This window comes from Paracidovorax wautersii, assembly GCF_900113035.1.
In the GTDB taxonomy this organism is placed as follows: domain Bacteria; phylum Pseudomonadota; class Gammaproteobacteria; order Burkholderiales; family Burkholderiaceae_C; genus Paracidovorax; species Paracidovorax wautersii.
The window spans coordinates 56,427-112,206 of the sequence record NZ_FONX01000015.1; the positions used below are offsets into that span (position 1 = coordinate 56,427).

Sequence of the window (55,780 nt, forward strand, 5' to 3'; positions counted from 1 at the left end):
CCGCGGCGGTGGGGTCGCCACCGGGCGTGGCCGGCACGGACGGGCGCGCGGGGTTCTTGCCGTACAGGGGCGAATTCGGGTCCCAGTTCTTGTTGCGCTGGGCCTCGTCCTGCTCGGAGCCGCGCGCGTTGCCCTTGTTCAGGAAGGGCACCGGCACCTTGGTGACGTACACCGCCACGGCCAGAGCAACCCCCAGGCCGACGATCATCCCGATGATGAGGCCGACGGCCGTCCCACCGCGTTGCTGCTGTTTCATCTTTTGGTCTTTGCCGTTCACATTCTGGCGGGCGCATCCACGCCCAGCACCTTCAGGCCATTGTGCAATACCTGCGCCGTGGCGGCGACGAGGGCCAGGCGGGCCTTCTTCACGGCCTCGTCGTCCACCAGGATGCGCTCGGCGTCGTAGTAGCTGTGGTAGCTGGCGGCCAGGTCGCGCAGGTAGAAGGTCACGTCGTGCGGGGCCTCGCCCTCAGCGGCGGCGGTGAGCATCTCGGGGTACTTGGCCAGCTGCAGCATCAGGGCCTGGGCCTGCGGGCCTTCCAGCGCCGAGAGGTCCACGTCCTTGAGCGATGCCACGTCGCTGCCGCCGGCTTCTGCCCAAGCGCGCAGCACCGAGCAGATGCGCGCATGGGCGTACTGCACGTAATAGACCGGGTTGTCGTTGTTCTGCGCCACGGCCAGATCGACGTCGAAGGTGTATTCGGTGTCGGGCTTGCGGCTGAGCAGGAAGAAGCGCACCGCGTCCTTGCTGGTCCACTCGATCAGGTCGCGCAGCGTGACGTAGCTGCCCGCGCGCTTGCTGATCTTGACCTCTTCGCCGCCCTTGACCACGCGCACCATGGTGTGCAGCACGTAGTCGGGGTAGCCCTGCGGAATACCCACGTCGGCGGCCTGCAGGCCGGCGCGCACGCGGGCGATGGTGCCGTGGTGGTCCGTGCCCTGGATGTTCACGACCTTGGTGAAGCCGCGCTCCCACTTGGCGATGTGGTAGGCCACGTCAGGCACGAAGTACGTGAACGTGCCGTCCTGCTTGCGCATGACGCGGTCCTTGTCGTCGCCGTAGTCGGTGCTCTTGAGCCACAGCGCGCCGTCCTGTTCGTAGGTCTTGCCGTTGGCGATGAGCTTGTTCACCGTGGCCTCGACGCGGCCGCTGGTGTACAGGCTGGACTCCAGGTAGTACTCGTCGAACTGGAGGTTGAAGGCCTGCAGGTCCTTGTCCTGCTCGTTGCGCAGGTAGGCCACCGCGAACTGGCGGATGTTGTCGTAATCATCGACATCGCCATTGGCCGTGAACTCGCGGTCGTCGGCCTTCACCGTGGCCTTGGCCTTGAAGGCCTCGGCGATGTCGGCGATGTAGTCACCGTTGTAGAAGTTCTTGGCCAGCGGGTTGTCGCTGCCGGTGGGCCAGCAATCGTCGCCGGGCTTGAAGCCCTTGGCGCGCAGCTGCGTGCTCTTGGTCAGGGTGTCGATCTGCACGCCCGCGTCGTTGTAATAGAACTCGCGGTGCACCTTCCAGCCCTGGGTGCTGAACAGGTTGCAGATCGCATCGCCCAGCGCCGCCTGGCGGCCGTGGCCCACGTGCAGCGGGCCGGTGGGGTTGGCGGAGACGAACTCGACCAGCACGCGCTGGCCGTTGTCGGGCTGGTAGCCGAAGCGCTCGCCGGCGGCCAGCACCTCGCGCACCACTTCCTGCTTGGCGGCGGGCTTCAGGCGAATGTTCAGAAAGCCGGGGCCGGCGATCTCGATGGCATCGACCCAGCGGGCGAAGGCCGGCGTGGCCTCCAGCGCGGCCTTGAGCTGCTCGCCCAGCGCACGCGGGTTGAGCTTGAGCGGCTTGGCCAGCTGCATGGCGGCGGTGCAGGCGAAGTCGCCGTGCGCGGCCACCTTGGGCGATTCGAAGGCGGCTCGCCCGGCGGTGCCGGGCGAGAGTTTTTCCAGCTCGCCGGCCAGCGCCGCGAGCAATTCCTGTTTGACGGAGAGCATGGGGGCGGATTCTACGGGGGCCGGTCATCCGCTCGGCCCACCCGAGCGTTATGCTGCCTGGGCCCTGCCAAACACTGCCGACGACCGGCGCCAGGCAGGGCCTGACTACCCCTCTCAACTGCAGGAGCATTACATGAAGAGTCTGCTTTCCCTGGTGTCCGCCGCCACCCTCGCCCTGACGCTGGGCGTCGCCGCCCATGCCGCCGACGCACCGGCCGCTGCCGCATCCGCACCGGCTGCCGCCGCCTCGGCCCCCGCCAAGGCGCACACCGCGCAGCAAGGCAAGATGGCCACCTGCAACGCCCAGGCCAAGGAAAAGACGCTCAAGGGCGACGAGCGCAAGGCCTTCATGAAGGAATGCCTGTCCGCCAGCAAGCAGGAAAAGCAGCAGACCAAGATGAAGACCTGCAACGTCGAAGCCAAGGAAAAGACGCTCAAGGGCGACGAACGCAAGGCCTTCATGAAGGAATGCCTGAGCAACAAGCCCGCCGCCTGATCCCGGCCCGGCTCCGGCCGCCAGCCTGGCGGCCCGCCCCGACCCCGCCCGCCGCACCCCGGCGCGCGGGGTTTTTCTTTGGCAGATCGTCAAGAAAGGTCAGCGCGTTCCCACGCCGCGCGCCAGGAACACGGCCAGCAGCGGGATCACCGCGAGCAGGTGCGCCTCGACCATCACCAGCCGGCGCGTGGAGCGCACCTCGCCTGCCGCGGGCAGCGCGCCACCCGCACGCACGGCGCCCAGCCAGCGCCGATAGCGCAGCGTGGGCACCAGCGACAGCACGCCCACGGCGACGAAGAGCGTGACCTTGGCGTGCAGCAACGGCTGCGACCAGTACCACCCGAAGCCCTTGATGCCCCACCAGGTGCGCGCGAGGCCGGTGGCCAGCACCAGCAGCGCGGAGATGCCGTAGAGCAGATCGACGCGCGCCAGCCGCTCCAGCGCCGCGGCATTGAGCCATTCGGTGCGGCACAGCGCCGCCTGGCTGGCCACGAAGGTGACCATGGCGAGGATGGCGAGCAGATGGGCGTAGGCCAGCAGGGCTTCGGTGGTCATGGGGGATGGGCGCTTGAGCGAATGTCGTGGGGAAAGGCGCCCCGGGCGGCGGAGCCACCCGGAGCGAATGCCGCGCCATGCTACCCGGCAGCACCCGGCGGCGCATGGCAGCCCCGGGCGGCGGATCAGCCGGCGCGGGACGGAAATTCGCGGCGCAGCCAGGCGTCGAGCAGCGCTTTTTCGGCGGCCAGCGGATCGGCGGCGGCAGCGGCGGTTGGCTGCGCAGGCGCGGGCGATGCCTCGCCCAGCTGCCGGCGGCCCTGGCGCAGCACGCGGCCGCCGTCGGTGCGCAGGGTGAATTCCAGGTCGATGCGCGGCGGCCCGGCCCGGCCGGCGCGCTGAACGTCGGCCAGCCGCACGTCCAGCAACTGCCCGGGCTCCAGCAGCGGCGCGGCCCGGTCGGCCAGGTAGAGGCAGAGCGCGTCGAGCCAGGCACGGCGGGCTCGGGCGGATTCGCGGGGCGCAGTGCGCGCATCGCTCATCTTCGCCGGGTCGGCATAGGTGATGCTGACGATGCCGGCGGGAATGCCGTCCTGCGCCTGGGCCCGTGGCTGCGCGGGGGCCGACGCCGGGGCGGAGGGTTGCGGCGCTGGCGCGGCAGCGGGCACGGCGGGCGGCTGCGCGCAGGCCGCCAGCAGCAGGGCGGCGGCGCCTGCGGCCGCAGGCCACAGCCGGAATCGGGCGCGGCGGCCCGCACGAGGGGCGGCGGGCGGATGGGTGGGCGGCGGCAGGCGCATGGCGGTCTTCTCCCTCTCTCTGTCGGTGATGGCGATGGCGATGGGTGCTGATGCAGCCACGGCTGCGCGGCGGCCCGGCAGTGCCTCAGCCGCCGGCGCGGCGCCAGAAGTCGGGCTGGGCGTAGTGGTGCTTGAGATAGTCGATCCATAGCCGCACGCGCAGCGGCAGGTGCTTGGCATGGGGGAAGACCACGTAGATGCCGTTGGGCGGCGCCGCGAACTCCTCCAGCACGGCCACCAGGCGGCCGGCGGAGATCTCGGCCTCGACCTCCCAGGTGCTGCGCCAGGCGATGCCCCAGCCGCCCAGGCACCAGTCGTGCAGCACCTGTCCGTCGGAGCAGTCCAGCGGGCCGCCGGGCTTGAAGTGCATCACCTCGGGCACGCCGTCGCCCTCGCGCGGCAGGCGGAAGGCCCAGCCGCGCGTCTGCGAGGCGTCGCTCGACAGCGTCAGGCAATCGTGCTGGGCGAGCTGGCTCGGATGGGTGGGCACGCCGCGCCGCTCCAGGTAGCCGGGCGTGGCCACGCACAGGCGCCGGTTGTCGGCGATGCGCACGCTGACCAGCGACGAATCGGGCAGGTCGCCCACGCGCACGGCGCAGTCGAAGCCTTCGCCGGCCATGTCCACCACGCGGTCGCTCAGGTTCAGCGAGATGGAGACTTCGGGGTGCAGGTCGCGAAAGCGCGGCACCAGCGGCGCGACGTGGCGGCGGCCGAAACCTGCCGGCGCGGTGATGCGCAGATGGCCGGTGGCCCGCACGCCGCCGGCCGAGACGCTGGCCTCGGCATTGGCCACGTCGGTCATCAGGCGCTGGCAATCTTCCAGGAAGGCGCTGCCTTCGTGCGTGAGGCTGATGCGCCGCGTGGTGCGCACCAGCAGCTTCACGCCCAGGTGCTCTTCCAGCGCATCGAGCCGGCGGCCCATGATGGCCGGGGCCACGCCCTCGGCCCGCGCCGCGGCGGTGAGGCTGCCGCGCGTGGCGACCGAGACGAAGGATTCGAACGCCTTGAGCTTGTCCATGGGCGGCGATTATGCGGATGGATGTCACGGCTGGACACATAAAGCGCCACGATTACACAGCTGGAAACCTGAGCCTTATAGGCCTCAAGCGCTTGATCCACCTACGCATAATGCTATTTATTTGATAGCAAACCGTACATCCCGGGCTCTGCCGTGGTGGCGAGCGGGCCCGCCCCCTGCCGCCAGCCAGCCGCCCTGCAGCTTCACTTTTGCGCAAAAGTCACTGGTTTTGCGCTTCGCACGCCGTTTATGTGGATAAAGAATTCAAATACAGTGATCTCGTGGTTCTGGCCTGCCATCGGGCCGGAACCGTCGCTTTCGCACAGACCCACCCCTCGTTCCACCGCACACAGAGACATTCCATGACCGACCGCACCACCGTTCACGGCCTGCAAGTGGCCCACTCCCTGCATCGCTTCATCGAAGACCGCGTGCTGCCCGGCACGGGCATCGACTCGGCCGCGTTCTGGTCCGGCTTCGGCGCCATCGTCCGCGACTTGGGCCCGCGCAACATCGCCCTGCTGGCCGAGCGCGACCGCCTGCAGGCCGAGCTGGACACCTGGCACAAGGCCAACCCCGGCCCCATCACCGACATGGTGGCCTACCGCTCCTTCCTGGAAAAGATCGGCTACCTGGTGCCCCAGCCCCAGGGCGTGCAGGCCACCACGGCCAACGTGGACGATGAGCTCGCCACCCAGGCCGGCCCGCAGCTGGTGGTGCCCATCCTGAACGCGCGCTACGCGCTCAACGCCGCCAACGCACGCTGGGGCAGCCTGTACGACGCGCTCTACGGCACCGACGCCATCTCCGAAGAAGGCGGCGCCGAAAAGGGCAAGGGCTACAACCCCGTGCGCGGCGCCAAGGTGATCGCCTTCGCCCGCGACGTGCTCGACCAGGCCGCGCCGCTGGCCAGCGGCTCGCACAAGGACGCCACCGGCTACCGCGTGGCAGGCGGCCAGCTGGTCGTGCAGCTGCAGGGCGATGCCACCACCGGCCTCAAGGATGCCGCCCAGTTCGTGGGCTACCAGGGCGACGCCGCAGCGCCCTCTTCCGTGCTGCTGCGCCACAACGGCCTGCACCTCGACATCCAGATCGACCGCACGACGGCCATCGGCAAGACCGACCCGGCCGGCGTGAGCGACCTGGTGGTGGAAGCGGCCCTCTCCACCATCCTCGACCTGGAAGACTCCGTCGCCGCCGTCGATGCCGAAGACAAGGTGGCCGGCTACGCCAACTGGCTGGGCATCCTGCAGGGCACGCTGACCGAATCCTTCGCCAAGGGCGGCCAGACCGTCACCCGCGGCCTGAACGGCGACCGCATCTACACCGCGCCCGGCGGCAGCGGCGAAGTGCGCCTGCACGGCCGCTCGCTCATGTTCCTGCGCAACGTGGGCCACCTGATGACCAACCCGGCCGTTCTGTGGACCGACGCGCAGGGCACGCAGCGCGAGATCCCCGAAGGCATCCTGGACGCGGTGGTCACCACCACCATCGCGCTCTACGACCTGCAGGGCAAGGGCCAGAACGGCATCCGCAACTCGCGCAAGGGCAGCGTCTACATCGTCAAGCCCAAGATGCACGGCCCGGCCGAAGTGGCCTTCGCCAGCGAACTCTTCGCCCGCGTGGAAAGCCTGCTGGGCCTGCCGGAGAACACCGTCAAGCTGGGCATCATGGACGAGGAACGCCGCACCAGCGTGAACCTGAAGGCCTGCATCGCCGCCGCCTCGGCGCGCGTGGCCTTCATCAACACCGGCTTCCTGGACCGCACCGGCGACGAGATGCACACCGCCATGCAGGCCGGCCCCATGGTGCGCAAGGGCGACATGAAGGCCAGCGCCTGGATCCAGGCGTATGAAAAGAACAACGTGCTGGTGGGCCTGTCGTGCGGCCTGCGCGGCAAGGCGCAGATCGGCAAGGGCATGTGGGCCATGCCCGACCTGATGAAGGCCATGCTGGAGCAGAAGATCGCCCACCCCAAGGCCGGCGCCAACACCGCCTGGGTGCCCAGCCCCACGGGCGCCACGCTGCACGCCCTGCACTACCACCAGGTCAACGTGGCCGAAGTGCAGAAGGAACTGGAAAAGACCAGCGCCGACGCCGAGCGCGACAACCTGCTGACCGGCCTGCTGACCATCCCCGTGTCGCCCAAGCCGCACTGGAGCGAGGCCGAGAAGCAGCAGGAGCTGGACAACAACGCCCAGGGCATCCTGGGCTACGTGGTGCGCTGGGTGGACCAGGGCGTGGGCTGCTCCAAGGTGCCCGACATCCACAACGTGGGCCTGATGGAAGACCGTGCCACGCTGCGCATCAGCAGCCAGCACATCGCCAACTGGCTGCTGCACGGCGTGGTGACCGAAGCCCAGGTGCGCGAGACCTTCGAGCGCATGGCCGCCGTGGTGGACCAGCAGAACGCGGGCGACGCGGCCTATCAGAAGATGGCCGGCCGCTTCGCCGAATCCGCCGCCTACCAGGCCGCCTGCGACCTGGTCTTCAAGGGCGTGGAACAGCCCAGCGGCTACACCGAGCCGCTGCTGCACGCCTGGCGCCTGAAGGTGAAGGCGGGCGCTGCGCGCTGACGCGTACGGCCCGCCGCACACGGGCCTACGGCCGAACGGAAAAGGGCGCCCCGATGGGGCGCCCTTTTTTCATGGCCAGCCGGCGTGTCAAGAGGCGCAGCCCCACTGCAGGAAGTGCGGGAAACGGGGGATAAACGGAGGGTGCCCTTATCCTTTAGGGTTTTCCCTTAGAACGTGTTCACGTTCTGAAAGACTCACCTCCCATTTCCATGAACCTCCATCACTTCTCCATAGGCAAACGCCTGGGTCTGGCATTCGGCCTGATGACGCTGTTCATCATCGGCATGGTGGTTTCCGCCACGGGGCGCCTGCACTCGGTGGCGAACGACACGGCGGTCATGATGAACCTGCCGCTCACCAAGGAACGGCTCATCTCCGACTGGTACCGCACCATCTACAGCAACGTCTCGCGCCACTCCCTGGTGGCGCGCAGCACCGATGCCACGCTGGCCACCCAGTTCACGCAGGAGAACGCCGAGGCGTCGCGCGCATCGACGGCGCAGCAGCAGCAGCTCGCCAAGCTCATCTCGGGCCCGGAGGAGCAGGCGCTGTTCGACCGGGTCGGCGTGCTGCGCCAGCAGTTCATCAAGGCCCGCGACGCGATCTACAAGGCCAAGGCCGAGGGCCGCGCGGAAGATGCCCAGCGCATCCTCGACGCCGAGTTCCTGCCGTCCGGCAAGGGCTATCTGGAGGGGCTGCAGGCACTGCTGGACTTCCAGCGCCAGCAGATCAATGCAGCGGCCCAGTCGGTGCAGAACAACTACGAAGGCGGCCGCAACGCGCTGATCGGGCTGGGCGTGCTGGCCACGGTGGCGGCGATCGCGCTGGCCTGGGCCATCACCCGCAGCGTGACCGGGCCGCTGCACCGCGCCGTCTCGGTGGCCGAATCGGTGGCGGCCGGCGATCTGTCGGTGCGCGCCGAAAGCACCGCGCGCGACGAGGCCGGCCAGCTGCTGCGCGCCCTGGACGCCATGGGCCGGCAACTGAGCGACACCGTCGGCAAGGTGCGCCTCGGCGCGGACAACATCGCCATGGCCTCCAGCGAGATCGCCAACGGCAACCTGGACCTCTCCAGCCGCACCGAAGAGCAGGCCAGCGCGCTGCAGCAGACGGCCGCCTCCATGGAAGAGATGACCGCCACCGTGCGCCGCAATGCCGACAGCGCCGCGCTGGCCGACCAGCTGGCGCGCTCGGCGTCCGAGCTGGCGGTGCGCGGCGGCGACGTGGTGGGCAACGTGGTCAGCACCATGGGCGGCATCCACAGCTCGTCGCGCAAGATCGTGGACATCATCGGCGTGATCGACTCCATCGCCTTCCAGACCAACATCCTGGCGCTGAACGCGGCCGTGGAAGCGGCCCGCGCCGGTGAACAAGGGCGCGGCTTCGCCGTGGTGGCGAGCGAGGTGCGCACCCTGGCCCAGCGCAGCGCCACCGCCGCCAAGGAGATCAAGGCCCTCATCGACGACTCGGTGACGCAGGTGGACGCCGGCAACCGGCTGGTGGAAGAGGCTGGCCAGGTCATCAGCGACGTGGTGGCCGGCGTGCGCCGCGTGACCGACATCGTGGGCGAGATCAGCGCCGCCAGCCAGGAGCAGACGCGCGGGCTGGAGCAGGTGAACCAGGCCGTCACGCAGATGGACCAGGTCACCCAGCAGAACGCGGCGCTGGTGGAAGAAGCGGCCGCTGCCACGGCCTCGCTGGAGGCGCAGTCCGCCCAGCTCGCGCAGGCCGTGGCCGTATTCCGGCTCACTGCATGACGGCTTGACGCCGCGCCCCGCTATCCAAAAGATAGCTGGAGGCACGCATGTAACAAGGGCCAGAGGCCGATATGGCTTGAAGCCCCGCCCCCACCCGGCCTACACTGCCCCCATGCCCGCCGCCGCCGCTCCGACCGACCGCCCCCTGGACCCGACCCGGTGCCCGGTCTGCGGCCAGCGCAACCAGTGCGCCGTCGAGGCCGGCCGGCCCGCAGCGGAATGCTGGTGCATGCAGGCCCCTATGGACCCGGCCGCGCTCGCCGCCATTCCGCCCGCGGCGATAGGCCTGGCCTGCCTCTGCCCGCAATGCGCAGCGGGCGCGCAGGCGGCCTCCGAGGGCGCCGCCGCGGCAGTGCCGCCGATATGATGGCGGGCTGACTTTTCCCTCTCCCACTCCCTCTTTTTTCCATCCGCGAAGGACCGAACCCATGCCTACCTACCACGTCGAAATGCTCGAAGGCCGCACCGTCGAACAGAAGAAGAAGCTGGTCGCCGAGATCACCCGCGTGTCCGTCGAAGTGCTGGGCGGCTCGCCCGATTCGGTGGACGTGCTCATCACCGACGTGAAGCGCGAGAACTGGGCCACCGGCGGCCAGCTCTGGTCGGAAAAGCAGTGAGCATCCCCCTGGGCGGCGCCTGCTGGCATGGGTCACGCCCGCAGCCCAGCACGGGAGCCCGTCCGGCCCATTCCAAGGCATGACATGACCGCATCCGCCGCCCTGCTGCGCGAGCGCTACGGCGAACGCTACCGCTGGCTGCTGCTGCTGTCCGTGATGGTGGGCACGATGGCTTCCATCATGTCCTCCACCATCGTGAACGTGGCCATCCCCGACCTGAGCCACCACTTCGCGCTGGGCCAGGAACGGGCGCAGTGGGTCACCTCCGGCTTCATGGTGGCCACCACCGTGGCCATGCTGACCACGCCCTGGCTGCTGGCGCGCTACGGCTACCGCGCCACCTACGTCGGCTCCATGGTGCTGCTGCTGGCCGGCGGCATCGGCGGCGGCCTGGCCGGCGATTTCAACCTGGTGCTGCTCGCCCGCGTGCTCGAAGGGCTGGCGGCGGGCGTGGTCCAGCCCATCCCGGCGGTCATCATCCTCTATGCCTTCCAGCCCCACGAACAGGGCCGCGCCAGCGGCATCTTCGGCATGGGCGTGGTGCTGGCGCCGGCGATCGGCCCGAGCATCGGCGGCCTGCTGGTGGACTGGTTCGGCTGGCGCTCGATCTTCTTCATGGTGGTGCCGTTCTGCGTCGCCTCCATCGCCCTCGCCTACAAATACGTGCCCGTGAGCAGCCCCGGCGGCCAGGCCGCCAACCGCGCGGGCGAAAGCCTGGACTGGCGCGGCCTGCTGCTGGGCGCGGCGGGCACGCTGTGCCTGCTCAACGGCCTGGTGGCGCTGCGCGGCGGCACGGCGCTGGAAGCGGCCGGCCTGCTGCTGGCCGCGCTGGCGGCGCTGCTGGCCTTCCTCTGGTGGCAGCGCCGGCTGCAGCAGCAGGGCCGCCGCCCGCTGATGGACCTGCGCATCTTCCAGTTCCGCCCCTTCGCCATGGGCAGCATCGTGGCCTTCATCTACGGCACGGCGCTGTTCGGCTCCACCTACCTGCTGCCGGTGTTCATGCAGCTCGGGCTGCAGCTGTCGGCCTCGCACGTGGGCACCATCATGCTGCCGGCCGGCATCGTGCTGGCGCTCACCATTCCGCTGGTCGGCCGCATGGCCGACACGAAGCCCACGCACCTGCTGGTCAGCATCGGGCTGGCGCTGCTGGCGCTCTCCTTCGGCCTGATGCTGCTGGTGGATCTGCACAGCGGCCTCTGGATGCTGGTGGCCTTCGCCGTGCTGGGCCGCATCGGCCTGGGCTTCATCCTGCCCTCGCTCAACCTGGGCGCCATGCGCCCGCTGGACAAGCCGCTGATCTCGCAGGGCTCCAGCGCCATCAGCTTCGTGCGCATGCTGGGCGGCGCGGCCGGCGTGAGCCTGTGCGGCATCGTGCTCGAATGGCGCGTCGCCGCGCACGGCGATTCGCTGCGCCTGGCAGCCAGCAGCCCCGCGCGCATCGCCGCCTTCGGCGAAACCTTCCTGCTCCTGACCGCCCTGTGCCTGCTGGCGCTGGTCGCGGCCTGGCAGCTGCGCGCTCCGCCCAGGGGCGACTGAGCCCGCCCTTCTTCGTCTTCTTCGATTTTTCTGGAAAGCGCCGCCCACCCGCCATGTGCCAATTGCTCGGAATGAACGCCAACACGCCGACCGACGTGACCTTCAGCTTCAGCGGGTTCGCGCAGCGCGCCGGCAACACCGCCGACCATTCGGACGGCTGGGGCATCGCCTTCTTCGAGGACCGGGGCCTGCGCCATTTCGTGGACCACCAGCGCGCGGTCGATTCGCCGGTGGCCGAGCTGATCCGCCGCTACCCCATCCGCAGCCAGAACGTGATCGCGCACATCCGCAAGGCCACGCAGGGCAGCGTGGCGCTGCAGAACTGCCACCCGTTCGTGCGCGAGCTCTGGGGCCGCTACTGGGTGTTCGCCCACAACGGCGACCTGAAGGACTTCCGCCCGCGCCTGCACGCGCACTTCAAGCCCGTGGGCAGCACCGACAGCGAGCACGCCTTCTGCTGGATCATGCAGGAGCTGTCCAAGTCGCATGCGGGCGTGCCCAGCATCGCCGAGCTGACGCTCACGCTCAAGGAGCTGGCCGCGCAGATCGCGCCGCACGGCACCTTCAACTTCCTGCTGTCGAACGGGCAGGCGCTCTGGGCGCATGCCTCCACCTCGCTCTTCTACATCCAGCGCCAGTACCCGTTCTCCCAGGCGCAGCTGTGCGACGAAGACCTGCGCATCGACTTCTCGGCCCACACCACGCCCAGCGACAAGGTGGCGGTGGTGGTGACGGCGCCGCTCACCACCAACGAGGAATGGACCGCCTTCGAGCACGGCGAGCTGCGCGTCTTCGTGGACGGCGAGTGCCTGCCCCGGCTGGGCTGATCACCCTCTACAGCCGCCGCGGCTGACCCGGAGCGGGCCAGCAAGCGGCAACGGCAACGGCAACGGCAGCGGGAAAGAGGGCCGCGTGCCGCGCCGCCCTCAGCCCAGCGGCTTCCAGACCGGCGGTTCGGGCTCGGGCAGCAGCACCTGCGCGTAGGCGGACGGCCGCATCATCATGGCTTCGCGCTGGCGCTGGCGCTTGATCTCTCGGGGCTTGGGCTTGTCGGGCTGATGGCGATACGTCTTGGACATGGCGTTCTCCCGTGGGTGCATGGCATCCATTAAAAAAAGCCCGGGAATGCGCAGTTGTCGGACACGGCCGCTGCTGCGGATCGGACACGCTGGCGCAGCGATCCAAACCGCCGCTGCCTGCGTACACGGCACATCCGAAAACCGCTCCACACACGAGGTACTCCATGGCTATCGCCGCCGCCATCCGCTGGGTCGAACAAGGCCGGGTACCGGCCCCCCTCGTGCGCCAGGGCATCCGCCGGCTGCTGCGCCAGCGGCTGGCCTCGCTGCACAGCGGCGACGCCGAGTTCACGGCCGAGGCCACCCGGGCCTTCCTCGCCGAGATGCGCCAGGCCGATCTGGCCCTGGTGCCCGAAAAAGCCAACGAGCAGCACTACGAGGTGCCCGAGATCTTCTTCGGCCGCGTGCTGGGCCCGCACCGCAAGTACAGCTGCGGCTACTGGCCCGCGGAGAACACCACGCTGGAGCAGTCCGAAGCCCGCGCGCTGGAGCTGAGCTGCGCGCACGCCGGCCTGGAAGACGGCCAGGACGTGCTGGAGCTGGGCTGCGGCTGGGGCTCGCTCACGCTGTGGATGGCGCAGCGCTACCCGCACAGCCGCATCACCGCCGTCTCCAACTCGCACTCGCAACGCACCTACATCCAGGCGCAGGCCCAGGCGCGCGGCCTGGACAACGTGCGCATCATCACCTGCGACTTCAACGTGTTCGACACCGAAGAGCGCTTCGACCGCATCGTCTCCATCGAGATGTTCGAGCACCTGCGCAACTGGCCCCGCGCCTTCGCCCACGTGGCGCGCTGGCTGCGGCCCGGCGGGCGCTTCTTCATGCACGTCTTCGCCCACCGCGAGGCGCCCTACCCCTTCGTGGTGCAGGACGAGAGCGACTGGATGAGCCAGCACTTCTTCTCCGGCGGCATGATGCCCAGCGACGATCTGGCCCTGCACTGCCAGCAGGACCTGCTGCTGCTGGACCGCTGGCGCTGGGACGGCACCCACTACCAGCGCACGGCCGAGGCCTGGCTGGCGCAGATGGATGCGCAGCGCAACGCGCTGATGCCGCTCTTCGAGGCCACCTACGGCGAGGACGCCGCCATCTGGTGGGTGCGCTGGCGGCTCTTCTTCCTCTCGGTGGCGGAGCTTTTCGGCTACGCCGATGGCCAGCAGTGGTGGGTCACCCACTATCTCTTCAGCAAGCGCTGACAGACCGCGAACGCCCCCTTTGAGGACACTCCAGGCCATGACCGAACCGCTTTCCACCGCCCTGGCCGGCCTCGCCTGGATCGCCCTGCTGGGCTTGGCCACCTGGGTGGCGAGCCTGCTGCGCCATGACGCGAGCCTGATCGACCGCGTCTGGGGCCCGTGCATCGGCGGCGCAGGCTGCGTCTATCTGGCGCTGCAGCCCGCGCCCGGCGCACGGGGCCTCGCCATGGTGGCGCTGGGCGCGGCCTGGGCGCTGCGGCTCGCCGCCTTCATCACCTGGCGCAACTGGGGCCACGGCGAAGACCGGCGCTACCAGGAGATCCGCGCGCGCAACCAGCCGCATTTCGACTGGCGCAGCCTCTATCTCGTCTTCGGGCTGCAGATGCTGCTGGCCTGGATCGTCTCGGCCCCGTTCTTCGCCGGCGTGCGCAGCGACGCGCCGCTGGGCCCGCTGGACATCGCCGGGCTGGCGCTCGCCGCCTTCGGCATCGTCTTCGAGGCCGTGGGCGACGCGCAGATGGCGCGCTTCAAGGCCGACCCCGCAAACCGCGGCCAGGTCATGGACCGGGGCCTCTGGCGCTACACGCGCCACCCCAACTACTTCGGCGAAGCCTGCCTGTGGTGGGGCCTCTGGTGCGTGGCCCTGGCCGGCGCCGGCTGGGCCGCCGCGTGGACGGTGGTCTCGCCCCTGCTCATGACGGTGCTGCTGCTGCGCGTCTCCGGCGTGGCCCTGCAGGAAAAGGACATGGCCGAGCGCCGCCCCGCCTACCGCGACTACATCGCCCGCACCAATGCCTTCGTGCCCGGGCCGCCCCGGCGCAGCTGACCGCATCGTTCTCCGACCTATCCGCCACTCCAGCCCAGAAAGCCACGCCATGATCCGCACCTTCGCCACCGCCTACGGCAGCTTCGCCGTGGTCTTCCTCGCCATGGACGCCGTCTGGCTGACCGTGATGGCCGACCGGCTCTACCGCCCCTCCATCGGGCACCTGATGCGCGCAGATGGCTTCAGCACGGCCCCTGCCGTGCTCTTTTACGTGCTGTACGTGGCCGGCGCCGTGGCGTTCGCGGTGCGCCCGGGCCTGGAAAGCGGCAGCGCGGCCGTCGCCCTGGGCTGGGGCGCCCTGCTGGGCCTGCTGGCCTATGCCACCTACGACCTCACCAACCAGGCCACGCTGCGCGACTGGCCCTGGCAGGTGACCATCGCCGACCTGTGCTGGGGCAGCTTCGTCACGGCCGTGGCCTCGGGCGCGGCGTGCTACGCGGCCCTGCGGTGGGGATCGAACTGAAAACGCCCGGCGCCCGGCTGAAATGAGAATCCCGGCGCAAGGGCCGGGACGTTATGTGGGAGCGCGGGCTGATGCCCAGCCGCTCCCGATCCTCCGCGCTACATGCCGACCAGGCCGCCGATCGTGCGGGCGATGACGCCGTCGAAGAGCAGGCGGCCATCCACGCTGGCCAGGCAGATGCACATGCCGTCTTCGGCCACCACGGGCTGGTGGTGGATGTCGCCGGCGGCGGAATCGAAATCGCCGGCACCGAAGCTGGCCCGGCCATCGTCGAAGCGGCCGTAGAGCACCTGGGTCATCTCCAGGTCGCTATGGGTGTGGGTGGGCAGGCGCTTGCCGGCGCCGATGCGCAGCAGGAACAGCTTGGCCGCCGGGTCCTGGGGCACGGTGACCCGGCTCCAGTACATGCCCGGGCCCATCCAGCGCCAGCCGGTGGCGCTGCAGCCTTCCAGGGCCGCCGGCCAGGGCGTGCCGGGCGGCAGGGCCGGGCGCCGGGGCGCGGCCGAAGCCGCCTGCGGCAGCGGGGCGGATGTGCCGGGGGTGGCATCGATCGCGGCCAGCGCCCGTGCCAGCGCATCGGGTGCGAGCGCGGCCGGAGAGGCCGCCTCCAGCAGCGCGCCGCCCAGGGCTTCGTATTCGCGGACCCGCTCGCGGCAGCGCGGGCAGGACTCCAGGTGACTGGCCACCACCAGTGCGGGGCCCGTCGGCAGCTGCCCGGCGGCATGGGCCAGCAGCAGTGCGTCTTCAGGATGGTGACGGATCTTCATGGCTCGAGAGCGCCGAGCAGCCGGCGCAGGTGATTGACGGCAAGCCGCACGCGCGACTTCACGGTGCCCAGCGGAATGCCCAGTTCTTCGGCGATGCGGGCGTGCGGGTGTTCCTCGAAGAACGACAGACGCACGATCTTCGCCTGCTCGTCGGAGAGCTGGCGCATGGCCTCGCGCACGCGGATTTCGCGCTCCCGGGTGCTGAGCAGTTCATCGGGCTGCGGGCTTTCGTCGCGCAGCGCCTCGGCTTCGCCCTCGTCGGCATCGGCCCCGATGGCCAGGCCCTTGCGGCGCAGATGGTCCACCCGCAGGTTGCGCGCGATGGTGAAGATCCAGGTGGAGACCCCGGCGTGGCTGGGGTCGTAGAGCACGGCCTTGCGCCAGACGCTGACCATGGTTTCCTGCACCAGATCCTCGGCCAGCGCCTCGGACGTGCCCAGCCGCATGAGGTAGGCCTTCACGCGGGGTGCGAAATGCTTGAACACGGCGGCGAAGGCCTGCCGGTCCTGCCGGGCGGCCACGGCCTGCAGCCAGGAGCTCAATTCATCGCCGTTCGGCGGTGCGCCGCGAGGTTGCTGGGTGGTCACGATCGACAGGTAAGGCGGCCGTGACCTTGCCGCCTGGGCAGGCCATTCTGACGGCTGAGGAACGGTAGTCATGCTGCTGTTACGCAACGCTCGGCGCATTAGATCACAGCAACTTCCAGCCTGCAGGCAGGGCTTGCGCTCAGCCGAAACGCAGCGCCGCCACCCCGGCCACGATCACCGCCGTGCCCAGGGCGCGCTGCGCGCCGAAGGGCTCGCGCAGCCACAGGGTGCCGATGACGGCGGCGAAGAGCACAGAAGTTTCCCTGAGCGCCGCCACCGCCGCCACGGGCGCGCGCGTCATGGCCCAGAGGGCGATACCGTAGCTGCCCAGCGACGCGGCCGTGCCCAGCGCCGCGATGCGCCAGCGACCCGCCATGTAGCGCAGGGCGGCGCGGCGCTCGCCCTCGCCCTTGCGCTGGTGGAGCACCAGCAGCAGGTAGGGCAGGCCGTCGAACAGGAAGAGCGCCGCCACATAGCCCAGGGCGTTGCCCGAGGCACGCGCGCCCAGGCCGTCGATCACGGTATAGAGCGCGATGATGGCGGCGTTCGCCAGGGCGAAGCGCAACGCCTTGCCGCGGTCGCCGCCGCCCTGCAGGCTGGCCGGCGACAGCCCCAGCATCAGCACGCCCGCGCAGATGCCCGCCACGCCCCACCAGGCGCGGCCCGAGAGCGCCTCGCCGATGAAGGCCTGGCTGGAGAGCGCCACCAGCAGCGGCGCACAGCCGCGCATGACCGGATAGGTCAGCCCCAGGTCGCCATGCCGGTAGGCGCCGGCCAGCGCCGCGTAGTAGCCGATATGCACCACCGTGGAGGCGGCGATGTAGGGCCACGCGGCCGGGTCCGGCAGCCCCGTGGCGGCCAGCAGCGGCACCGCCGCCACGCAGCCCAGGCTGTGGATGAGGGCCGTGTCCAGGGCCTTGTCGGTGGCCGACTTGATGAGCGCGTTCCAGCATGCGTGCAGCAGCGCGCCGCACAGCACGGCCAGGACGACGCCGCCCGGCAGGCTCATGAGGCCGCCGCGGTGGTGGCCGGCGCCTTGCGCACCGGCTTGCGCGGAGCGGCCTCCGGGGCAGCGCTGGCGCCCGCATCGGCGCCGGCTGCGGTGCGGCGGCTGGCCTCCAGCGTGCGGGCACGGCTGTTCATCACATGCTGGAACATGGCCTGGCCGGCGGCCTCGGGCTCGCCCGAGGCGATGGCCTTGACGATCTGCTTGTGCTCGCGCGCATAGACGGCCATGGACTCGTCGTTCAGGTTGCGGCGGCGGTAGAGCGAGAGTTCCTTGACCAGCTTGCGGTAGGTGGCCACCAGCTTGGCGTTGCCGGCCAGCTCCAGCAGCCGGTCGTGGAAGGCGAGGTTGGTGCGGTGGAAATCCTGCGCTTCGCCGGCCTTGGCGGCGCGGTCCATCGCATCGGCCAGCTGGCGCAGCTCGCGCACCTGGGCCGGCGTGGCGGTTTCGGCCAGCTTGCGGCCGACGTAGAGGTCCATCACGGCGCGCACCTCGAAGATCTCCAGCGCCTCTTCGACGGACACGTCGCGCACGAACACGCCGCGGTTCTTCTCGGTGCGCACCAGGCCGGCCTCTTCGAGCATGCGGAAGGCTTCGCGCACCGGCCCGCGCGAGACGCCGAGCCGGTCGGCCAGCGTGGCTTCGGTCAGCTTGGCGCCCGGCGCCAGCTCGCCGTCGAGGATCAGCCGCTCGATCTCGGTCTGCACCAGGCCGGCGAGCGAGTTGCTCTGCAGCTGCGCGATGTCCGGCAGCGGCGATGTCTTTCGTTCCGTCATGGGGCGGAATGCTACGTCCAAAACCCAGATTGTCTGCAATCTGCAAAAAACAATCTTCCATTGGCCCGGGCTTTGACACGCTCCCGTCATCGGCGCAAAGGACATTGCGGGCTTTCCTACCAGGAGTTCGCCATGCGTTCGCTCAAGCTTTTCACGGCCCTTGCCATCGGCCTCGTCAGCGCCACGGGCGCGCTGGCGCAAAAGACCCAGCTCACCGTCTATACCGCGCTGGAAACCGACCAGATCAAGGCCTACCAGACGGCCTTCAACAAGGTCGAGCCCGACATCGAGATCAAGTGGGTGCGCGATTCGACGGGCGTCATCACCTCCAAGCTGCTGGCCGAAAAGGCCAACCCGCAGGCCGACGCCGTGTGGGGCGTGGCAGCCTCCAGCATGGCGCTGTTCGAGCAGCAGGGCATGCTGCAGCCCTACGCGCCGCTGAACCTCGACGCGGTGATGCCACAGTACCGCGACAAGAAGAACCCGCCCGCCTGGGTCGGCATGGACGTGTTCGGCGCCGTGGTGTGCTTCAACACCGTCGAAGCCAGGAAGAAGGGCATTCCCGTGCCCACGACCTGGAAGGACCTGCTCAAGCCCGAATACAAGGGCCAGGTGGTGATGCCCAACCCGGCCTCTTCGGGCACCGGCTATTTCGACGTGGCCGCCTGGCTGCAGCTCTGGGGCGACGATGCCGGCCAGGGCGGCGGCTGGAAGTACATGGACGCGCTGCACCAGAACATCGCCCAGTACACCCACTCCGGCTCCAAGCCCTGCAACATGGCCGCCGCCGGCGAATACGTGGCCGGCATCTCGTTCGAATACCGCGGCTACACCAACAAGGCCAAGGGTGCGCCCATCGAGCTGGTGTTCCCCAAGGAAGGCCTGGGCTGGGACCTGGAAGCCTTCGGCATCTACAAGGGCACGCCCAAGATGGCGGCCGCCAAGAAGCTGGCCGACTGGGCCACGTCCAAGGACGCGATGATGCTCTACGGCAAGAACTTCGCCGTCACCGCGCAGCCGGGTGTGGCGCCCAAGTTGGCGGGCATTCCGGCCGACTACGAAGCGCGCCTGATCAAGATGGACTTCGAGAAATCCGCCGCGAACCGCGAGCGCATCCTGGCCGAGTGGACCCGCCGCTACGACGCCAAGAGCGAGGCCAAGAAGTGATGAACGCGCCGGCAGCGCGCGCCTTCGGCGTGGAGCGCAGCGCCGGCGCGGGCGCGGCCTCCGCCATGCCCTCCACCACGGCAGCCACGCCGGCCGCCGCAGGCCACCTGCGGCTCGAAGGCATCCACAAGCGCTTCGGCGCCTTCACTGCGCTGGAAGAGATCGACCTCGCCATCGGCCGGGGCGAATTCGTCTGCTTCCTCGGCCCCTCGGGCTGCGGCAAGACCACGCTGCTGCGCATCATCGCCGGGCTGGAGGCGCAGACGCGTGGCCGGCTCTGGCAGGGCGGGCGCGAGATCTCGCAGCTGCCGCCCGCGCAGCGCGACTACGGCATCGTGTTCCAGTCGTACGCGCTGTTCCCCAACCTGAGCGTGGCGGACAACGTGGCCTATGGCCTCGCCAACCGCCGGCAGCCGCGCGCGGCGATCCAGGCGCGGGTGGAGGAATTGCTGCAGCTCGTCGGCCTGCCGGGCAGCGGCGGCAAGTACCCGGCGCAGATGTCCGGCGGCCAGCAGCAGCGCGTGGCGCTGGCGCGGGCGCTCGCCACCTCGCCCGACCTGCTGCTGCTGGACGAGCCGCTCTCCGCGCTCGACGCCATCGTGCGCGTGCACCTGCGCAAGGAGCTGCGCGCCCTGCAGCGCCGCCTGGGCGTGACCACCATCATGGTCACGCACGACCAGGAAGAGGCGCTCACGCTCGCCGACCGCATCGTGGTCATGAACCACGGCGTGATCGAGCAGGTGGGCACGCCCCTGCAGATCTACCGCGAGCCGGCCTCGCCCTTCGTGGCGGACTTCGTGGGCAAGGCCAACCGCCTGCGCGCGGTGGCCGAGGGCGACCGCTGGTTCCGCTGCGGCAGCCTGCGCCTGCGATGCGCCGAGGGCCACGGCGCCGAAGGCCTGGCCGCCGGCAGCGAGGCCTGGCTCTACCTGCGGCCCGAAGACCGCATCATCGAACGCCTCTCGTCCGGCCAGCCCGGGCTCTGCGCGGGCACCGTGCAGCGGCTCGAATTCCTGGGCGGCACCTGCCTGGCGGAGCTGGACGTGGAGGGCCTGCCCGGCCAGCCCCTGCAGCTGCAGTTCTCGCTCAACCAGATGGACGAGTTCGGCGTGCAGGAAGGCCGCCGCCTGGAATTCGCCCTGCGCGAAGACCGGCTGCGCGCCTTCGCGCTGCCGCGCCAGCACTGACCCAGGCCGACGACATGCCCGCCCTGCCCCTCCCCACCCCGCAGCGCGCCGCGGCGGCGGCGCCCCGGCCGCGCACGGCCTGGAGCGACCGGCTCGCGCAGGCCGCGCTGCTGGCCCTGATCGCACTGCTCTGCGTGGGCCTGCTCGGGCCCCTGGCGGCCGGACTGGGCCAGGCCTTCGTGCCCGCCGCCGCAGGCAGCAGCTCCGGCGACGCCTTCGCCGACTACCTGCGCTCGCCCGCGCTGCTGCAAAGCCTGGCCAACAGCCTGCAGGTGTCGCTGCTGACGACCGCCATCGTCATCCCGCTGGCCTTCGCCTTCGCCTATGCGCTCACGCGCAGCTGCATGCCGTTCAAGCGCCTGCTGCGCGGCATCGCGCTGCTGCCGCTGCTGGCGCCGTCGCTGCTGTCGGCCATCGCGCTCATCTACTGGTTCGGCAACCAGGGCCTCGCGCGCGAGGCCTGGCGGGCGCTGGGCTTCGACGGCATCTACGGCGCGCCGGGCATCGTGCTGGCCGAGTGCTTCGCCACCTTCCCGCATGCGCTCATGATCCTCACGACCGCGCTGGCCCTGGCCGATGCGCGCCTCTACGAAGCGGCCGACGCCATGGGCACGCGCCCGCTGCGGCGCTTTCTCACCATCACGCTGCCGGGCGCCAAGTACGGCCTCGTCTCCGCCGCGCTGGTGACGTTCACGCTCGCCATCACCGACTTCGGCATCCCCAAGGTGGTGGGCGGCAACTTCAACGTGCTGGCCACCGACGTGTTCAAGCTGGTCATCGGCCAGCAGGACTTCCGGCGCGGCGCGGTGGCCTCCCTGCTGCTGCTGGCGCCCGCCGTGCTCACCTTCTGCATCGACCACCTGGTGCGGCGCCGGCAGGCCGCCGCGCTGGGCGCGCGCGCCGTGGCGCTGGCGCCGCGCCCGCAGCCGGCCTTCGACGCCGCCATGGCCGCGTTCTGCGGGCTCGTCGCGCTGCTGATGCTGGCGATGTTCGGCATGGCGGTGTTCGCCTCGCTGGCCACGCTCTGGCCCTACAACCTCGCGCCCAGCTGGGAGCATTACGCCTCGGGCCTGGTCGATGCGGAGATGGGCGATGCGCTCGTCAACAGCCTGGTGCTCGCGGCGGCCACCGCCGTCTGCGGCACGGCGGCGGCCTTCGCGGGCGCCTACCTGCAGGAGAAGCTGCCGGGCCTGGCAGCGCTGCGCACGCTGCTGCGCCTGCTCGCCATGCTGCCCATGGCCGTGCCCGGGCTGGTGCTGGGCCTGGGCTACATCTTCTTCTTCAACGCGCCGGGCAATCCGCTGCACGGGCTCTACCAGACCATGGCGCTGCTGGTGCTGTGCACGGTGGTGCATTTCTATACCACCGGCCATCTCACGCTGGTGACCGCGCTGCGCGCCATCGACGGCGAATTCGAGGCCGTCTCCGCATCGCTCAAGGTGCCGTTCTACAAGACGCTCTGGCGCGTCACGCTGCCGATCTGCCTGCCCGCGCTGCTGGACGTGGCGCGCTACTTCTTCGTGAACGCGATGACCACCGTCTCGGCCGTGGTGTTCCTCTACGCGCCGCAGACGCGGCCGGCCTCGGTCGGCATCCTGAACCTGGACGACGCGGGCGACACGGCCGGCGCCGCCGCCATGGCGGTGCTGGTCTCGGCCGTCTCCATCGCAGCCAGCCTGATCTTCCTGCTCGCGGGCCGCTGGGCGGAGCGCCGCACCCAGCGCTGGCGGGCGCGCTGACGCGCCGCCCATCCCACGCCTTCACACCACCCACCCGCATGCAAGCACCGCACTCTTCAATGCATTACGACCTGATCGTCGTCGGCGCCGGCATCGTCGGCCTGGCGCACGCCTATACCGCCGCGCGCAACGGGCTGTCGGTCTGCGTGATCGACAAGGACGCCGCCTGCGTCGGCGCCTCCATCCGCAACTTCGGCTTCGTCACCGTCACCGGCCAGGGCGCGGGCGACACCTGGCGGCGCGCGCGGCGGGCGCGCGAGATCTGGGGCGAGATCGCACCCCAGGCCGGCATCGACATCGTCCACCAGGGACTCTGGCTCACGGCCCAGCGGCCCCAGGCCTTGAGCGTGCTGCAGGAATTCATGGCGACGGAGATGGCCGAGGGCTGCGAGCTGCTATCGCCGCAGGAGGCCGCGCTCCGCGCCCCGGCGCTGCGGCTGGACGGCGCGCACGGGCCGGCGCAGGCCGTGCTCTACAGCCCGCACGAGGCGCGGGTGGAATCGCGCACCGCCATCGGCCTGCTGGCCCGCTGGCTGGCGCAGGCGCACGGCGTCGCCTTCCGCTTCGGCGAGCAGGTGCTGGAAGTCGCCACGCCCCGCGTGCGCACCGCACGCGCCACGCTGCATGCCGCGCGCGTGGTGGTCTGCACCAATGCCGAGCTGGGCGGGCTGCTGGCCGACCGCATCGCGCCCCACGGGCTGCGCCTGTGCCAGCTGCACATGCTGCGCGTGGAGCCACCCCGGGGCCTCCTGCTGCCCGGCGCGGTGATGGGCGACCTGAGCCTGGTGCGCTACCACGGCTACAGCCGCCTGCCCGCCGCCCAGGCGCTGCACGCGCAGCTCGAAGCGGAAGAAGGTGAATCGCTGGCCCACGGCATCCACCTGATCGTGGTGCAGAGCGCCGACGGCTCGCTGGTGGTGGGCGACTCCCACCACTACGGCCCGGTGGTCGAACCCTTCGCCGACGACCGCGTGGACGCGCTGATCCTGCGCCATCTGCAAGAAGCCCTGCACCTGCCCGAATTCCGCGTGACCCAGCGCTGGCTGGGAACCTACCCCTCATCGCCCGCCACCGACTGCCTGATCGACGCGCCCGACGAGGCCACGCGCCTCGTCCTCGTCACCAGCGGCACGGGCGCCAGCACCGCCTTCGGCATCGCCGAGGAAGTCTTCGCATCCTGGTGACACCGACGCCCCCATGACCACACCCAGCACTCCCCCGCTTCGCCTGCAGGCCGTCGTCTTCGACTGGGCCGGCACCCTCGTCGATTTCGGCTCCCTCGCCCCCATGGGCGCCTTCGTGCGGCTCTTCGCGCAGTTCGGCGTGCAGATCAGCACCGCCGACGCCCGCGGCCCCATGGGCATGGCCAAGTGGGACCACATCCGGGCCCTGGGCCGCCTGCCCCACGTGGCCGCGCAGTGGCAGGCCCGGCACGGCCGGCCGTTCGGCGATGCCGACGTGGACCATCTGCACGAGGTCTTCACGCCCATGAACGCCGCCGTCATCCCCGAGCATGCGGACTTCATTCCGGGCGCGCTCGATACCGTGGCCGAGCTGCGCGCCCGGGGTCTGAAGATCGGCTCCACCACCGGCTACAACCGGCCGATCATGGAGGTGCTCTCGCCCATCGCACGCGCCGCGGGCTACGTGCCCGACAACCTGGTCTGCGCGGGCGACCTGGCCGCCGGCCGGCCCTCGCCGCTCATGATGTACCGCTGCTTCGCCGACCTGGGCGTGTGGCCCGCCGCCACCGTGGCGAAGGTGGACGACACCGGCGTGGGCGTGCAGGAAGGCACGGCCGCGGGCAGCTGGGCCGTGGGCCTGGCCATCAGCGGCAACGCGGCCGGCCTCTCGCTGCCCGAATGGAACGCGCTCGATGCCGCAGCGCAGCAGCGGGTGCGCGAGCGGGCCACGGCCGAGCTGCGCGCCGCCGGCGCGCACTACGTGATCGACACCGTGGCGGACCTGCTGCCCGTGCTGGACGACATCGGCGCCCGCCTTGCGCGGGGCGAAACGCCGCCTGCCGGCCCACCCCAGGGCACCTGAAGAGCTGCTGCCTAGCGCCTTCGGGGCGCCCGTCAGTCCCGGGAATACCCTGCCACACGCGCGCCCGATCAGTTGACGAATGTCAAGAAATGAGCACCCCGCCGTGATACGGTGGGCCGCTTTCAACCAAGCTCAAAGCTGGAGGATCGCCGTGCATTTCTTCAAGAACGTTCGACTGGGCACCATGCTCGGCACCGGCTTCGCCATCGTGATCGCGATCGGCCTTCTGGTCGCCGCCTACGGACGCGTCCAGCTCGGGCAGACCGGCTCCAACCTCCAGGTCCTGTCGCGCGACCGGCTCGACATCCTGCTGCAGCTCCAGCAGATCAAGGACAACACCAATGTCGTCACCCGCGCCGTGCGCAACCTCGCCCTGCTGGACGACACGGCGGCCATGGCCGAAGAGAAGAAGCGGCTTGACAGCGTGGTCGCCGAGACATCGCAGCTGATGAGCGCCCTGCGCGAGCGCGTGCGCACCCCCGAGGGCCGCGCGCTCATGGACCAGATCGCCCAGGCACGCCCACAATTCCTCACCTCGATGGAAAAGGCCGCGAAGCTCGGCCTCGCCAATGACATGGTCGCCGCGCGCGGCGTGGTGCTCGGCGAGATGCGCATCGCGCAGAACGTGTATTTCAAGGCGGTGGAGGACATGATCGCCTACCAGCGCAAGACGACCACCGACATGGCGGAAACCTCCAGCAGCGAAGCGCTCTCCGCCGGCAACACCATGCTCGTGCTGGCCGCGCTGGGCGCGCTGGTGGCCTGGTCGATCACGCGCCGCGTGAAGGGCCAGCTGGGCGGCGAGCCCGCCTATGCCGCGCAGATCGCCCAGGAGGTCTCGCGCGGCAACCTCGCCGTCGCGGTCGATCTGCGGCCGGGGGATTCCTCCTCCGTGCTCGCCGCCATGGGCGCCATGCGCAGCAACCTCGCGCAGGTCGTCTCCGAGGTGCGCCACAGCAGCGAATCCATCGCCACCGGCGCCTCGCAGATCGCCGCCGGCAACGCCGACCTGAGCCAGCGCACGGAAGAGCAGGCCTCCAACCTGCAGCAGACCGCCGCCTCGATGGAGGAGATGAACTCCACCGTCAAGCAGAACGCGGAAACCGTGCGCACCGCATCGCAGCTGGCGTCCTCCGCCAGTGCCACCGCCGCGCGCGGCGGAGACGTGGTGGGCAACGTGGTTCGCACCATGGACGAGATCACCGCCAGCTCGCGCAAGATCGCCGACATCATCGGCGTGATCGACGGCATCGCCTTCCAGACCAACATCTTGGCGCTGAACGCCGCGGTGGAAGCCGCCCGTGCGGGCGAGCAGGGCCGCGGCTTCGCCGTGGTGGCCTCGGAAGTGCGCAGCCTGGCGCAGCGCTCGGCGCAAGCGGCCAAGGAGATCAAGGACCTGATCGGCGAGAGCGTCTCCAAGGTGGAAACCGGCTCCCAGCTCGTGGGCACGGCCGGCGCAACCATGGGCGAGATCGTGGATCAGGCCCGCCGCGTGGCCGACCTGATCGCCGAGATCGGCGCCGCCACCCATGAACAGGAACAGGGCATTTCCCAGGTCAGCGACGCCGTCAACCAGCTCGACCAGGTGACGCAGCAGAACGCGGCGCTGGTGGAGGAATCCGCCGCCGCGGCCGACAGCCTGAACACGCAGGCCGCCCGCCTCGTCAAGCTGGTCAGCGTCTTCCAGGTCGATGCAGCCACCTCCCAGGCCGTCATCGCCCAGGCCCAGTCCCGCAGCCGCGACACGGCCCGCGCCGCGTCCGCCGTGCTGCAGCAGGTCAAGGCGGCAACGCCTGCGGCCCCGCGCCGCACCGCGCCCGCCATCGCCGCCCCGGCACCTGCCGCCGCTCCGCCAGCAGGGGACGGGACACGCGACGGCTGGGAAAGCTTCTGAGCCTCCGCGCATAGCCTCAACGGCAGCCCCGCGGCCCCGCCCCGGCGGTGGCCGCGGAGCACGGAAAAACCGGCAACAATGCCGTGGCCGGCAGGAGGTGCCGGCCACGGGCATCCGGACAGGGATGGATGGCGTGATGCAGCCCCACCAATCCAAAATGGCGCAGCCTTCGTACAACAGCCATGCCGCATCCGGAATTCCCTCTCACCACACCCCTGCCCTCCGGCCAGGCCCTGCTGCCGGAAGCGCTCGATGTGGCCGTCATCGGCAGCGGCATCTCGGGCCTCTCGGCCGCCTGGCTGCTCTCGCAGCGCCACCGGGTCACCCTGTTCGAGGCCGATGGCCGCCCGGGCGGGCACAGCCACACGGTGGACGTGCCCGATCCCGACGGCAGCCCCGTGCCCATCGACACCGGCTTCATCGTCTATAACGAATCGGCCTACCCGAACCTGACGGCGCTCTTCAAGCACCTGGACGTCGAGACCGTGGCGACCGACATGTCGTTCGCGGTCAGCCTGGACCGCGGCGCGCTGGAGTACAGCGGCACGGGCCTGGCCGGGCTGTTCGCCCAGCGCCGCAATCTGGCGAGCCCGCGCTTCTGGCGCATGCTGGCCGACCTGGTGCGCTTTTACCGGCAGGCGCCGCGGCTGGCGCCACAGCAGGGACTGATGTCGCTCGACGCCTTCCTGGACCGCCACGGCTACAGCCGCGCCTTCCGCGAAGACCACCTCTACCCCATGGCCGCGGCCATCTGGTCCACCGCCGCGCAGCGCGTGGGCGACTATCCCGTGGAAGCCTTCGTGCGCTTCTGCGAGAACCACCACCTGCTGAACCTGGGCGCGCGCCCCGCCTGGCGCACGGTGCGGGGCGGCAGCCGCAACTACGTGCAGCGCCTGACGGCCGCGCTGGGCCCCAACGGCCTGCAGCTGGGCAACGCGGCCGTGGAAGTGCGCCGCAGCGCCGATGGCGTGTTCGTGCGCACGGCCGATGCCGTGGAGTCGCGCCGCTTCGACCAGGTGGTGGTCGCCACCCACGCCGACCAGGCGCTGCGCCTGCTGCCGCAGGCAAGCGCGGACGAGGCGCGCCTGCTCGGCGCCTTCCGCTACAGCCACAACCGTGCCGTGCTGCATACCGACCCCAGCCTGATGCCCGGGCGCCGCGCGGTCTGGTCCAGCTGGAACTATCTGGCCGAACGTGGCCAGGACGAAGGCCTGTGCGTGAGCTACTGGATGAACCGCCTGCAGCCCCTGCCCGCGGGACGCGACTGGTTCCTGACCCTGAACCCGCTGCACGAGCCGCGGGCCGGCCACCTCGTGCACGCGCAGAGCTACGAGCACCCGCTGTTCGACGCGCAGGCCATGAGCGCCCAGCGCGAGCTCTGGTCGCTGCAGGGCCGGCAGCGCACCTGGTTCTGCGGCGCGTATTTCGGCTCCGGCTTCCATGAAGACGGGCTGCAGGCCGGCCTCGCGGTGGCCGAAGCCCTGGGCGGCGTGCGCCGCCCCTGGACCGTGCCGGAGGAATCCGGCCGCATCCACCTGGCGCCCACGGGAGCGCGAGCCGCATGACGACGGACACCGGCACCGGCATGTCGGCCCTCTACAGCGGCCCGGTCATGCACCAGCGGCTGCAGCCGCGGCGCCACCGGCTGCGCTACCGGGTCTATTCGCTGCTGCTGGACCTGGACGAGCTGCCCGCGCTGGATCGGCGCCTGCGCTGGCTGTCGGTGGGCCGCTTCAATCTCTTCAGCTGGCACGAGCGCGACCATGGCGACGGCACGCCAGGCGGGCTGCGCGCCTACATCGATTCGCAGCTGCAGGCGGCAGGATGTCGCGCTGGCGGGAAGGTCCAGCTGCTGACCATGCCGCGCATCCTGGGGTATGCCTTCAATCCTCTCAGCGTCTATTTCTGCCATGCGCCCGGCGACAGGCGGCTCGAGGCCATCTTCTACGAGGTCAACAACACCTTCGGCGAGCGCCACAGCTACCTGCTGCCCGTGGCGGGCGAAGCCGAAGCCGCCTCCGGCCTGGTCCGGCAGACCTGCCGCAAGGACTTCCACGTCTCGCCCTTCCTGGGCCTGGACATGCACTACGACTTCCGCGTGCTGCCGCCCGCCGCGCACCGGCCCGACCTGCGCCTGCACATCGACGCGCGCGGCCCCGAAGGCGTCATGCTGACCGCCACCCTGCAAGCCCGGCGGCAGCCCCTCACCGACGCGGCCCTGCTGCGCGCCTTCTTCACGCACCCGCTGCTCACGCTGAAGGTGATCGCTGCCATCCACTGGGAAGCGCTCAAGCTGGTCGCCAAGGGCATCAAGCTGCACCGCAAGCCGCCACCGCCCGCCCATCCCGTGAGCACCGGGAAGGTGTGAACGCCTGACTCCCCACGCCCCACACATCCGCCGACTGCCATGCAACTTCCCTCGCCCCCTCCCTCCGAGCTCAACACCTCGCAGCCGCGCGGACGCCGGCTGGGCGCGCTGAGCGACGGGCTGGCCTCGCCGCTGCGCGGCCTGCTGGACAAGCTGCTGCGCCACCTGCAGATCGGCACGCTCGCCATCACCCTGCCCAACGGCGACACGCTGGAAGCGCACGGCACGACGCCGGGCCCGCGCGGCCTGATGACGCTGCACCGCTGGCGCCCGGTGTGGCGCATGCTGACCAGCGGCGACATCGGCCTGGCCCGGGCCTACCGCGACGGCGACTGGTCCACGCCCGACCTCACGGCCCTGCTGGAAGTGGGCATCCGCAACGAAGCCGCTTGGGGCACGGCCCTGCATGCCAGCGCCCCGGCCCGCCTGCTGCACCGCATGGCGCACGCGCTGCGCCGCAACACCCGCAGCGGCAGCCGCGACAACATCTCCTTCCACTACGACCTGGGCAACGACTTCTACGCCGAATGGCTGGACGCGACCATGCTCTATTCCAGCGGCATCCATCCGACGGGCACCGAGTCGCTGGAAGCCGCGCAGGAGGCCAAGCTGCGCCGCATCGTCGAGCTGCTGGCGCTGCAGGACGACTCGCGCGTGCTGGAGATCGGCTGCGGCTGGGGCGCGCTGGCCGAGCGCATCGCGCACGAAGCGCCGCGCGGCCACGTCTCCGGCCTGACGCTCTCCACCGAACAGCTGCGCCACGCCCAGCAGCGCGTGCAGTCGGCCGGCGTGGGCCGGCGGGTGGATCTGCGCCTGCAGGACTACCGCGACGAACAGGGCGAATACGACCGCATCGTCTCCATCGAGATGATCGAAGCCGTGGGCGAAGCCTACTGGCCCACCTACTTCGACACGCTCAAGGGCCGCCTGCGCGCCGGCGGCGTGGCCGTGGTGCAGGCCATCACCATCGCGCAGGACCAGTTCGCGCGCTACCGCGTCGAGCCGGACTTCATCCAGCGCTTCATCTTCCCGGGCGGCATGCTGCTCACGCACGACATCATCCGCACGCAGGCCGAGCGCGCCGGGCTGCGGCTGGTGCAGAGCGAGACCTTCGGCGCCAGCTACGCGCTCACGCTGGCCGAGTGGCGCCATCGCTTTCTGCGCGCCTGGCACCGCATCGAGGCCCTGGGCTTCGACGAGCGGTTCCGCCGCCTCTGGGTGTACTACCTCTGCTACTGCGAGGCCGGCTTCAAGACCGGGCGCGTGGACGTGGGGCTCTACACCCTGGCCCACGCCGACTGAGGCGAGCACGACGCCTGCGGCGGCGGCGCCCGAGCCGCTATAACCTGTGCCCTCGACAGCACAGGAATTCCACCACCGCATGAGCGCTCCTTACGACGAAGCCGGCCACCTGATCCGCCGCGCCCACCAGCTGGCCGTGGCCACCTTCCACGACACCCACGGCCGCGAGGTCACCCCGGTGCAGTACGCGCTGCTGCGCGCGCTGGAGGACGCGCCAGGCATCGACCAGGTGACGCTGGCCGGCAAGGTGGCGCTGGACACCTCCACCACCGCCGACATCGCCACCCGCCTCGAAGCCAAGGGCTGGATCGTGCGCGAGCTGCTCGCGCGGCGCCAGCGCGCCCTGCGACTCACGGCCGAAGGCGAAGCCGTGCTCGCGCAGATGCAGCCCCGCGTGCAGCCCATGCAGCACGAGCTGATGGCGGCGCTCGCACCCGAGGAGCGCACCGAGCTCCTGCGCCTGCTGCGCAAGCTCGTGGGACTGGAAGAAACAGCGGAAACCAAGGGAAAGCCCGCATCCTGACCCCCTTCCCTTGATACGCGGCAAGGGCCAGAATCCGCATCATTCAGCATACTGAATGACGTAGATCAAACCCCACAGGAGCCGCCCCATGTTCCCGCTCAACACCTGGTACGTCGCTGCGCGCAGCGAAGAGATCCCCAACGACCGCCCGCTGGGCCGCCGCATCTGCAACGTCCCCATGGCGTTCTTCCGCAACAGCCAGGGCACGGTCGCTTCCGTGGAAGATTTCTGCCCGCACCGCGGCGCACCGCTGTCGCTGGGCAAGGTCGAGGGCGACACGCTAGTCTGCGGCTATCACGGCCTGGCCATGGGCTGCGACGGCAAGCCCGTGTCCATGCCCTGCCAGCGCGTGCGCGGCTTTCCGGCCGTGCGCAGCTTCGCCGTGCACGAGGCGCACGGCTTCGTCTGGGTCTGGCCCGGCGACCAGGCCCAGGCCGACCTGGACAAGCTGCCGCGCTTCGAATGGATGGGCAATCCGGCCTTCGGCTACGGCGGCGGGCTCTATCACATCGCCTGCGACTACCGCCTCATGATCGACAACCTGATGGACCTGACGCACGAGACCTATGTGCACTCCACCAGCATCGGCCAGAAGGAGATCGACGAAGTGCCCTGCCAGACCAAGGTCGAGGGCGACCACGTCATCACCCAGCGGCACATGGAAGGCATCGAGGCGCCGCCCTTCTGGAAGATGGCGCTGCGCATGAACGGCCTGCCCGACGACCAGCCGGTGGACCGCTGGCAGATCTGCCACTTCACGCCGCCCAGCCACGTGATGATCGAAGTCGGCGTGGCGCTGCAGGGCCACGGCGGCCACGGCGCGCCCGACGACCGCAAGGCCGCCAGCTGGGTGGTGGACTTCATCACGCCCGAGACGGACACCTCGATCCACTACTTCTGGGGCATGGCCCGGCGCTTCAAGCCACAGGACGAGAGCCTCACGGCGCAGATCCGCGAAGGCCAGGGCCGCATCTTCGCGGAAGACCAGGAAATGCTGGAACGCCAGCAGGCCAACCTGCTGGCCTACCCCGACCGCAAGCTGCTGATGCTCAACATCGACGGCGGCGGCGTGCAGTCGCGCAAGATCATCGACCGCGTGATGGCGGCCGAGACCGGTGCAGGTGCAAACGCCGGTGCGGGCGCGGTCGCAGGGGCCGCGGCGCCTGCCGGAGTGGCCGCATGAGCGCGCCCGAGCTGCTGCAGCTGCGCGTGGCGGCCAAGCGGCCGGCCGCGCAGGGCATCGTGGAACTGACGCTGGAGCCCCTGCCCGGCCAGAGCCTGCCCGCCTTCGCCGCCGGCTCGCACCTGGACCTGCACCTGCCCGGCGGCCTGGTGCGGCCCTATTCGCTGAGCAACGACCCGGCCGAGACGCACCGCTACGTGCTGGGCGTGCTGCGCGAAGAGACATCGCGCGGCGGCTCGGCCGCCGTGCACGACGCGCTGCAGGTCGGCCAGACGCTGGCCGCCAGCCAGCCGCGCAACCATTTCGCGCTGCAGCCCACGCCCGCGCACAAGCTGCTGCTGGCTGGCGGCATCGGCATCACGCCGGTGCTGAGCATGGCCCGCCAGCTGGTGCGCGAGGGCCGGCCGTTCCAGCTGATCTACGCCGGGCGCTCGCGCGAGCGCATGGCCTTCATCGACGAGCTGGGCAGCGGCGCCCTGGCCGCGCACACCCGCGTGCATGCGGCGGATGCGCAGGGCCCGCTGGATCTGGGCGCCCTGATGGACGCGCAGCCCCAGGGCGCCGAGCTCTACGTCTGCGGGCCGCTGGGCTTCATGGATGCGGTGTTCGAGGCCGCCACCCAGCGCGGCTGGGACGCCTCCCGCCTGCACCGCGAGCTGTTCGGCGCGGCGCCCGTGGCCGCCCCCGAGGGCGGAGACAGCGCCTTCGAGATCGAGATCGCCGGCACCGGCCAGATCGTGCCCGTGCCCATGGGCTGCACCGCCGCCAAGGCGCTGCAGGACGCGGGCCTGCCCCTCTACACCTCCTGCGAACAAGGCGTGTGCGGCACCTGCCTCACGCGCGTGGTCAGCGGCACGCCGGACCACCGCGACCAGTACCTCACGCCCGAGGAGCAAGCCGCCAACGACCAGTTCCTGCCCTGCTGCTCGCGCGCACGCTGCGCACGCCTTGTGGTGGAGCTGTAGCTCCGTAGAAGAAAGATGAGGGGGCCGGCGCGGCCGCACGCCGCGCGCCGCGCTCTGCACGCTTCGGCCGAAAGCGGTATATTTTGGAATCGGGTGATTCCTTAATACCCCTGCCATGCCCTCATCCACCGCCCCCTCGCCCCGCCCGCGCGGCCGGGGCCGTCCACGCGAGTTCGACACCGACGAAGCGCTCGACCAGGCCGTGCGCGTCTTCAGCGAGCGCGGCTATGCCGGCACCTCCATCGCCGACCTGACCGAGGCCACCCAGCTGGCGCAGGGCAGCCTCTACAAGGCCTTCAAGGACAAGCGCACGCTGTTCCTGGCCGCCTTCGACCGCTACCGCGCCCGGCGCATGGCCAAGCTCCAGCGCTCCATCGACGCCTGCGGCACGGGCCGGGAACGGCTGCGCGCCATGCTGGCCTTCTATGCCGATGCGTCCCAGGGCGCGATGGGCCGCACGGGCTGCCTGGTCGTGGGCAGTGCCGTGGAGCTGTCCCTCTTCGACCAGCCCGCGGCGCAGCACGTCGCCGCCGCGGTGAGCCGCAACGAAGCCCTGCTGGCCGACCTCATCCGCCAGGGCCAGGCAGATGGCTCCATCGCCCCCCAGGTCGATGCCGACACCTCCGCACGCATGCTGCTCTGCCTGACCCTGGGCATGCGCGTGGTCGGCAAGACCGGCCGCACCCGCGCCCAGATGCTGGCCGTGGCCGATGCCGCGCTCAAGGCGCTGGCCTGAATCTTTCGCCCATTTTGGAAACAACACCTTCCTTTTTCTGGAGGCTTTCATGAACCCCACACCGTCGCAACAGGCTGCGCCCTCCTGGCTCCTGATGCTGCTGGCCGCCGCCTGCGGCCTCATCGCCGCCAACATCTACTACGCGCAGCCGCTGGCCGGGCCCATCAGCGCATCGCTGGGCCTGTCGCCCGCGGCCGCCGGCCTGATCGTCACGCTGACCCAGATCGGCTACGGCCTCGGCCTGCTCTTCATCGTGCCCCTGGGCGACTTGGTCGAGAACCGCCGCCTCACGCTGACGCTGCTGGCCCTCGTCACGCTGTCGCTGCTGGCGGCCGGGCTCTCCACCCATCCCGCGCCGTTCCTGATGTCGGCACTGGGCATCGGCATCGGGGCCGTCGCTGTGCAGGTGCTGGTGCCCTATGCAGCGCACCTGTCGCCGGAGGCCGTGCGCGGTCGCGTGGTGGGCCATGTGATCAGCGGGCTGATGCTGGGCATCATGCTGGCGCGGCCGGTGGCCAGCCTGCTGGCCCAGCTCACGTCCTGGCACGCCGTGTTCTTCGTGTCGGCCGCGGCCATGGTGCTGCTGGCCGCCGTGCTGGCCTGGAAGATGCCCCCGCGCGTGCCCACGGGGCAGCTGCGCTACGGCGCGCTGATGGCATCCATGGTGGAACTGATGCTCAGCACGCCCGTGCTCCGCCGCCGCGCGCTTTACCAGGCCGCCCTGTTCGGCGCGTTCAGCGTGTTCTGGACCACCACGCCGCTCTGGCTGGCCGGGCCGGCATTCGGCCTGTCGCAAGGCGGCATCGCCCTGTTCGCGCTGGCCGGGGTCGCGGGCGCCATCGCCTCTCCGCTCGCCGGCCGCTGGGCGGACAAGGGCTGGACCCGCCCGGTCACGGCCCTCTCGATGCTGGCGGTGGCCACCGGGTTCCTGCTGTCCCACATCGCCCCCGCAGGCTCGCCCTGGGCGTTGGGCCTGCTGGTGCTGGGCGCCATCGTGCTCGACTTCGGCGTGTCGGCCAACCTGACCCTGGGCCAGCGCGCGATCTTCTCGCTGAGCCCCGAGTTCCGCGCTCGCCTGAACGGCCTCTACATGACGACCTTCTTCATCGGCGGCGCATTGGGTTCCGCGCTGGGCGGCTGGGCCTACGCCCACGGCGGCTGGGCCTGGGCATCGGCCCTGGGCATCGCGCTGCCGGCGGCGGCCCTCGTGTACTGGATGACGGAAAGCCGGACGGCACCCGTCGGCGCGACCGCTGGCGCCTGAGGCGCGCGAAGCCTGGCGGAGAAGAAAGATGGGGGAGGTGCTGCGGCGCGCAGAGGACGGCGCCGCCGGCACTGGCCTGGCGCATCGGCCCATGGAGGGGAGGCGCGGCACACCGGGACACGGTGGCGCTGTGCATGACGTCCTGCACAAGCCAGGAGAGGCTTGCCGGAAATTCTGGTGCGGCTGGCGGGGATCGAACACACGACCCTTGGCTTCGGAGGCCGAACGTAGATCAATACGGGTCAACAGCTTAGGCCATTTTTTCGATTTTTTGGCACATCCTTGGCACAGTCGCCGGCAACGTAACGACTCGATGTTGACAAGAATGCCGACGATCAGAAAGAAGGGCGACCGCCAGTGGCACGTCCAAGTTCGCAAGCGCGGATATCCCAGGCAGACCCGCACATTCTCCACTCGGGCCGATGCCGAGAAGTGGGGAACTATTGTCGAAGCGGAGATGGAGCGTGGCGTCTTCGTTTCGCGCACCGAGGCCGAAACCACTACGCTGCGCGAAGTCGCCGAACGCTACCGGCGTGAGGTCCTGCCCACAAAGCGCGGCGCTGCTGCGGATGCGTCGCGGCTGAAAACCCTGCTAACCCACTTTGGCGACTTCAAGCTGGCAGCCATCACATCCAGCCTGGTGGCGCAGTTCCGGGATTTGCGCCTACAAAGCGTAGGGCCACAGTCCGTGATCCACGAAATCAACCTGCTCAATCGCGTGCTCAAGGCCGCCACGATGGATTGGGGCATCGCTTTGCCTGGCGGGCTGCCAACCGCCCAGGTGCGTAAGCCCTCTAAGCCGCGCGGTAGAGAGAGGCGGGTCAGTCAGGAAGAGATCAACACCATCCTGGCACAGACAGGCTCTACCGAGCTGGGCGCAATCGTTGGCCTGGCCATCGAAACGGCCATGCGACGGGGCGAGTTGGCGGCCTTGACTTGGGAGCATGTTGACCTGGAACAGTGCGTTGCGCATCTTCCTCAAACCAAGACGGATGTGGCCCGTGACGTACCACTGTCTTCTATAGCCATTGCGATTTTCAAGAGTATCTCTGGCCCACATGTTGGCTGCGTATTCAAGATGCGAGCAGAGTCAATGAGCCAAGCATTGGAACGCGCGTGTGGGCCACATCGAGCCAACATCGTAAATCTCCACTTCCATGATCTGCGCCATGAGGCTACCAGTCGGCTTTTCGAGAAAGGACTAAACGTGATGGAAGTTGCCGCGATCACGGGGCATAAAACATTAGACATGCTCAAGCGTTATACACATCTAAAAGCGCATGCGCTAGCGAAGCGGCTGGGATGAAAAATTTAGCATTACTCCACCCCGACATTTTAATCACCACTCCGACCAGCGAATGAGATACACCAATTGCTGGACATGAGAAACAAGCTTACACCTCACCCCAAAAAGCTTCATAGATGTATTTGCATGCTTTTGAGCGCCATCCGCTCAATAAATGGTGCTAACGCGATCGCAGCCTGGTCAGCATCTGGACACTGCTCGTATATAACACCTGCCGTTCCTGCGTGAGCGATAGAGCAGCGAAGCTTGTAAAGGCGCAACACCCCTTTCTTGTAAATCGATTCGGGCTTAGATTTATATAAAGGATCATCCTTTGCCCCACGATCGAGGAGAGTGATGAACTGATTATTTTGGCTCAACAAAACATCGCACTCAGCATTAAATGCCACAGCATCCTGATTTAAATCGCACGCATCCACAAGCGCAATCAGCTGCTTCAACTCGCTTTCCAAACTATCTTGCGCCTCTCTAACCGCACGTGAAGCATCTTGTTTGAATGTTTCGAGGAAGGCGTCTCGCACATTGGCGAGGTATTTATTCTCCAAAATGCGGTACAGCGAGAGACATTTCCATTTCGGATGTGTTGCAATCCATGCTTCTCGCAGCAACCGTGCCTGGATAAGACTCAGAGATGATGCAAGTACTTTCACCTGGGTTGCACTATCTAAGACACTAGGCACAGGTTGAGGAGGTGCAATTTCTCTATGTGACAAGCCAAACATTGCGCAAGCAGCACGCAGCGCTTCGGCGGGCAACTCTTTTGGGGCCGCGACTATGGCACGACCGGCCAAGGCAGCGCGCCAGCACGATTTCACTCGCTCGGGGTCAGTTAGATCCCAGTCAACATGGATCGATTCCATATTACCCAAGATTACCCATGACAGTAAGTTCTCGATATTTGTCGGCAGCGACTCCTGTGGTCTTTCTGGAATTACGGCCAACAACAGCGGTGCTGCCTGCCCCTGAAAAGAAATGGAACAAAAATTTTCTTGAGCGACTCCCAGGGTATCCACTATCGTCAGCCTATAAGATGACATTTTCTCAAACGACTGCTCGGCGGTATCTCTGGCATCCTGGGTCGCCAGAAGGCCGTCAAGGATGTCGTGCCCGGCCTCCCCGAGGATTTTGAAGAAGTCGCTAACGGTGGCGTTTGAAGTAAGGCGGAGGGCCTCTCGAGTAGCCGTTGCCAAAATAGTCATGTTTAGAGACTCGCGGCACCGAGCTTCCAGCACTCAGACATTGAAATTTCGCCAGCGCCGCGAATGAACTCTCGGAATGCGCTAAAAACCATCTCTCTTGTAGCTACGCCGACATTAACCTTTCCAGCATCGATTCCCTGTCTGAGTGCATCAAAAATTTCAACACCCATCGCCGCTCCGCCGCTTTGCCGCATATTAAACACCAGCCCGTCAAGACTAGACCACACCCTATGAGCGAGCGCATCATTGCGCTCTGACGCACCAACCGCTGCCGCAAATCCCAATAATACGGTTTCGTTGCCAAAAAACCCGACCCTCTCAGCACCGAGTGCTACATCAGCGGAGACGATCCATTCGACCAGCCGACGAAAACCGTCTCCATGGGCAAGCCCTCTTGTAGCGGGCACTGTTTTTCCAAGCACTTCGACAGCAGAATCCGCCAACAACTCTTCCATTACCGTATTTCGAAGGTCGAGATTAGGCTGCCCCTGCAACCATGCCTGAAATGCCTGCGCGAGCTTTGCAAGTGAGAATTGGCCCGGTTGGGTTCTGCGTCGCTGATCTCCGATACGGAACACGTCCAGTTCTTGTATTCCACCTAGATCATCTATAAGCTTTGAACTAAGTACCTCGACCTGATGCCGTACCGACATTGGTCGTTGACCCGCGTTGAGAAGCAGCATGCGATAGGCGATGGCTCCGAACGGAATGTTCATCCACATCTCAATACGGATTGGCCTTGCCAAAAACTCAGTTCGCTCTCCATCTTCCATTTCTTGTAGGGTTTGGCGTATTGCATTTGTCCGCTGTAGTCCATCTATCACATAGACGTTAGCACTTTGCAGATTAGACAAGTCATCTCCCACAGCAGCAAGTGACTGCTGCTCAAAGAGTGTCTCAATGGGCTGGTTGAGTTGATGACTTATTGCAAGAACGATGGGCGGCAGCACGCAGCCTTTTTTCAGATCGCTACGTAAGGTTGCATAAGCCTTATTTCCACGAATGACGCTTCGTTGAATCTCGAGATTTCGTTCCGCCCCCTGAGTAATACTCAAAAAATCTTGGTAGCTGCATTTTGCTGTCACGCAGTACGACTGCAACCGGTCATCACGGTCTATAGTTAGAGCTTGGATATTCAATGGCATGTGAACCTCAAGTTAAGCAAATACTATCCGAATTGTGGGAAGGAGTTCTCACCGTCCGTTGGCGGACGCCCCTTCATCGAAAGCTCAAGCATGGTCAATTAGCCTTGTGAAACAAGAGGCTCTGCCGCTGACAGTCGTTCGCACGCAGGGCCGTGCCCGTTTTGTCGCAGGCCTCGGCCCAGGCGAGTCTTTTGTACGGCACTGGGCGCTACATGGTGCTAAGGGTGACCGTAAGAGCCACAGTCTATAGACTGCGACCGCTAAGACTAGGAAGTCAAAAAAAAGTGTGCAGGACTATTCCTTTGTTCGCTCATACATACCTCAGCACATAAAATCGTTGTCGTGCAGTCAGCATAGTGTGACTGCACAGGCGGCTGGCACCGCTTTTCATTGATCGTTTCCGGGTGGGGCCTCAGCAACCATTGGTTGCTGGGCTGCTTAGGAACGTCTAATGAAAGCCTTGCTCACCGTTGAAGAGCTGTCTCAATATCTCAAGAAGTCGGCAAGTAGCATCCGTAGCGATGCTACGCGCAACCCTCTCGCCCTCCCCCCATTTGCCGCCTACCAGGTACCAAGCGCCTGCTGTGGCGTGCTCAGGATGTGGAGCAATGGATCGCCGAGCACGTCGCCGGCGCCACTGAAACCCCGGTGGCTGTGGTCGAACTGCGAGCACACAAGCCGAAGCGCGGGCGTCCAACGAAGGCCGAACAACTGGCCCGGCGCCGCCAAGCGCAGGGCGCGGCCACTGCGAATGCGTCCTCCGCTGGAGCATGACTCATGCTTCGCAGCGAGCAGCCCTCACCGGGCAACGGTGATAGCGCGCACGTGGCTGTCAAGAAGGCGATCAAGGCCAGCCCGGCCAAGGTCGCCGACCTGATTGCCACAGCGCTTGCCATCCAGGAACAGGACGCCGCAGAGGCCGGCCAAGTCGGCTACATGGCCCGCGCGATGATCTGGGCGTCAATGCCCCACCGGAAGATCGAGGGGGCGCACTACAAACGCGACAACGGCCTGGCGTCGATCACCATGCTGGTCGATCCCGAGATCGGTTTGCCCTACGGCAAGCTGCCTAGGCTCATTGCCGCGTGGCTGACACGGGAGGCAAAGCTGACCGGCGCGCGTGAATTGGTGCTCGGGCGCAGCCTAGCCGAGTTCTCCGAGAAGCTCGGACTTTCAACAAACGGCGGCCTGCGGGGCGATACGTCCAGGCTGAAGATGCAGGCCACAAAGTTGTTCAGCACCTTCGTTTCCGTAACTGCGCACCGCGGCCAGGATTACGCCTACAAGAACGTGGCGCTGTCGGACTCCGGCATGCTGCTCTGGGACCCGAAGAGGCCTCATGAGCGGTCGCTGTGGGAGAGCACGATCACCTTGTCGGAGTCGTTCTTCCTGGAGTGCATGGACAACGCCGTGCCATTCGATCTACGCGTGCTGCATCGTCTTCGCTCTCCACTGGCCATCGACATCTACCTGTGGTTGACGTGGCGCATGTTCATCCTGCGGCGGTCGGTGCTCATCCCGTGGCTGGCGCTGCGTTCGCAATTCGGCGCAGGCTATGCGATGACTGCCCAGGGCATGGCTCACTTCCGCGCGGAGTTTCACCGCTGCCTGCACGAGGTGAACACGCTCTATCCGGGCGCGCGCATGACAACGGAGCGGGACGGGCTGCGACTGCTTCCCAGTCCTCCTCACGTTGGCGTGCTGCCCTGTCGACATTGATGCATGGGCTGGTCGTACTGCGCTGATCGGTGGACAGGCCTGTGGATGGTGCCAAGTTGTCCACGCTGAAACACCGATATCGGCGCAAGCCCGCGAACACCCTTGTTCGACAAGGACTTCCGGTGTTTCGGCGGGACTTGTCCACGCCGAAACGCCGATATCTCTGCGCAGAAACACCGATACCGATACGCTGAAACGCCGATATCGCGCCTACGGGAATCGTGCGCAACTGCTTGTGGCGACAGTGATTTCAGGCACGTGCAGTGACCTGCAGGTATTCCTTCAGGTAACTATTCAGGTATGAATACAGATAGTAGTGAGTGCATTCAAATCTGTGGACAACTGCGTGGCCTTGTTGTGGCTTTCAAGGCGCGATCAAGATTGACGCCAAAGGGAAACGCATCCCACTCCTGGCATCCAACTCTTTCACGATGATGCGAGTTCCGCAGAGAAATTTAGCCGCAAAAAAAGGGGCCGTAGCATGTTGTATGTTGTAGTGCGCTACAACATACAACAGCCTCGCCAACTCACCCGACCCAGGCCAAGCGAGGCGCGATCATGTCCCACCGCTGATCGGCAGCGTGGGGCGTTCTAGCCGATCCACCCTCCGCAGCTAGCAATGCGCGAAGCTCCTGATCGATGAATGGCAAAACCGCCATGGCATCGAGTTCTAATTGAACAGACGAGTTGTCCAGGCATTGCCGGAGGCAGCGTGCAGCCCCCTTGCCGTCCAGCTCCAGCGGCGCGAGATCCGACATGGCGCGATACAGGCGGTGCAATGCCACCGAGCGAGCGAGGTGGCTCAGGGCCAGCGATTCTCCCTGTGCCTCGGCCACCAGCAGATCGCCTTCAAACTCGGCCAGCAACTGGTCGAAGGTTCGCCACTGCGTCAGCTCCTGCTCGAACATGCCACGCAATGCCTTTAGCGACCCCCACATGGCGAGCCACAGATTGGACGGACCGCATTTGTAGAGGTCTTGCGCGTCAGCCCAGACAGGAACGGACGCCAGAGCACGCAAGCGATCAGCAGAAAGCGGGCGGCTTCCGTTAAACAACGCCTGCCAACCATTCTTGCCCTGCCCCTGGGTGGGCGTTTCGGGGGCAGCCAGCGCATCAAACTGCTCGGCAAACGCATAGACCGAACACGCTTCCACACGCCGCCTCAGTACCTGCAACAAGGCAACGCTGCGAACCATGGCCTGCTGTCGTTGCGCGCTGTCGTGCTTGGCGGAATAGGGCATCTTGTCCGGGTAAAAAAAATGGCTTGGCGTTACCTGTCATTTTAGAACCGAGCATTCAAGAATTCACCTTGATCAACATGGATTGACGTTACGAAGGTGGATAACTGGTGAACTCGATATTCCATTACTTGCTGACCAAATATGGGCCGACACTGACGCTCGATGAGTTAGCGGAAGTCCTCAAGCGCCGGCCAGGTGGCGTCCGCTCCGCCTTGTCCACGCGGTCGGAACCGTGGGCGATTGAATTGAGCCAGCACAAGGTGTACGTCGGCCGCCGCGTGCATTTCCCCGCCGACGTGGTGGCGGATCTGCTGGCCGGCGAGCTGACTTCGGTGGACCGGCAATGAAGAGCCTTTCGGAACGCATCGCCGAGCGTGCGCACGTAAAGCAAACCTGCACTCCGAACTGCAACCGCGCAGTGGTCCTGGCGCTGCGCAAAGACATCGCACAGGCACGCGCTGATGGCTGGTCGGTCCTGGCGATCTATCAGACTTTGTGGGACGAGGGCCGTGTGACGTTTAGCTATCAGGCATTTCGCCGGCATGTGAATCGACTGCTGCCAGGACAAACCGAAGCCAAGGTTCAGCCGGATATTTCTGGCAAGACAGCATCCACATTGCCGTTGAGCGGACCTTCAGGCTTTCATTTCAAGCCTGTGCCGGACAAGAAGGAATTGCTGTGAAGGCTGGCGATCTTCGTTCTTCTCGCTGTCGCGAATGGGCAGGCCGCCTTCTTCTGTCGTTCAACCATCGGTCCATGCAGACAATGGCCGATCAATCACCGGGGACCTATGCTTCTTGCCAGAAATGCACGGGGCCTCACAAGACTTTTTGTGGAATAAACAGTCGATTATGCCGGGCAGGATGTGTGAAGTTAGCTAACCGGCAGGCCGGTCATCTATCTTCACTGTCCCTTATTCGCGCCGAGGGCGCTCAACGGGTCATCCTGTTCTGCGAGGCGGCCGACTGCCGCCGGCGTGATTTAGCCGATGGCCGAGCCTTGAGCTTTTTAGCGGCTAAAAAGCCCGGAGGCCGACCATGATCGTCAAGCACGTGCCGATGCGCTCGCTTGGAAAGAGAGATTTCGCGGGCTTGGCGAACTACATCACTGACGCCCAAAGCAAAGACCGCCGGCTGGACCACCTGCAGGCGACGAACTGCGAAGCTGGTTCCATCCAGGACGCCATCACGGAAGTGCTCGCAACCCAGCACACGAACACCCGCGCGGAGGGCGACAAGACCGACCGCCTGATCGTCAGCATCCGAGCCGGCGAGCACCCTCACACCGATGTTCAACAGAAATGGCCGGGCGCTACGGTGTCGCTCAGGTCGGGGTACCGGGACAGCGATACGGCGTGCTGTCTCCGTGATGGCCCAACGCCGCCAGTTGCCGACAAGGTAGCAGGCCGGCGCAGCACAGCAGTTCATCACATTCCAGGAACTTGACCATGAAACACGTTCGCTTTTTAGCGGCTAAAGCCGCGCTTGCCGCCGCCTCGGCCGCCAGCATCTTCATCACGCCCGCGCAAGCTGGCATTCCCGTCATCGACGGCACCAACCTGTCGCAGAACATCATGACGGCCATCGAATCGGTGGCCCAAACGCTCAAGCAAATTGAGCAGTACAGCACCCAGCTCCAGCAATATCAGAACCAGCTCCAGAACACGATGGCCCCGGCCGCGTATATCTGGGACCAGGCGCAATCGACCATCAACGGGTTGATGAACGCGACCAACACGCTGAACTACTACAAGAACCAGCTCGGCAGCCTGGACAGCTACATCGGCAAGTTCCAAGACGTGGACTACTACAAGGGGTCGCCGTGCTTCTCGGCTTCCGGCTGCTCGGCCGCCGAATGGGCAGCCATGAAGAACGTGCAGCCGCTCGCCAGCGAGTCGCAGAAGAAGGCCAACGATGCCTTGTTCAAGGGCATCGAAAAGCAGCAAGACAACCTGACCGCCGACGCCGCGACGTTGCAGCGGCTCCAGTCCTCGGCGCAGGGCGCAACCGGACAGATGCAGGCCATCGGCTACGCCAACCAGCTCGCCAGCCAGCAGGCCAACCAGCTCTTGCAGATTCGCGGCCTGTTGATCGCGCAGCAGAACGCGGTGGCGACCAAGATGCAGGCCGACGCCGACAAGGAAGCCCAGCAGGCGGCGGCCGGGGCGACTTCCAGGGAATCCAGGATCGAGCGTACGGTCACCCCGAAAAACTGGCTCGAACTGACCCGCTGAGGGAGGCCCAGCACCATGAAAAAGACGATGCTGCTTGCCGGCCTCGCGGCGGCGATGCTGGCCGGCTGCGACAACAAGCCGGCCATTCCGCCCATGCCCGAGGTGAATGACACCAATTGCCAGATCGAGGCGATCAAGAAGATCGAGGATAGGGCTACGCGCGAAACCTTCGCCGGGTTGTGCTCGCGCCGGTCGCTTGCCGGCGGCGGCATCGCCCCGACCGAGCGGCCGATGAACTGGCTTGAGCTGGCCGATCCGAAAGGCTCGAAGGGGCGGGAGGTGAAACCATGAAAGCACTGCACAAGGTGGCGCTGATCGGCGTCACTCTCGCGCTTTACTCCACCGCTGCGTCGGCCCAGCTCACCAGCCAGGGGATGCTTGACCAGGTGGTGACGGAGTTCGCCACGCGGGCCACGGCCTGGCAGACAGTGGTGATGAACGCCGCGACGTTCTTGTTCTGGACGCTCGGCACGATCTCGCTCGTCTGGACGTTCGGTTTCATGGCGCTGCGCAAGGCTGACATTGGCGAGTTCTTCGCCGAGTTCATCCGCTTCATCCTGTTTTTCGGCTTCTTCCTCTGGCTGCTGCGCAACGGCCCGACCTTTGCCAACTCGATCATCCAGTCTCTAGCCCGGATCGGTGAGCAGGCATCCGGGGTGGCGTCGGTGACACCCTCGGGCATCGTGGATATCGGTTTCATGCTCTTGAAGCAGGCATTCAGGAGCTCGTCGATCTGGTCGCCCGTGGATAGCTTCATCGGCGTGGCCTTGAGCGTCGGCATCCTGATCCTGCTGGCGGTTGTCGCCGTGAACATGCTTCTGCTGCTCGTGTCGGGGTGGTTGCTGATGTACGCCGGCATCTTCTTCCTCGGCTTCGGCGGATCGCGTTGGACTTCCGAAATGGCGATCAACTACTACAAGACGGTGCTGGGCGTGGCCGTGCAGATCATGACGATGGTGCTCCTGGTCGGCATCGGAAACGATCTGCTTTCCAGCTTCTACGCCAGGATGAACACCGGCACGCTGAACTTTGAAGAGCTGGGCGTGATGTTGGTTTTCTGCGTGGCGTTGCTGATGCTGATGCTGGTCAATCGTGTGCCGCCACTGATCGCCGGCATCATTTCTGGCACGGGCATTGGAAACGCTGGTGGCATCGGCAACTTCGGCGCGGGCGCTGCTGTCGGTGCAGCGATGGGCGCGGCCAGTGTTGCGGCCGGTGCTGCAAGCATGGCCGGTGCTGCCGTGATGAGTGGCGCGGCCAATCTCGCGGGCGGGGCTTCGGCCGTCAAGGCCGCTTTCGAGAAGGCCCAAGGCAGCGCGACGAGCGATGCCGGCGCGGGCATAGACATGATGGTGAGCATGGGTGGCGCGAATACATCGAGTGGTCAGGATTCGGCCGGCGCAGGGCCATCACCGTTCGCGCAGGCGGCAGGCTTTGGCGGTTCGTCGTCGGGCGGCAATAGCACGTCGGTCCGCAGCAGTTCGGCCAGCGCGAAGGGTAACGACAAGGCCAGCGCCAACGAAAAGGGCGGCAGCTCAACGGTCGGCACCGGCAACGGTGCCGACAAGGCCGCCAAGAGAGAACCCAAGCCCACCGCCGGCGGTGCAGAACAAGGGCAACTGGGCGGCCAGCAGGCCGTGCCAGGTAGCACCGGCTCCAGCGGTTTGACTCATGCAACAGTGCTTGCAGCGGGCACCGCCGGCGAGCTGGCGAAAGGCGCAGGTGCTGTGCTCAAGGGCAAGGCCGTGCAGCTCGCAGAGGGCTTCCAGGAGCGCATGGGCCAAACGATCGGCGGCCAGGTGGCAACGGCGATCCGGGCCGGCGCGGCAGCCGAGCCTCCGGCTTTCGATGGCAACAGCTTGGCCGGCGAGCAGGCCGGCAATCAGGCTGCCGATCCAGATGATGAAGTCGCTGCTTTCGTGAATCGCTCGACGCCAGCATGAAAGGCGCGTCGGCCGGCGTGGGGCCGGCCGACACTTCCACTAACCCACCTGATGGAGAGGTGAATCATGGCAACTCTGAATCCTACCAACGCAACCCAGGCAGTTCATCATGCGGCCGCGCAACTCGCGTCCCTGGACTGGATCGATCAAGACGCAGCCCGGCAGCTCAGGCCGCTGGCCGAGGCGGTCGCGAATGCCTTCATGGTGGTGTTCTATCAGGCTGAAACAGGACAGGCCACGCCGGCGGACTTCCGAGATGCCTTGGACGCGGTGCGGCAGTCGCTCGCCGCGTAGTTCGTGTATCAGGAGCAGCAAGGGCCAGCATCGCCAAAAATGACGATGCTGGACAACACGCTACTTGATACCGTACATGAGCCTTGCACGCGCCGCTGTCTTGCGTGCGTCGGCGATGAAGCCCGGGTCGCCGGTGGCTTCGGCCTCCGCCAAGAAGAAAGCGATTGCCTCGGCGCTGTTCAGGCCCTCAGCCTTATCAACGGATGCGAGGGATTCCAGGCCCGCTTCGACGCGGCGGGCAGGCTCGATAGCGTGGGAAATGCCCGTCTGTCGGTCGCTTTTGTGATTGGCGTGCAGATCGGCCAAGGTGTCGCGCACCTGGTTAGGCGTGAGGGCGCGGGCTGGGTCAGCCTTAATGGCGTCATAGGTCGGGCCGACTTCCTCATGCAGCCAATTTTCGAGCTCCGTCTGGACAGTCATAGACGGGCCTGCTCTATCCAGGCCAACGTCTGCGCATCGCGCGTGGCCACGGCAGCCATCATCTCGCGCAGAAACGCAGCCATGCCCATGCCGTGCACGTCCAGAACGGAGGAGGCCTTGATCCTGGCACGGTCGCATTGATGGTCTTCGTCGTCATTGGAATGGCCCTTTCCGGTCAGTCTGGCAGAGGTGGCTCCGCCGTACATCACACCCTATTCTCATGAACGGAAAGGTGCAACGAATGACTCATCGACAGCAAAACGATTCGGACCAGCCTCTCTTCATCACCGAAGAGATCCAGGCGGAAATGGAAGCCCAAGGCTACACATTCGACCCACCTGCTCATGTTTCGACCATACGGCTGCACACCATTCTTGCCGGTCTGTCCGATGAGGAGTTGGCGAGGTGGCCGGAGTTGCTGACGGCGCAGGAGTGGGCGAAGCGCAGGCTCCGGGCGGCCGGGGACGGGCGCCCCTCAAGTATCAATGAAACGCTGGATGCGCCCTGACGGGCGGTCGGTGGACGCACGCCAACCATTGCAGACGTGCGCAATACGCTGCGGCAGTGGCAGGAAGGAGGAATGAATCTGGCACATTTTTGGCACACTCCGTGTGCAAAAACCTGCCTCAAACTGCTCATCACTGCAAGCCATTGCAATGCCTAGGCAGTTGATTCATAAGGGAATCTTGGTGCGGCTGGCGGGGATCGAACCCACGACCCTTGGCTTCGGAGGCCAATACTCTATCCACTGAGCTACAGCCGCTGGAGTCGTCCGCGAAGGGGCGCGGAGACAGCTGTGGATTATCGCACGGCCGCTAGAGCCTGAAGCCCAAGCCACTCAGATAGGTGTCCACCGCGGCGCGGCTGACCGAGACGAGGTCGAACTGCTCCTTGTTCAGCAGCCACGAGTGCATGAGCCCTTCGAACACGGCGCGCAGGCCGATCACGGCGGCGAGCGATCCTTGCGCGAGCTTGACGCCCTCGTGCTCGGCCGCCGCCTGCAGGTCGAGCTCCAGTTGCGCCTGGAAGGTCCCGCACTCCTCGATATGCCGGTCGCGCGCGACGGCCATCTCGTCCACGTACTCGACGCGAAAGAGCGCGATCTCGAACACCCGCCACATACGCTCATCGGTGGCGATGCAGCGCTGCACCAGCTCCACCCGGTTGCGCAGGCGCTGCAGCGGGCTGACGCCGACCATGGCGGCACTCTCGCAGCTGGCCTCTTGCAGCGGCGAGGTGACGCGGTCCATCATGGCGTTGAAGAGATCGCCCTTGTCCTTGAAGTGCCAGTAGATCGCGCCCCGGGTGAGCCCCGCGGCGCAGGCGATGTCGTTCAGCGATGCGCGCGATACGCCCTTCTCGTAAAACACCAGTTCGGCGGCGTCCAGCAAACGCGAACGCGTAGCATCTGCATCCTGCTTGGTTCTTCGAGCCATGAAAACTTGTCTCCTACCGGCAACAAAAGCGCCGCAGCCAATTATACATTCATGTCTGTATGTACAATTCGCGCTTCCCCCAGCAGGACCCGCCTCGCGCGGCATGCCCCTGGGCCGCCCGCGGATCGCCGCAGGTGACATCCCCTCACTTTCGTTTGTAGCCCTTGCCTTTCTCCAAAGGACTTCCATGCAGCGCCTGACCGACGACCTCCCCTCGCAACCCCACCCCGCCTCAGGCTTTCGCCTGGCCTCTTGCGCTGTTGCCGCCGCCGTCGTGGCGAGCGCGCTGCTGCTCAGTGCCTGTGGCAAGAAAGAAGACGCTGCCGCCACTGGCCCTGCGCAGCAGCAGCCGCCCGCTCAAGTCGGCGTGGTCACCGTCCAACCCGGTGACGTGGGTCTTGTGACCGAACTGCCCGGCCGGCTGGAAGCCTCGCGGATCGCCGAGATCCGTGCCCGCGCAGCAGGCATCCTGCAAAAGCGCCTGTTCACCGAAGGCAGCGACGTCAAGGCAGGCCAGCGCCTGTTCCTGATCGACAACGCCCCCTACCAGGCCACGCTGGAAAGCGCGCAAGCCAGCGTCGCCCAGGCCGAAGCCAACGTGGGCCAGGCCCGCGCGCTGGCCGAGCGCTACCGCCCCCTGGTGGCGGTCAACGCCGTCAGCAAGCAGGAATACGACAACGCCGTCGCCGCGCAGAAGACGGCCGAAGCCAACCTGGCCGCCGCCCGCGCCAGCGTGACCACGGCGCGCATCAACCTGGGCTACGCCACGGTGACGGCGCCGATTTCCGGCCGCATCGGCCGCGCGCTGGTGACCGAGGGCGCCCTGGTCGGCCAGGGCAGCGCCACCGAGATGGCCGTCATCCAGCAGATCGATCCGCTCTATGTGAACTTCACGCAGTCGGCCTCCGACGCGCTCAAGCTCAAGGAAGCGCTGACCAGCGGCAAGTACAAGCAGGTCGGCAAGAGCGCCGCCGGCGTGAGCGTGGTGCTGGAAGACGGCTCCACCTACGGCTACAAGGGCAAGCTGCTGTTCACCGAACTCACGGTGGACCCCACCAGCGGCCAGGTGACCCTGCGCGCCGAGATCCCCAACCCCGAACGCCTGCTGCTGCCCGGCCTGTACGTGCGCGTGCGGCTGGAACAAGCCCAGCTGGACAACGGCGTGCTGCTGCCCCAGCAGGCGGTGACGCGCTCGGCCAAGGGCGACATCGTCATGGTCGTCGGCCCCGACAACCACCTCACGCCCCGCCCCGTCAAGCTGGGCCCCTCGCAGGGCACCAACTGGGTCGTGACCGACGGCCTGAAGGCCGGTGAGAAGGTGATGGTGGACGGCTTCCAGAAGCTGCCGCGCGGCAAGCCCGGCGACCCGATCGTCGTGAACCCCGTGCCGTGGCAGCCGCAAGGCGCCCAGCCCGCTGCCGCGCCGGCATCGGCACCGGCCTCAACCCCTGCCGCCGCTCCGGCCAAGCAATAAGCACAAGGAGCGCGGCACATGGCCAAGTTCTTCATCGAACGGCCCATCTTTGCATGGGTCATCACGATCTTCATCATCGTGATGGGGGCGATCTCCATCAAGCAACTGCCCGTGGCGCAGTACCCCGCCGTGGCGCCACCGACCATCCAGGTGTCGGTGGCCTACCCCGGCGCCACCGCCCAGACGCTGGAAGACAGCGTTCTCGCGGTCATCGAGCGTGAAATGAACGGCGCATCCGGGCTGGCCTACGTCGAGACGACCAGCCAGGCCAACGGCACCGGCACGATCGTGCTGAGCTTCGAGCCCGGCACCAACGCCGACCTGGCGCAGGTGGACGTGCAGAACCGCCTCTCGCGGGCGACGCCGCGGCTGCCCGCCGCGGTGACGCAGCAGGGCGTGCGCGTGGAGCAGTCGCGCTCGAACTTCCTGATGTTCGCCATGCTCACGACGGAGAACCCGGACGTGAGCATCGAGGCGCTCAACGACTACGCTGCGCGCAACGTGGTGCCCGAGCTGCAGCGCGTGGCCGGCGTCGGCACGCTGACGCAGTTCGGCGCCGAGCGCGCCATGCGCGTCTGGGTGGACCCGGCCAAGCTCAAGGGCTTCAACCTGTCGGTGGACCAGGTGACCGCCGCCATCCGCGCACAGAACGTGCAGGTCTCGGCCGGCAATCTCGGCGATCTGCCCGCAGCGCAGGGCCAGCCCGTGGCGGCCACCATCGTCGTGAAAGGCCAGCTGACCAGCGCCGAGCAGTTCGGCAACGTGGTGCTGCGCGCCAACACCGACGGCTCCACCGTGCGGCTGAAGGACGTGGCGCGCATCGAGCTGGGCTCGCAGAGCTACAGCACCAGCGCACGCCTGAACGGCAAGCCGGCCGTGGGCATGGGCGTGCAGCCCACCCCCTCGGCCAACGCCCTGGCCACGGCCAAGGCCGTGCGCGCCAAGCTGGAGGAGCTCAAGAAGTTCTTCCCGCCGGGCGTGAACTACGTGGTGCCGTATGACACCTCCAAGTTCGTCTCCGTCTCCATCGAGAAGGTGGTCCACACGCTGATCGAAGCCGTGGTGCTGGTGTTCATCGTGATGTTCCTGTTCCTGCAGAACTTCCGCTACACCATCATCCCGACCATCGTGGTGCCCGTGGCCCTGCTGGGCACCTTCGCCGCGCTGCTGGCGATGGGTTTCTCGATCAACGTGCTGACCATGTTCGGCATGGTGCTGGTGATCGGTATCGTGGTGGACGACGCCATCGTGGTGGTGGAGAACGTCGAGCGGATCATGGCCGAGGAAGGCCTGCCGCCGCTGCAGGCCACGCGCAAGGCCATGGGCCAGATCTCGGGCGCCGTGATCGGCGTGACCGTGGTGCTGATCTCGGTGTTCGTACCGCTGGCGTTCTTCGCCGGCTCCACCGGCAACATCTACCGCCAGTTCGCCGCGACGATGGCGACCTCGATCGCCTTCTCGGCCTTCCTGGCGCTGTCGCTCACGCCGGCGCTCTGCGCCACGCTGCTCAAGCCGATCGACCCCGAGCACCATGCCGAGAAGAAGGGCTTCTTCGGCTGGTTCAACCGCTCGTTCAAGCGCACCACCCACAGCTACGAAGGCTGGATGGGCACGCTGCTGCGCCGCGGCGGCCGCATGATGATCATCTACGCCGTGCTGGTCGGCGCCGTGGCGCTGGTCTACACGCGCCTGCCCACCTCGTTCCTGCCGAACGAAGACCAGGGCTACATCATCACCAACATCCAGCTGCCCCCGGGCGCGGCCCAGTCGCGCACCAACGACGTGCTGCATCAGGTCGAGGACTACATGCTCAAGCAGCCTGAGGTCGAGAACATCGTCACCGTGGCGGGCTTCTCGTTCTCGGGCCAGGGGCAGAACGCGGGCCTGGCCTTCGTGATCCTGAAGGACTGGAGCGAACGCACCGGCGCAGAGCATGCGGCCAGCGCCATTGCCGGACGTGCCTTCATGGCGCTGTCGGGCATCCGCGACGCCTTCATCTTCGCGCTGAGCCCGCCGCCCATCCCTGAACTGGGCACCGGCACGGGCTTCAACTTCCGGCTGCAGGACCGCGCCGCGCAGGGCCACGACGCCCTGGTGAACGCGCGCAACCAGCTGCTGGGCATGGCCTCGCAGAGCAAGATCCTGGCGGGCGTGCGCCCCGACGGCATGGAAGACGCGCCGCAGATGCAGATCGACATCGACCGCGACAAGGCCAACGCCCTGGGCATCGGCTTCGACAGCATCAGCAGCGCGCTCTCCACGGCGCTGGGCTCGGCCTACGTCAACGACTTCCCGAACCAGGGCCGTCTGCAGCGCGTGGTCGTGCAGGCCGACGCCGCCGCCCGCATGCGGCCGGAGTCGGTGCTGGACCTGCCGGTGGTCAACAACCAGGGCCAGACCGTGCCCCTGTCCACCTTCGCCAAGACGCGCTGGATCACGGGCGCCATGCAGACCGTGCGCTACAACGGCTATCCGTCGATGAAGATCGCCGGCGACGCCGCACCCGGCTATTCGACCGGCGACGCCATGCAGGAGATGGAGCGCCTCGCCAGCCAGCTGCCACCGGGCTTCGGCTTCGAGTGGACGGGCCAGTCGCGCGAGGAAAAGCTCGCCGGCTCGCAGGCCACCGTGCTGTACGCGTTCTCGCTGCTGGCGGTGTTCCTCTGCCTGGCGGCGCTGTATGAGAGCTGGTCGATCCCGTTCTCGGTGATGCTGGTGGTGCCGCTGGGCGTGCTCGGCGTGCTGATGGCCACGCTGCTGCGCGGCATGTCCAACGACGTCTACTTCCAGATCGGCTTGGTGACCATCATCGGCCTCTCGGCCAAGAACGCCATCCTGATCGTGGAATTCGCCAAGGACCTGCAGGCCGAGGGCAAGAGCGTGTTCGAAGCGGCGCTGCAAGCCGCCCACCTGCGCTTCCGCCCCATCGTGATGACCTCGCTGGCCTTCACGCTCGGCGTGGTGCCGCTGTTCATCGCCACGGGCGCCAGCTCGGCCAGCCAGCGCGCCATCGGTACCGGCGTGATCGGCGGCATGATCACCGGCACCGTGCTGGCCGTGATCTTCGTGCCCGTGTTCTTCGTGCTGGTGCGCACCTTCTTCAAGGGCAGCAAGCGCCAGCAGGAACACGACATGCGCGAGGCCCAGCAACACCTGCACGCGGGAGATGCGCAATGAGGACGATGCCCGTGAACGCCACCCCAACCCAGGAGCAACGACCCATGCAATCCACCCCGTTCGCGCGGCCCGCGCTGACCGCCGTGGCACTGGCCGCCCTGCTGGCGGGCTGCAGCTTCATTCCGACCTACGAGCGTCCGGCTGCGCCGGTGCCCGCCACCTTCGGCGCCTCCGCCGATGCGGCGGCCGCCAGCGCGCCGAAGGGCGCCGCCCGCGCGGCGGCCGACATCGACTGGAAGGAATACTTCACCGATCCGCGCCTGCAGTCGCTGATCGGCATCGCGCTGCAGAACAACCGCGACCTGCGCGTGTCGGTGCTGAACATCGAGCAGGCCCGCGCGCAGTTCCAGATCCAGCGCTCCGCACAGTTCCCGGCCGTGAGCGGCATCGCCAGCGGCACGCGGCAGCCGAGCTCGGTCACCGGCAAGTACGCCAACCAGTTCCAGGTCGGGCTGGGCGTATCGGCCTGGGAGCTGGACTTCTTCGGCCGCATCTCCAGCCTGAAGGAGCAGGCGCTGGCGCAGTACCTGGCCACCGAGGAAGCGCGCAAGGCCGCGCAGATCAGCCTGATCTCTTCCGTGGCCACGGCCTGGTTCAACCTGCAGGCCGACGAGGAGCTGCTCGGCATCTCCCGCCGCACGCTGGCAACCCGCGAGGAATCGGTGCAGCTGACGCGCCTGCGGCTGGAAAACGGCGTGAGCTCCGAGCTGGACAACAGCCAGGCCATCAGCCTGGCCGAAACCGCGCGGGCCACCTTCGCGCAGCAACGCCGCCAGCGCCTGCAGGATGAAAACACCCTGGCGCTGCTGCTGGGCCAGCCGGTGCCGGGCGAGATCCTCTCCAGCCTGGCCTCGGCACGCCTGGCCGACGCGGCCCCCATGCAGCCGCTGCCGGCGGGCCTGCCTTCGGACCTGCTGATCCGCCGCCCGGACATCCGCCAGGCCGAGGAGCAGCTGATCGCCGCCAACGCCAACATCGGCGCGGCGCGGGCCAACTTCTTCCCGCGCATCGCGCTCACCGCCAGCGTGGGCTCGGTCAGCGACGAACTCTCGGGCCTCTTCAAGAGCGGCACCTGGGCGTTCTCGCTGGCGCCGCAGCTCACCCTGCCGATCTTCGATGCCGGCCGCAACCAGGCCACCCTGGACGCCGCCCGCGTGGGCCGCGAGATCGCCGTGGCGCAGTACGAACGCTCGATCCAGTCGGCCTTCCGCGAGGTGGCCGATGCCCTGGCCGGCCAGGCCACGCTGCAGGACCAGCTGGGCGCGCTGCGCACGCAGGCCCGCGCCGACAACAAGCGCTTCGAGCTCTCCGACCTGCGCTACCGCAACGGCGTGGCGAGCTACCTGGACCTGCTGGACGCGCAGCGCTCGCTGTTCCTCACCGAGCAAAGCCTGGTGCAGGTGCAGCTGCTCTCGCTGCAGAACCAGGTGGCGCTCTACCGGGTTCTGGGCGGCGGCTGGACCGAAAAAGCACCGCAGCCGGCACCCGCTTCTTGATGTAGCGCAAGGGGGCGCGGGGGGCCGTTTTCCCCAGGGTTTCGCACGCAGGGCGACTCCTATAATGAAAAACACCCCCCCGACCACAGGCCCCCGAGCCCCCAAGAGGACGTCATGAGCGACACGCACGAAGAAGCGCACACCGGCCCCATCAAGAACCCACGCCAGTTGCTGGTGACGGTGCTTTTCTCCTTCGTGCTGCCGGTGTTCGCCATCATCGGGCTCGTCACTTTCGTGACCTCCGGCAACAAGCCGGCGCAGGGCGTGGCCAACCCCGAAAAAGCCGTGGCCGAACGCATCCAGAAGGTCGGCATGGTGGAGATCCGCGATGCCAACCGCCCGCTGCGCAGCGGCGAGGAAGTCTTCAAGGGCCAGTGCGCGGCCTGCCATGCCACCGGCGCTGCCGGCGCCCCCAAGCTGGGCGATGCGGCCGCCTGGGCTCCCCGCATCCAGCAAGGCTTCGAGACCCTGGTCCATTCGGCGCTCAAGGGCAAGGGCGCCATGGCGCCGCAGGGCGGCGGCGACTTCGACGACACCGAGATCGCCCGGGGCGTGGCCTACATGGCCAATGCGGCGGGCGCCAAGTTCGCCGAACCCAACCGGCCCGGCGCTGCCGAAGGCGGTGCGGCGGCGCCGGCAGAAGGCGCGGCCTCCGGTGCTGCGCCGGCTCCAGCGGCACCCGCTTCCGGGAGCTGACGCCTCAAGGGTGCGGTCTTCAATAGATCCGAAACGAAAAAGCCGGCTTGCACGCCGGCTTTTTTACGTCTGCGCCTGGCGCTGCGCAGGGCTGGGCACGAAGCCGTAGCGCTGCGGCAGATCGGCCGAGAGCACGTCCTGCGGCGTCCAGCGGCCCTGCTCGATGGCCTCGGCCACCAGCGGCACGTCCAGCGTGTGGACCAGGCCCAGCCCGGCGCTGCTGGCCAGATAGACGCGGCCGGCCTCGTCCAGCAGGCAGGTGCCGGCATCGGGCATGGCGAGACCCGTCTGGGCCACCGGAACGCTGCCCGCATCGTCGAGACGCCAGACGAGCGGCGTCGCCTCCAGCTCCACGTACACGCGCTGCGGCCCGTTCTGGAAGAACCAGCGGCCTTCGGCGTCGCACTCGTAGTTGCGGTGGATGAAGTCGATCAGCTTCTCGTGCAGCAGCCGCGCGCCCCGCGCCTGCGGGAACGGGCCCAGGGCCTGCGTGGCGTCGTCGCGCATGTACCAGTGGCCGCGCGCATCCAGGCCCAGCCAGCCGTAGCAATCGGGAACGTGGGACCACTTGGCGATGGCCTGTCTGACGATGTCATCCATGGGCCGATTCTGCAACGGCCGGCGGCGCGCCCGCGTAGGCGGCGGAGCCTTGCGCCGCCAGCCAGTCGGCCACGGCCTCGGGCATGCGCCGCACATGGCCGGGAAAAGCTCCGGCCGGAAAGCCCACATGGCCGCCACCTGCGGGCTGCCACAGGGTGACGTGCGAGCCCGCCTCCGCCGGCCCCGGCAGGCTGGCCGCCGGCACGAACGGATCGTTCAGCGCATTGAGCACCAGCGCCGGCACGCGGATGTCCGGCAGCACCGGCTTGGCCGAGGCGCGGCGCCAGTAGTCGTCGGCATCGGCGAAGCCGTGCAGGGGCGCGGTGAACACGTCGTCGAAGGCATGCAGGTCGCGCGCGGCCAGCAGCGCCTGGCGGTCGAAGAGGCCGGGATGCTGGGCGAGCTTGGCCAGCGCCTTGGGCACCATGGTGCGCAGGAAGATGCGCGTATAGACATGCCGGTTGAACCCGCGGCCGATGGCCGCGCCGCTGGCGGCCAGATCGATCGGCGCGCTCACCGAAGCGACGGCCGCCACCGTGCCCGCCGCCGCCCGCCCCGCCTCCCCGGCCCAGCGCATGAGGGCATTGCCGCCCAGCGACACGCCGACGGCCCAGACCGGCGCGGGTGGGTGCAGCGCCCCGTCGCCGCCGGCCTCCGGCTGCGCCAGGCGCCGTAGCATCCAGTCGATCTCGGCATGGTCGCCCGAATGGTAGGCGCGCGGCCCCTGGTTGAGCGGGCCGCTGCAGCCGCGGAAATGCGGCACTGCGAAGCGCCAGCCCCGCTGCCGCGCCACGTCGGCGAAGGCCTCTGCATAGTGGCTGCGGGACGATCCCTCCAGGCCGTGGAACAGCACCAGCAGCGGGCGCGGCCCCGCTGCATGCGGGCCCTGCAGGAAGTCCACCTCCACGAAGTCGCCGTCAGGCGTTGTCCAGCGCTCGCGCCGGTACTGCGGCCTCGGCCCCAGCGTGCGGCGCGAGAACACGGCGGGCCAGAGCGTCTGCGCATTTCCGCCGGGCAGCCAGGCGGGCGCTACGTAATCCATAGCATCC

Annotated in this window: 56 protein-coding genes and 1 tRNA gene (1 of these 57 running past the window's edge); 38 read left to right on the forward strand and 19 right to left on the reverse strand. The window is 67.6% G+C overall.

The features are described from left to right. A protein-coding gene (locus BM070_RS18915) for an SPOR domain-containing protein (RefSeq protein WP_092940988.1) crosses the window boundary here: on the reverse strand, positions 1-256 show its 5' end (the start). The gene continues 437 nt to the left of window position 1, outside the view; the window shows 256 of its 693 coding nt (coding positions 1-256); its start codon is at positions 254-256; its stop codon lies beyond the left edge, outside the window. A gap of 17 nt (positions 257-273) precedes the next feature. Then, complete coding sequence (gene argS, locus BM070_RS18920; protein ID WP_092940907.1) at positions 274-1,983, reverse strand: arginine--tRNA ligase; 1,710 nt, start codon at positions 1,981-1,983, stop codon at positions 274-276. A gap of 133 nt (positions 1,984-2,116) precedes the next feature. Between argS and BM070_RS18925 the strand changes: the two genes are divergently transcribed. Beyond that, positions 2,117-2,479 (forward strand): PsiF family protein, encoded by a 363-nt coding sequence (locus BM070_RS18925; protein WP_092940908.1) that lies wholly within the window; start codon positions 2,117-2,119, stop codon positions 2,477-2,479. A gap of 99 nt (positions 2,480-2,578) precedes the next feature. Here the strand turns inward: BM070_RS18925 and BM070_RS18930 are convergent, their stop codons facing one another. The 3 genes from BM070_RS18930 to BM070_RS18940 form a co-directional block, all read right to left on the reverse strand. Then, entirely contained in the window at positions 2,579-3,034 is a 456-nt protein-coding gene (locus BM070_RS18930; protein ID WP_092940909.1) for a DUF2214 family protein, read from the reverse strand. A gap of 125 nt (positions 3,035-3,159) precedes the next feature. Continuing rightward, on the reverse strand, positions 3,160-3,831 hold the full coding sequence (locus tag BM070_RS18935; protein WP_245785299.1) for a DUF3016 domain-containing protein: 672 nt from the start codon (positions 3,829-3,831) through the stop codon (positions 3,160-3,162). Between the two features lie 25 nt (positions 3,832-3,856). Next, a complete protein-coding gene (locus tag BM070_RS18940; protein WP_092940910.1) occupies positions 3,857-4,789 on the reverse strand; it encodes a LysR family transcriptional regulator in 933 nt (310 codons plus the stop codon). A gap of 362 nt (positions 4,790-5,151) precedes the next feature. Here BM070_RS18940 and BM070_RS18945 point away from each other — a divergent pair, with 362 nt between their 5' ends. The 6 genes from BM070_RS18945 to BM070_RS18970 all read left to right on the forward strand — a co-directional run bounded on the left by BM070_RS18945 (position 5,152) and on the right by BM070_RS18970 (position 12,102). Then, on the forward strand, positions 5,152-7,365 hold the full coding sequence (locus tag BM070_RS18945; protein ID WP_092940911.1) for a malate synthase G: 2,214 nt from the start codon (positions 5,152-5,154) through the stop codon (positions 7,363-7,365). Between the two features lie 209 nt (positions 7,366-7,574). Then, positions 7,575-9,122 (forward strand): methyl-accepting chemotaxis protein, encoded by a 1,548-nt coding sequence (locus BM070_RS18950; protein WP_092940912.1) that lies wholly within the window; start codon positions 7,575-7,577, stop codon positions 9,120-9,122. A 112-nt stretch (positions 9,123-9,234) separates the two neighbouring features. Then, complete coding sequence (locus BM070_RS18955) at positions 9,235-9,489, forward strand: cysteine-rich CWC family protein (RefSeq protein ID WP_092940913.1); 255 nt, start codon at positions 9,235-9,237, stop codon at positions 9,487-9,489. A gap of 7 nt (positions 9,490-9,496) precedes the next feature. Further along, a complete protein-coding gene (locus BM070_RS18960; RefSeq protein WP_281245468.1) occupies positions 9,497-9,739 on the forward strand; it encodes a 4-oxalocrotonate tautomerase in 243 nt (80 codons plus the stop codon). 84 nt (positions 9,740-9,823) lie between these two features. Continuing rightward, positions 9,824-11,275 (forward strand): DHA2 family efflux MFS transporter permease subunit, encoded by a 1,452-nt coding sequence (locus BM070_RS18965; protein ID WP_092940915.1) that lies wholly within the window; start codon positions 9,824-9,826, stop codon positions 11,273-11,275. A 53-nt stretch (positions 11,276-11,328) separates the two neighbouring features. Further along, on the forward strand, positions 11,329-12,102 hold the full coding sequence (locus tag BM070_RS18970; RefSeq protein WP_092940916.1) for a class II glutamine amidotransferase: 774 nt from the start codon (positions 11,329-11,331) through the stop codon (positions 12,100-12,102). 99 nt (positions 12,103-12,201) lie between these two features. Here BM070_RS18970 and BM070_RS24880 read toward each other — a convergent pair whose 3' ends face one another. Beyond that, the gene (locus BM070_RS24880) at positions 12,202-12,354 is read right to left on the reverse strand and encodes a hypothetical protein (protein WP_175518548.1); all 153 of its coding nucleotides are present in this window, start codon (positions 12,352-12,354) and stop codon (positions 12,202-12,204) included. Between the two features lie 164 nt (positions 12,355-12,518). On the opposite strand from BM070_RS24880, the gene BM070_RS18980 reads away from it, so the two are divergent. Genes BM070_RS18980 through BM070_RS18990 form a run of 3 tightly spaced genes read left to right on the forward strand, consistent with a single transcriptional unit; the run spans position 12,519 to position 14,842 of the window. Further along, the gene (locus tag BM070_RS18980) at positions 12,519-13,553 is read left to right on the forward strand and encodes an SAM-dependent methyltransferase (protein ID WP_092940918.1); all 1,035 of its coding nucleotides are present in this window, start codon (positions 12,519-12,521) and stop codon (positions 13,551-13,553) included. Positions 13,554-13,590: 37 nt separating this feature from the next. Beyond that, positions 13,591-14,379 (forward strand): DUF1295 domain-containing protein, encoded by a 789-nt coding sequence (locus BM070_RS18985; protein ID WP_092940919.1) that lies wholly within the window; start codon positions 13,591-13,593, stop codon positions 14,377-14,379. Between the two features lie 49 nt (positions 14,380-14,428). Then, positions 14,429-14,842 carry a DUF2177 family protein gene (locus BM070_RS18990; protein ID WP_092940920.1) on the forward strand — a complete coding sequence of 138 codons (414 nt, stop codon included), beginning with the start codon at positions 14,429-14,431 and terminating at the stop codon, positions 14,840-14,842. A gap of 98 nt (positions 14,843-14,940) precedes the next feature. Here BM070_RS18990 and BM070_RS18995 read toward each other — a convergent pair whose 3' ends face one another. The 4 genes from BM070_RS18995 to BM070_RS19010 form a co-directional block, all read right to left on the reverse strand. Then, positions 14,941-15,609 (reverse strand): ChrR family anti-sigma-E factor, encoded by a 669-nt coding sequence (locus tag BM070_RS18995; protein WP_092940921.1) that lies wholly within the window; start codon positions 15,607-15,609, stop codon positions 14,941-14,943. Beyond that, positions 15,606-16,196, reverse strand: a complete 591-nt coding sequence (locus tag BM070_RS19000) for a sigma-70 family RNA polymerase sigma factor (protein ID WP_245785300.1) — start codon at positions 16,194-16,196, stop codon at positions 15,606-15,608. Before BM070_RS19000 ends, BM070_RS18995 begins: the two co-directional genes overlap by 4 nt. A gap of 139 nt (positions 16,197-16,335) precedes the next feature. Then, positions 16,336-17,205 carry an EamA family transporter gene (locus BM070_RS19005; RefSeq protein ID WP_092940923.1) on the reverse strand — a complete coding sequence of 290 codons (870 nt, stop codon included), beginning with the start codon at positions 17,203-17,205 and terminating at the stop codon, positions 16,336-16,338. Continuing rightward, complete coding sequence (locus BM070_RS19010; protein WP_092940924.1) at positions 17,202-17,978, reverse strand: phosphonate utilization associated transcriptional regulator; 777 nt, start codon at positions 17,976-17,978, stop codon at positions 17,202-17,204. Before BM070_RS19010 ends, BM070_RS19005 begins: the two co-directional genes overlap by 4 nt. Before the next feature lie 132 nt (positions 17,979-18,110). On the opposite strand from BM070_RS19010, the gene BM070_RS19015 reads away from it, so the two are divergent. From BM070_RS19015 to BM070_RS19085, 15 genes are all read left to right on the forward strand, one after another. After that, a complete protein-coding gene (locus tag BM070_RS19015) occupies positions 18,111-19,145 on the forward strand; it encodes a putative 2-aminoethylphosphonate ABC transporter substrate-binding protein (protein WP_092940925.1) in 1,035 nt (344 codons plus the stop codon). Between the two features lie 65 nt (positions 19,146-19,210). After that, on the forward strand, positions 19,211-20,332 hold the full coding sequence (locus BM070_RS19020) for a putative 2-aminoethylphosphonate ABC transporter ATP-binding protein (protein ID WP_092940990.1): 1,122 nt from the start codon (positions 19,211-19,213) through the stop codon (positions 20,330-20,332). 14 nt (positions 20,333-20,346) lie between these two features. Next, the gene (locus BM070_RS19025) at positions 20,347-22,071 is read left to right on the forward strand and encodes a putative 2-aminoethylphosphonate ABC transporter permease subunit (protein WP_092940926.1); all 1,725 of its coding nucleotides are present in this window, start codon (positions 20,347-20,349) and stop codon (positions 22,069-22,071) included. 38 nt (positions 22,072-22,109) lie between these two features. Then, on the forward strand, positions 22,110-23,255 hold the full coding sequence (locus BM070_RS19030; protein ID WP_092940927.1) for a TIGR03364 family FAD-dependent oxidoreductase: 1,146 nt from the start codon (positions 22,110-22,112) through the stop codon (positions 23,253-23,255). 13 nt (positions 23,256-23,268) lie between these two features. Continuing rightward, a complete protein-coding gene (phnX, locus tag BM070_RS19035; RefSeq protein WP_092940928.1) occupies positions 23,269-24,117 on the forward strand; it encodes a phosphonoacetaldehyde hydrolase in 849 nt (282 codons plus the stop codon). A 151-nt stretch (positions 24,118-24,268) separates the two neighbouring features. Next, positions 24,269-26,011, forward strand: a complete 1,743-nt coding sequence (locus tag BM070_RS19040; protein ID WP_175518549.1) for a methyl-accepting chemotaxis protein — start codon at positions 24,269-24,271, stop codon at positions 26,009-26,011. A 182-nt stretch (positions 26,012-26,193) separates the two neighbouring features. Continuing rightward, complete coding sequence (locus BM070_RS19045; RefSeq protein WP_175518550.1) at positions 26,194-27,576, forward strand: NAD(P)/FAD-dependent oxidoreductase; 1,383 nt, start codon at positions 26,194-26,196, stop codon at positions 27,574-27,576. Continuing rightward, positions 27,573-28,379: a DUF1365 domain-containing protein gene (locus tag BM070_RS19050; protein ID WP_175518551.1), complete on the forward strand. Its 807-nt coding sequence runs from the start codon at positions 27,573-27,575 to the stop codon at positions 28,377-28,379. The genes BM070_RS19045 and BM070_RS19050 overlap by 4 nt, the downstream gene beginning before the upstream one ends. A 39-nt stretch (positions 28,380-28,418) precedes the next feature. After that, positions 28,419-29,681, forward strand: a complete 1,263-nt coding sequence (locus tag BM070_RS19055) for an SAM-dependent methyltransferase (RefSeq protein ID WP_092940929.1) — start codon at positions 28,419-28,421, stop codon at positions 29,679-29,681. A gap of 79 nt (positions 29,682-29,760) precedes the next feature. After that, a complete protein-coding gene (locus tag BM070_RS19060; protein WP_092940930.1) occupies positions 29,761-30,204 on the forward strand; it encodes a MarR family winged helix-turn-helix transcriptional regulator in 444 nt (147 codons plus the stop codon). An 88-nt stretch (positions 30,205-30,292) separates the two neighbouring features. Next, positions 30,293-31,387, forward strand: coding sequence for a Rieske 2Fe-2S domain-containing protein (locus tag BM070_RS19065; protein WP_092940931.1), 1,095 nt, complete (start codon positions 30,293-30,295; stop codon positions 31,385-31,387). After that, entirely contained in the window at positions 31,384-32,352 is a 969-nt protein-coding gene (locus BM070_RS19070; RefSeq protein ID WP_092940932.1) for a PDR/VanB family oxidoreductase, read from the forward strand. Before BM070_RS19065 ends, BM070_RS19070 begins: the two co-directional genes overlap by 4 nt. 115 nt (positions 32,353-32,467) lie before the next feature. Then, positions 32,468-33,088 carry a TetR/AcrR family transcriptional regulator gene (locus BM070_RS19075; RefSeq protein ID WP_092940933.1) on the forward strand — a complete coding sequence of 207 codons (621 nt, stop codon included), beginning with the start codon at positions 32,468-32,470 and terminating at the stop codon, positions 33,086-33,088. Positions 33,089-33,137: 49 nt separating this feature from the next. After that, positions 33,138-34,352 carry an MFS transporter gene (locus BM070_RS19080; RefSeq protein WP_092940934.1) on the forward strand — a complete coding sequence of 405 codons (1,215 nt, stop codon included), beginning with the start codon at positions 33,138-33,140 and terminating at the stop codon, positions 34,350-34,352. Positions 34,353-34,677: 325 nt separating this feature from the next. Beyond that, positions 34,678-35,658, forward strand: coding sequence for a tyrosine-type recombinase/integrase (locus tag BM070_RS19085; protein ID WP_092940994.1), 981 nt, complete (start codon positions 34,678-34,680; stop codon positions 35,656-35,658). Positions 35,659-35,768: 110 nt separating this feature from the next. On the opposite strand, the gene BM070_RS24430 is transcribed toward BM070_RS19085, so the two are convergent. Continuing rightward, entirely contained in the window at positions 35,769-36,857 is a 1,089-nt protein-coding gene (locus BM070_RS24430; RefSeq protein WP_139222885.1) for a hypothetical protein, read from the reverse strand. Between the two features lie 2 nt (positions 36,858-36,859). Next, positions 36,860-38,002 carry a hypothetical protein gene (locus tag BM070_RS24435; RefSeq protein ID WP_139222886.1) on the reverse strand — a complete coding sequence of 381 codons (1,143 nt, stop codon included), beginning with the start codon at positions 38,000-38,002 and terminating at the stop codon, positions 36,860-36,862. 777 nt (positions 38,003-38,779) lie between these two features. Between BM070_RS24435 and BM070_RS19095 the strand changes: the two genes are divergently transcribed. Further along, positions 38,780-39,721 (forward strand): replication protein RepA, encoded by a 942-nt coding sequence (locus BM070_RS19095; protein ID WP_092940935.1) that lies wholly within the window; start codon positions 38,780-38,782, stop codon positions 39,719-39,721. A 527-nt stretch (positions 39,722-40,248) separates the two neighbouring features. On the opposite strand, the gene BM070_RS19100 is transcribed toward BM070_RS19095, so the two are convergent. Next, positions 40,249-40,962, reverse strand: coding sequence for a hypothetical protein (locus BM070_RS19100; protein WP_092940936.1), 714 nt, complete (start codon positions 40,960-40,962; stop codon positions 40,249-40,251). Between the two features lie 128 nt (positions 40,963-41,090). On the opposite strand from BM070_RS19100, the gene BM070_RS19105 reads away from it, so the two are divergent. From BM070_RS19105 to BM070_RS19135, 7 genes are all read left to right on the forward strand, one after another. Continuing rightward, positions 41,091-41,309, forward strand: coding sequence for a hypothetical protein (locus BM070_RS19105; RefSeq protein WP_245785301.1), 219 nt, complete (start codon positions 41,091-41,093; stop codon positions 41,307-41,309). Beyond that, complete coding sequence (locus BM070_RS19110; RefSeq protein ID WP_092940937.1) at positions 41,306-41,644, forward strand: TraK family protein; 339 nt, start codon at positions 41,306-41,308, stop codon at positions 41,642-41,644. The genes BM070_RS19105 and BM070_RS19110 overlap by 4 nt, the downstream gene beginning before the upstream one ends. Positions 41,645-41,999: 355 nt before the next feature. Next, a complete protein-coding gene (locus BM070_RS25375; protein WP_434803203.1) occupies positions 42,000-42,407 on the forward strand; it encodes a relaxase/mobilization nuclease domain-containing protein in 408 nt (135 codons plus the stop codon). A gap of 2 nt (positions 42,408-42,409) precedes the next feature. Beyond that, complete coding sequence (gene trbJ / locus BM070_RS19120; protein WP_092940938.1) at positions 42,410-43,195, forward strand: P-type conjugative transfer protein TrbJ; 786 nt, start codon at positions 42,410-42,412, stop codon at positions 43,193-43,195. Positions 43,196-43,210: 15 nt separating this feature from the next. Beyond that, a complete protein-coding gene (gene trbK, locus BM070_RS19125; RefSeq protein ID WP_092940939.1) occupies positions 43,211-43,486 on the forward strand; it encodes an entry exclusion lipoprotein TrbK in 276 nt (91 codons plus the stop codon). Then, positions 43,483-45,138 (forward strand): P-type conjugative transfer protein TrbL, encoded by a 1,656-nt coding sequence (gene trbL / locus BM070_RS19130; protein ID WP_092940940.1) that lies wholly within the window; start codon positions 43,483-43,485, stop codon positions 45,136-45,138. The genes trbK and trbL overlap by 4 nt, the downstream gene beginning before the upstream one ends. A 66-nt stretch (positions 45,139-45,204) precedes the next feature. Then, entirely contained in the window at positions 45,205-45,432 is a 228-nt protein-coding gene (locus BM070_RS19135; RefSeq protein WP_092940941.1) for a type I toxin-antitoxin system ptaRNA1 family toxin, read from the forward strand. A 60-nt stretch (positions 45,433-45,492) separates the two neighbouring features. Here BM070_RS19135 and BM070_RS19140 read toward each other — a convergent pair whose 3' ends face one another. Both BM070_RS19140 and BM070_RS24885 read right to left on the reverse strand, forming a co-directional pair. Further along, the gene (locus tag BM070_RS19140) at positions 45,493-45,852 is read right to left on the reverse strand and encodes a helix-turn-helix domain-containing protein (RefSeq protein ID WP_092940942.1); all 360 of its coding nucleotides are present in this window, start codon (positions 45,850-45,852) and stop codon (positions 45,493-45,495) included. Further along, complete coding sequence (locus tag BM070_RS24885; RefSeq protein ID WP_092940943.1) at positions 45,849-46,058, reverse strand: hypothetical protein; 210 nt, start codon at positions 46,056-46,058, stop codon at positions 45,849-45,851. Before BM070_RS24885 ends, BM070_RS19140 begins: the two co-directional genes overlap by 4 nt. A 14-nt stretch (positions 46,059-46,072) precedes the next feature. Between BM070_RS24885 and BM070_RS19150 the strand changes: the two genes are divergently transcribed. Continuing rightward, entirely contained in the window at positions 46,073-46,360 is a 288-nt protein-coding gene (locus BM070_RS19150) for a hypothetical protein (protein ID WP_245785302.1), read from the forward strand. Positions 46,361-46,539: 179 nt separating this feature from the next. On the opposite strand, the gene BM070_RS19155 is transcribed toward BM070_RS19150, so the two are convergent. Both BM070_RS19155 and BM070_RS19160 read right to left on the reverse strand, forming a co-directional pair. Then, a tRNA-Arg gene (locus tag BM070_RS19155) sits at positions 46,540-46,615 on the reverse strand. Between the two features lie 52 nt (positions 46,616-46,667). Next, entirely contained in the window at positions 46,668-47,288 is a 621-nt protein-coding gene (locus BM070_RS19160; protein WP_092940945.1) for a TetR family transcriptional regulator, read from the reverse strand. A 187-nt stretch (positions 47,289-47,475) separates the two neighbouring features. On the opposite strand from BM070_RS19160, the gene BM070_RS19165 reads away from it, so the two are divergent. The 4 genes from BM070_RS19165 (at position 47,476) to BM070_RS19180 (ending at position 54,131) form a co-directional block, all read left to right on the forward strand. After that, a complete protein-coding gene (locus BM070_RS19165) occupies positions 47,476-48,762 on the forward strand; it encodes an efflux RND transporter periplasmic adaptor subunit (protein WP_092940946.1) in 1,287 nt (428 codons plus the stop codon). Between the two features lie 18 nt (positions 48,763-48,780). Next, complete coding sequence (locus tag BM070_RS19170) at positions 48,781-51,939, forward strand: efflux RND transporter permease subunit (protein WP_092940947.1); 3,159 nt, start codon at positions 48,781-48,783, stop codon at positions 51,937-51,939. A 44-nt stretch (positions 51,940-51,983) separates the two neighbouring features. Beyond that, positions 51,984-53,435, forward strand: coding sequence for an efflux transporter outer membrane subunit (locus BM070_RS19175; protein ID WP_092940948.1), 1,452 nt, complete (start codon positions 51,984-51,986; stop codon positions 53,433-53,435). 114 nt (positions 53,436-53,549) lie between these two features. Beyond that, a complete protein-coding gene (locus BM070_RS19180; protein WP_092940949.1) occupies positions 53,550-54,131 on the forward strand; it encodes a c-type cytochrome in 582 nt (193 codons plus the stop codon). A gap of 63 nt (positions 54,132-54,194) precedes the next feature. On the opposite strand, the gene BM070_RS19185 is transcribed toward BM070_RS19180, so the two are convergent. Together BM070_RS19185 and BM070_RS19190 are read right to left on the reverse strand one after the other, a co-directional pair. After that, entirely contained in the window at positions 54,195-54,731 is a 537-nt protein-coding gene (locus BM070_RS19185) for a DUF2946 family protein (RefSeq protein WP_092940950.1), read from the reverse strand. Beyond that, a complete protein-coding gene (locus BM070_RS19190; RefSeq protein ID WP_092940951.1) occupies positions 54,724-55,773 on the reverse strand; it encodes a YheT family hydrolase in 1,050 nt (349 codons plus the stop codon). The genes BM070_RS19185 and BM070_RS19190 overlap by 8 nt, the downstream gene beginning before the upstream one ends. Between the last annotated feature and the right edge of the window lie 7 nt (positions 55,774-55,780).

Coding starts and splice junctions, on each gene's coding strand:
- BM070_RS19085 (WP_092940994.1), top strand. CDS start 34,678: ATGCCGACGATCAGAAAGAAGGGCGACCGCCAGTGGCACGTCCAAGTT.
- BM070_RS19055 (WP_092940929.1), top strand. CDS start 28,419: ATGCAACTTCCCTCGCCCCCTCCCTCCGAGCTCAACACCTCGCAGCCG.
- BM070_RS19045 (WP_175518550.1), top strand. CDS start 26,194: ATGCCGCATCCGGAATTCCCTCTCACCACACCCCTGCCCTCCGGCCAG.
- BM070_RS19110 (WP_092940937.1), top strand. CDS start 41,306: ATGAAGAGCCTTTCGGAACGCATCGCCGAGCGTGCGCACGTAAAGCAA.
- BM070_RS19080 (WP_092940934.1), top strand. CDS start 33,138: ATGAACCCCACACCGTCGCAACAGGCTGCGCCCTCCTGGCTCCTGATG.
- BM070_RS18980 (WP_092940918.1), top strand. CDS start 12,519: ATGGCTATCGCCGCCGCCATCCGCTGGGTCGAACAAGGCCGGGTACCG.
- BM070_RS19185 (WP_092940950.1), bottom strand. CDS start 54,731: ATGGATGACATCGTCAGACAGGCCATCGCCAAGTGGTCCCACGTTCCC.
- trbL (WP_092940940.1), top strand. CDS start 43,483: ATGAAAGCACTGCACAAGGTGGCGCTGATCGGCGTCACTCTCGCGCTT.
- BM070_RS18985 (WP_092940919.1), top strand. CDS start 13,591: ATGACCGAACCGCTTTCCACCGCCCTGGCCGGCCTCGCCTGGATCGCC.
- trbJ (WP_092940938.1), top strand. CDS start 42,410: ATGAAACACGTTCGCTTTTTAGCGGCTAAAGCCGCGCTTGCCGCCGCC.
- BM070_RS18945 (WP_092940911.1), top strand. CDS start 5,152: ATGACCGACCGCACCACCGTTCACGGCCTGCAAGTGGCCCACTCCCTG.
- BM070_RS18990 (WP_092940920.1), top strand. CDS start 14,429: ATGATCCGCACCTTCGCCACCGCCTACGGCAGCTTCGCCGTGGTCTTC.
- BM070_RS19050 (WP_175518551.1), top strand. CDS start 27,573: ATGACGACGGACACCGGCACCGGCATGTCGGCCCTCTACAGCGGCCCG.
- BM070_RS18925 (WP_092940908.1), top strand. CDS start 2,117: ATGAAGAGTCTGCTTTCCCTGGTGTCCGCCGCCACCCTCGCCCTGACG.
- BM070_RS18950 (WP_092940912.1), top strand. CDS start 7,575: ATGAACCTCCATCACTTCTCCATAGGCAAACGCCTGGGTCTGGCATTC.
- BM070_RS19180 (WP_092940949.1), top strand. CDS start 53,550: ATGAGCGACACGCACGAAGAAGCGCACACCGGCCCCATCAAGAACCCA.
- BM070_RS18965 (WP_092940915.1), top strand. CDS start 9,824: ATGACCGCATCCGCCGCCCTGCTGCGCGAGCGCTACGGCGAACGCTAC.
- BM070_RS18940 (WP_092940910.1), bottom strand. CDS start 4,789: ATGGACAAGCTCAAGGCGTTCGAATCCTTCGTCTCGGTCGCCACGCGC.
- trbK (WP_092940939.1), top strand. CDS start 43,211: ATGAAAAAGACGATGCTGCTTGCCGGCCTCGCGGCGGCGATGCTGGCC.
- BM070_RS25375 (WP_434803203.1), top strand. CDS start 42,000: ATGATCGTCAAGCACGTGCCGATGCGCTCGCTTGGAAAGAGAGATTTC.
- BM070_RS19060 (WP_092940930.1), top strand. CDS start 29,761: ATGAGCGCTCCTTACGACGAAGCCGGCCACCTGATCCGCCGCGCCCAC.
- BM070_RS19140 (WP_092940942.1), bottom strand. CDS start 45,852: ATGACTGTCCAGACGGAGCTCGAAAATTGGCTGCATGAGGAAGTCGGC.
- BM070_RS19015 (WP_092940925.1), top strand. CDS start 18,111: ATGCGTTCGCTCAAGCTTTTCACGGCCCTTGCCATCGGCCTCGTCAGC.
- phnX (WP_092940928.1), top strand. CDS start 23,269: ATGACCACACCCAGCACTCCCCCGCTTCGCCTGCAGGCCGTCGTCTTC.
- BM070_RS19025 (WP_092940926.1), top strand. CDS start 20,347: ATGCCCGCCCTGCCCCTCCCCACCCCGCAGCGCGCCGCGGCGGCGGCG.
- BM070_RS18995 (WP_092940921.1), bottom strand. CDS start 15,609: ATGAAGATCCGTCACCATCCTGAAGACGCACTGCTGCTGGCCCATGCC.
- BM070_RS24880 (WP_175518548.1), bottom strand. CDS start 12,354: ATGTCCAAGACGTATCGCCATCAGCCCGACAAGCCCAAGCCCCGAGAG.
- BM070_RS19005 (WP_092940923.1), bottom strand. CDS start 17,205: ATGAGCCTGCCGGGCGGCGTCGTCCTGGCCGTGCTGTGCGGCGCGCTG.
- BM070_RS19070 (WP_092940932.1), top strand. CDS start 31,384: ATGAGCGCGCCCGAGCTGCTGCAGCTGCGCGTGGCGGCCAAGCGGCCG.
- BM070_RS24885 (WP_092940943.1), bottom strand. CDS start 46,058: ATGTACGGCGGAGCCACCTCTGCCAGACTGACCGGAAAGGGCCATTCC.
- BM070_RS18930 (WP_092940909.1), bottom strand. CDS start 3,034: ATGACCACCGAAGCCCTGCTGGCCTACGCCCATCTGCTCGCCATCCTC.
- BM070_RS19150 (WP_245785302.1), top strand. CDS start 46,073: ATGAACGGAAAGGTGCAACGAATGACTCATCGACAGCAAAACGATTCG.
- BM070_RS19065 (WP_092940931.1), top strand. CDS start 30,293: ATGTTCCCGCTCAACACCTGGTACGTCGCTGCGCGCAGCGAAGAGATC.
- BM070_RS18970 (WP_092940916.1), top strand. CDS start 11,329: ATGTGCCAATTGCTCGGAATGAACGCCAACACGCCGACCGACGTGACC.
- BM070_RS19160 (WP_092940945.1), bottom strand. CDS start 47,288: ATGGCTCGAAGAACCAAGCAGGATGCAGATGCTACGCGTTCGCGTTTG.
- BM070_RS24430 (WP_139222885.1), bottom strand. CDS start 36,857: ATGACTATTTTGGCAACGGCTACTCGAGAGGCCCTCCGCCTTACTTCA.
- BM070_RS19135 (WP_092940941.1), top strand. CDS start 45,205: ATGGCAACTCTGAATCCTACCAACGCAACCCAGGCAGTTCATCATGCG.
- BM070_RS19175 (WP_092940948.1), top strand. CDS start 51,984: ATGCAATCCACCCCGTTCGCGCGGCCCGCGCTGACCGCCGTGGCACTG.
- BM070_RS19075 (WP_092940933.1), top strand. CDS start 32,468: ATGCCCTCATCCACCGCCCCCTCGCCCCGCCCGCGCGGCCGGGGCCGT.
- BM070_RS19165 (WP_092940946.1), top strand. CDS start 47,476: ATGCAGCGCCTGACCGACGACCTCCCCTCGCAACCCCACCCCGCCTCA.
- BM070_RS19190 (WP_092940951.1), bottom strand. CDS start 55,773: ATGGATTACGTAGCGCCCGCCTGGCTGCCCGGCGGAAATGCGCAGACG.
- BM070_RS24435 (WP_139222886.1), bottom strand. CDS start 38,002: ATGCCATTGAATATCCAAGCTCTAACTATAGACCGTGATGACCGGTTG.
- argS (WP_092940907.1), bottom strand. CDS start 1,983: ATGCTCTCCGTCAAACAGGAATTGCTCGCGGCGCTGGCCGGCGAGCTG.
- BM070_RS19170 (WP_092940947.1), top strand. CDS start 48,781: ATGGCCAAGTTCTTCATCGAACGGCCCATCTTTGCATGGGTCATCACG.
- BM070_RS19020 (WP_092940990.1), top strand. CDS start 19,211: ATGCCCTCCACCACGGCAGCCACGCCGGCCGCCGCAGGCCACCTGCGG.
- BM070_RS19030 (WP_092940927.1), top strand. CDS start 22,110: ATGCAAGCACCGCACTCTTCAATGCATTACGACCTGATCGTCGTCGGC.
- BM070_RS19100 (WP_092940936.1), bottom strand. CDS start 40,962: ATGCCCTATTCCGCCAAGCACGACAGCGCGCAACGACAGCAGGCCATG.
- BM070_RS19095 (WP_092940935.1), top strand. CDS start 38,780: ATGCTTCGCAGCGAGCAGCCCTCACCGGGCAACGGTGATAGCGCGCAC.
- BM070_RS19010 (WP_092940924.1), bottom strand. CDS start 17,978: ATGACGGAACGAAAGACATCGCCGCTGCCGGACATCGCGCAGCTGCAG.
- BM070_RS18955 (WP_092940913.1), top strand. CDS start 9,235: ATGCCCGCCGCCGCCGCTCCGACCGACCGCCCCCTGGACCCGACCCGG.